A 55,393-nucleotide genomic window follows, 5' to 3' on the forward strand; every position below is an offset into this window, starting at 1 on the left:
GTTAAGCGGAAAGGTTCTGAAGGACAATCGCAGGCTGTTTTGATTGGGCAGTTTGGGGGCAGTCAGGCAGAAACATACATAAATGGAAGGAAGAGGAATATGAATATACTGGTAAGCGCCTGTTTGCTGGGGGTGGAATGCAGATATAACGGCCGTAGCGTGCTCATTTCCCGGGCAGAGGAACTTTTAAGCAGACATCACCTGATTCCGGTATGTCCGGAAATCATGGGCGGTCTGGCCACGCCCAGGACACCGGCGGAACGGGTGGGTTCAGGAGTCATCACAAGGGATGGCGGGGATGTCACGGCAGCATATGAAAAGGGCGCCAGGGAAGTGCTTAAGCTGGCGCAGCTTTACGGCTGCCAGGCAGCCATACTAAAGGAGAAGAGCCCTTCCTGCGGAAGCGGGCAGATTTATGACGGCACATTTACCGGCACCCTTACAGAGGGGGACGGTGTCTGCGCCGCATGTCTGAAGGAACATGGGATTAGAGTATATGGGGAGAGCCAGGTGGGGAGACTGTTGGAAGACATAGAAAGGTAAAGGTGTATGAGGGAAGAAAAAAACAAGGCAGAATCCATACCTGCCCGGAGCGAGGCAAGGCGTCCCCGCCGAAGCCGCAGCAGGGAGGCTTTCAAACAGCGCCAGAAGGAGCTGGCAGAAAGCAGGGCGCAGGAGCGCAGGGTACAGGAGAATAAGTTGCAGGAGAATAAGATACAGGAAACCGGAGGGGCGGGCGAAGACAGAACTCGTGGCGGACTGCCGGGAAATGACGGTCAGGGAACTTTGGATGCACAGGGAAAAGGTCATAGAATCCTGAGCTGGAAGGCTGCTGCCCTGATTCTGATTCTGTCCGGCGTTGTGCTGGTTGGAGTCTATGTATTCAAAGCCCTGGGTTACAGGAATACATATTTTCCCCATACAGTTATTAACGGGATGGACGTATCAGGGAAGACCGCGGAGGAAGTGAAGGAACTCATAGCCTCCGGTGTAAACGGGTACGGCCTTGTGCTTAAGCTGCGGGAAGATGAACAGGAGACAGTCACCGGTGAGAAAATCGGCCTTCACACTGTGTTTGACGGAAGTCTGGAGGAAATCATACGCCAGCAGAGTCCTTTCCGCTGGCCCAGATATCTGCTTAAGGGACCATCCTACGATATAAAGACCATGATTGCCTATGATGCTGACGCTCTGGAACAGACACTTAATGGTCTGTCCTGTTTTGACAGCAGCCGGGTCATTCTGCCCGCAGACGCTTACCTGTCGGACTATGTGAGCGGACAGGGATATTCCATTGTACCGGAGACAGAAGGAACCGCACTTGATATGGATAAGGTCAGGGCCCAGGTGCAACAGGCCATATCCAGTCTTGCTCCGGAATTGGACCTGGATGCATTGGGGTGTTACAAGGCTCCGTCCATCCGCAGTGACAATACCTCGCTGGCAGCGGCCAGGGATGCCAGGAACCGCTATGTGAATATGACTGTGACCTATACCTTCGGCAGTAAGACAGAGATACTGGACGGGGATGAGATACATGAGTGGCTTGTGTCTGACGGGGAACAGGTTTCCATTGACCCGGACCAGGCAGCACTCTATGTAAAAAGCCTGGCCTCCAAGTATAATACGGCATACAAGAAGCGATCCTTTGCCACCAGCTACGGGCAGAACGTGGAGGTATCCGGTTTTTACGGCTGGAGGATCAACCAGTCCGAGGAGACCAGGGAACTTATGGGGATTCTGGAAGCAGGAGAGAGCGTCACCAGGGAACCTGTATATTTGCAGACAGCCGCAAGCCATGATGTGCCGGATTACGGCAGCACGTATGCGGAGGTGAACCTGACGGCACAGCACCTGATTTTTTACAAGGACGGGCAAAAGGTGATGGAGTCTGACTTTGTCTCCGGCAATGTTTCCAGGGGGCATACCACGCCTCCGGGGATTTTCTCCATTACATACAAGCAGAGGGATGCGGTGCTGAAGGGGGAGGGATATGCCAGCCCTGTGAAGTTCTGGATGCCTTTTAATGGAGGCATCGGTTTCCACGATGCCAGCTGGCGGTCCAGCTTCGGCGGTTCCATCTATAAGAGCGGCGGGTCCCACGGCTGCGTGAACATGCCCTATGACAAGGCTAAAGAGCTCTTTGAAAATGTATATGCGGGCATGCCTGTCATCTGTTATAACCTTCCGGGAACAGAGAGTAAGAAATCCAGCCAGTCCTCCGGCAGGGCGCCTCAGGAGACAGCGGCGCCTACGCAACCGTCGCCTGTGCCCACACAGGCACCTACGCAGCCGTCGCCTGTGCCTATACAGGCACCTACGGCGGGGAACCCGTCCGTTCCGACAGAGACACTGCCGTCAGAAACATTGCCGTCAGAGGCAGTACCGCCTGAAACATCACCGCAGCCATCACAGCCTCAGGTCATTATACAGCCTGCGGACCAGACAACGGCAGCACCCGCCCAGACACAGCCGTCGCCCGGAACCACAGAAGGGTACGGCCCGGCCTTCCAGACACCCCAGTCCGGCTCAGCAGCCGGGCCGGGCGTCAGCTGACAAAACTTGTTGTGTAGGGGCCAAACCATAAGGATTTTTGCAGGAGGCAGTCGATTTTTCAAGTGAATTTATTGACAAATGGAAAAAACCATTTTATAATGCCTTTAATGCATCTAGGGATTACTCGTAAAGCCATTATTCAAAATTAGGGAGGATATGGACTATGGTAGAAAAGAAAGATGTTAAGGCAACTGTAAAGGCAGCAGCACAGGCAGCACAGCCGGCAGAGGCCAAGACAGAAGCAAAACCAGCAGTTCCGGAGAAAGTAGAAGCAAAGGCAGAGGCGGCAGTTCCGGTGAAGGCAGAAGCAGCTCCTGTTGAGAAGGAAGCAAAGGCAGCTCCGGCTAAAAAGACAACAGCCAGGAAAACAGCAGCCAAGAAGGCAGCGGCTCCGAAGGAGACAGCTAAGAAGGAGGCAGCAGCGGCTAAGAAAGAGGCAGCCCCCAAAGCAGCAGCTAAGAAAGAGACCGTGAAGAAGGCACCCGCCAAGAAGGCAGCAGAGCCAAAGGCGGCCATACATTTCCAGTTTGACGGCAAGGACCTTGTGGCAAAGGATGTGCTGGACCAGGCTGTGAAGGCATTTAAGAAATCACACAGGGGCGTTGAGATTAAGAACATTGATCTGTACATTGTCGCAAACGAAGGCGCAGCCTACTATGTGGTGAACGGTGAAGGCGGAGATGATTACAAGATAATACTGTAATTCGGTATAAAGGATTGAAGGATGAAGTGGGTTGCTGTATCATGGATGCAGCAGCTCATTTATTTTATGTGCCGCGGGCAGGCATAATCAATAAAGACATAAAATCAATAAGGATAGGAAACAGGGCAGTATGGCAGATTTACCGGTACGATTTGAAGAACGGATGAGAGTATTATTAGGAGATGAATATCCGGCCTTTGCGGCCAGCTATGACAAGGAGCGGGTCCAGGGATTGAGGTTTAACAGCCTCAAGTTCCCGGACGGGAGACAGGATGCCGTCGGAAGCGGAAAAGACAGGGAAGTGGGAAAATCCGGGGAAAACGGAGAGGACAAAGAAACCTGGGAAGAGGCCGGTGCTGCCGAAGCAGCGGAACGGGTCAGGCAGGAGACCGGGTTTACACTTGAGCGGATTCCATGGGTGAAGGAAGGGTATTATTATTCCGGGGACAACAGGCCCGGAAAGCATCCATATCATGAGGCAGGGCTTTACTATATCCAGGAGCCCAGTGCCATGGCCGTGGTGGAATTATTAGACCCCAGGCCGGGAGAGCGTGTGCTTGATTTGTGTGCTGCGCCGGGAGGAAAGTCCAGCCACATCGCTTCCAGGATGAAGGGAATCGGATTTCTCCTGTCCAATGAGATTCATCCGGCCAGGGCCAGGATACTTTCCCAGAACATGGAGCGGATGGGTGTGCAGAACGCAGTGGTGTCCAATGAGGATGCCCAAAGCCTGGCCGGGACATTTGACCATTTTTTCCACAAAATCGTGGTGGATGCCCCCTGTTCAGGGGAAGGAATGTTCCGCAAGGATGAGGAGGCCAGAATCCAGTGGAGTGAGGAACATGTGAAGATGTGTGCCGCCCGTCAGGGAGAGATACTGGACCATGCAGCGGCCATGCTGGCGCCCGGGGGCAGAATGGTATATTCCACCTGTACCTTTGCCCCGGAGGAGAATGAGGGGACGGTTCTGGCCTTCCTGGGACGCCACCCTGAATTCCGAACAGAACAGGTGCCTGCCTATCCTGGTTTTACCAAAGGAAAGTCCCGGTGGGCAGGGCCGGAGGCGGAAGGCTGGGGCCTGGAGCGGACACTTCGCATCATGCCCCACATCCTGGAGGGAGAGGGCCATTACATGGCTGTCTTAAGAAAGGAGGGGGAGCCGCAAAATGCGGCAAAAGCAGGGAGCAGGGACAGGCTGTATCTGGACAGCAGAAAGAGAAAAGAGGTGTTCAGGGATTACGATCCCTTTATCCGGAACACCCTGTCAGAACCGGACACCTTCCTGGAGCGGAAGGAATACGTGCTGTTCGGGGACCAGCTGTATCTGGTGCCGGCCGATATGCCGGATATGAAGGGACTTAAGATTCTCCGGCCGGGTCTTCATCTGGGCACCCTTAAAAAGAACCGTTTTGAGCCCTCCCATGCCCTGGCACTGGCGCTCAGGAAGGAGGAGGTGAAATGCTCCTGGGAACTGTCCCCCTCCGGAGACAGCGTAATCCGGTACCTGAGAGGTGAAGCCCTCAGCGAGGACGCAGGAATACCTGAGGGACGCCTGAAAGGCTGGGTGTTAGTCTGTACCGGCGGTTTCAGCCTGGGCTGGGCCAAGTATGCGGGAGGCATGCTCAAAAACCATTATCCCAAGGGGCTGCGGTGGAATTAAAAAACGTCAGGTGCCTGGTGGCAGGAGTCGTTCCATATCTTCAGGCAGCCCGGCCGTGAATTCCATCTCCTTTCCTGTAATGGGATGTTGAAACTTGAGGAGATAGGAGTGGAGGGGCTGACGGTCGATATACCGGTAATCCGGGCAGTATAAGAAGTCTCCGGGAAGGGGATGCCCTATGGACCTCATGTGGACCCGTATCTGATGCGTCCTGCCTGTTTCCAGGCTGAGACTCACCAGAGACAGGTCCTTTTCTTCGTTGTAGAGCAGGGTATGGTAATGGGTGACTGCCCTTTCGCCTGTCTCAGGGTCCACCCTGCGCTCGATGGTGGATCCTTCTGCCCTGGCAATGGGGCTGTCAACCGTGCCTTCCTCCGGTGTATGCCCAAGTACAATGGCCCTGTACTCCCGCCTGATTCTGCGCCTGGCCATTTGTTCCGATAATATACAGGCGCTGAGCATATGCCTGGACAGGACCAGCAGCCCGGTGGTATCCCTGTCCAGACGGTTGATGACCCGGTAAGTAAATGCTTCCCCCTTTTCATGAAAGTACCAGGAGACAGCGTTGGCCAGGGTATTGTCATAGTGGCCCTGGGAAGGGTGGATGGGCACGCCTGCGTCTTTATTGATTACCAGTATGTCCTCGTCCTCATACACAATGGCAAGAGGAAGCTTTACCGGCACGATGTTTCCGGAATCCTCCTCCTCAGGCAGCGCCACCTCCACTGTCTCCCCGGCTTTAAGACGGTAACCTGCGTAGACCGGCATTCCGTCTACCGCAAGTCCCTGGCCTGCCTTAATGCGTACCACCAGCCGGTGGGAAAATCCCTTTGCCTTTAAAAACTGTCCAAGGACAATCCCGTCCTCCCTGTCTCCAATGGTATAACATATAACTCTCCGTCTCATGTCCGTCCCTCAAATCTGCTTTCTGTAAGACAAATCTTTTGTGTCTGTATATCTCTGAAGCTATCACTTGGTTTTCGCTGATAATCTCAAAGGAATTCCTGTGCAGCCCTATTTCAAATATTTTTTCTTGCTGGCAGCGTGGTCTACGATGGCGTCCTTTCGCAGGAAGCTGGCCCGCTTTACGCTGTCTATTCCATATTTGCTGCGGATGGCATCCACTGCCCTTTCAAAATCCTTTTTCTTCTGAAGTCCGGGGTCGTCAAAAAGGCTCATCTGTGAGAACCCGTCATCGGAAATCTTACCGGCCCGCACACCCATGAGCCGCAGGGGCGTCATGTTCCAGGATTCCCTCAGCAGGCGGCAGGAATACTCATAAATCACGGAGGTGGAATCCGTTGGTTCCGGTATGACCATCTGGTGTGACTGATTCCTGAACTCCCAGTCACGCAGCTCCACACAGACATTATTGCACAGCACATGGTCCGCCCTCAGCCTGGCGCCTACGGTTTCACAGAGGGAGAGCAGGACCTGACAGGCGCTTTCATAGTCAGATATATCCCTGGAAAGGGTGATGCTGTTGCCATAGGCCTTATTTACAGGTTCCTTTTCAGCCACAGGGTCATCATCAATGCCATTGGCGTACTGGCGGATGAGGACCGCATACTTTTCGCCCAGGTGGGACTTAAGCACCTCCAGGTTGCAGCATGCCAGCTGCCCGATGGTATGTAATCCCAGATTCTCCATCTTCCTCTGGGCTGCGCCTCCCACAAAGAACAATTCCCGTAAAGGCAGGGGCCACATCTTATCAGCCACCTCCCGGGGAAACAGGGTATGGCATTTATCCGGTTTCTCAAAGTCAGAGGCCATTTTAGCCAGAAGCTTATTGGTGGAGATTCCGATATTCACCGTAAATCCCAGTTCCTTCCTGATTCTTTCCCGAATCTCATTGGCCACCTCCAGGGGGCTGCCAAAGAGATGGATGGTGCTGGTCATGTCCAGAAAAATCTCATCAATGCTGAACTTCTCATGGTCCGGCGTGTATTCCTCCAAAAGATCCATCATGCGCCGGGAGCATTTAATGTAAAAATCAAACCGGGACGGGACAACCACCAGCTCCGGGCATTTACGCATGGCCTGAACCAGGGGTTCCCCAGTGGTGACCCCATACTTCTTAGCCAAAGGAGACTTAGCCAGCACGATTCCATGGCGGGACTTGGCGTCCCCTCCGACCGCAGAAGCAACAGTCCTCAAATCCAGGGCCTCCGGGTCCTGAGAAAGCCGGTACACGCATTCCCAGCTTAAAAATGCTGAATTCACATCAATATGAAAAATAAGACGCTCCCTCTGTCCCATCATAAAACACCGGCCTTTCTGTTTTATTGTCCGCTTACAGATATCATAGCAGAATATGTGTTCGGGGGCAAGAGGGAGATAGGTTGGGGATGGAGGGGAGACGCGTATGGAGGGGGATTGGCGTCCGTGGGAGGAAGGAGACAGGCGGGGATACGGCTGCGGGGCAAGTCCGGTCTAAGAGACCGGCTAAGCCCCTGTAGATGCCTCCCCGCCTGTTTCCCCGCCTGCCTCCCCCCGCCTGCCTCCCCCCTCACGCCCATTCCCCAACCCACATTCCCAGTAATAATCATTTTCCTCCAAGAATACTATTAAAATAAAGCCAACTAGGCGGCGTCGTTTATGAAGCATTGGATTTTTTTGATAACACTGACAATATCACTGGTCTGTACACGGATGAATGCGGCGGCAGACAGTTGGACTTCGGTACCTGTGACGGAAGAGCCCCGGGGGGAAGGGGATTTCCTGAAGCTGTATGCCCAGTCTGCTGTCCTTATGGATGGGGATACCGGCAGAATATTGTATGGGAAGGGACAGGATATTATCCGGCCCATGGCCAGTACTACGAAAATTATGACCTGTATCCTGGCTCTGGAGAACGGAAGGGGGGAGGATACGGTGAAGGCGTCTTCCAATGCCGCTTCCCAGCCCAAGGTGCACCTGGGTGTGCGGGAAGGAGAGGAGTACAGGCTGGAGGACCTTTTGTATGCCCTGATGCTGGAATCCTATAATGATGCGGCTGTGATGATAGCGGAGCATATAGGAGGCAGCGTGGAAGGATTCGCCGCAATGATGAATGAGAAGGCTGCCGGGCTGGGCTGCGGGGATACCTACTTTATTACGCCCAATGGGCTGGATGGGGTTAAGACGGATGAACAGGGAAAGGAGCATATCCATTCCACCACAGCCTCTGATTTGGCCCAAATCATGAGGTATTGTGTAATGGAGTCCCCTGCTAGGGATGAATTTTTAAAAATAACACAGACACAAAACCACTATTTTACAGATGTGGCAGGGAAACGTTCCTTTAACTGTTATAATCACAATGCGTTTTTGACTATGATGGAGGGGGTCCTGTCCGGGAAAACGGGATTTACAGGGGGCGCCGGGTATTCTTATGTGGGAGCCATGGAGAATCAGGGAAGGACTTATGTGATTGCCCTTCTGGGCTGCGGCTGGCCGCCTCATAAGACGTATAAATGGTCGGATGCAAGAAAGCTCTACTCCTATGGGCTGGAGCATTTTAAGATGAAGGATGTGTTCCAAGAGGAAACCTTTGCCAGGGTTCCTGTGGCAGGGGGACTGTGCTGGAAGGAAGGGGAAGGCGCCACTGACCAGGTGGAGCTGTCCATGATGCTGAAGCCGGATGATATGCACCTGACATTGTTGATGGGAGAGGGGGAAGAAGTGCGGGTGGCGAAGAAGGTTCCTTCTATATTAATGGCCCCGGTCAGGGAGGGACAGCAGGTGGGAAGCGTGGATTATTACCTGGGAGATGTGCTGGTAAAAAGGTTCCCTGTCTATGCCATGCAGGGAGTGGAGAAGATGAATCTGAGGCGGGCTGCGGACCGTGTGCTGGATTTGTTTCTGGTGCGGTAGGAGGAGGTTGTGGGGGGGGGGGTGAATTTTAGGGAGTTGTGGCCGGGATATGCCAGGATTTGCCACATTATTTAATCTTTTCTTACAAATCTTTGTATTATGTGAAGTTTCCGCCGTTCTTGTTGACATATGAACGCTTTTGTCATTATAATAGGATTAATGCCATAAAATAGAAATTCATACGAATTATGGATATGAATGAAGATACAGGAGATTTTTACATAATGAAGGGAAAAAAGTTAAAAAGGGGCCTGGCGCTTGTGCTGGGACTGATGCTGGCCGCTGAGGTTCCGGCATCTGTGGCAACGCCTTTTAAAATGTTTGATTCCTATGCATATACAGGGGCGGCCACGGTTAAGGCCACCTCTTTGAATGTACGAAACGGAGCCGGCACCGGCTATTCATCGGTGGGCAGGCTGGCAGCAGGAGCGGCAGTTACCGTTATCGGGGAACAGCGCGGAACAGACGGCAATACATGGTATCAGATTCAATACACCGGAACGGGCGGAGCCGTTAACACCGGCTATGTCTCGTCACTCTATATCAGGCTTCCGGTGGCCTATACCACGGATTCTAATTTTGAAGCATATCTCACCTCACAGGGATTTCCGGAGAGCTATAAAAACGGGCTCAGGCAGCTTCATGCCCAATATCCGAATTGGGTATTCAAAGCCAAGAACACAGGCCTGGACTGGAATACGGTCATTGAAAATGAGTCTGTACTGGGGCGCAACCTTGTGGCCACAGGCAGCGTTTCCTCCTGGAAGTCCGTTGCCAACGGAGCTTATAACTGGGACAACAGCACGTGGACCGGATTCGACGGCAGTAACTGGGTGGCTGCTTCCGAGGATATCATACGGTATTACATGGACCCCAGGAACTTCCTGGATGAGACGTATGTGTTCCAGTTTCTCAACCATGAATATGATGCGAATACCCAGACAAAGGAGGGGTTAAACAGCCTCATATCCGGCTCCTTCCTTTCAGGGACAACGAATTCCACAGGAACAGGGGGAAGTGATTTCTCCAGCGGGCCAGGAGCTTCATCTGAAGGTCCCGGTTCAGGCAGCCCCGGCTCCTCGGGCAGTTCCTTAGGTTCTACCAATGGGCCCGGGCGCAGTACCTATGAAGATACACAGCATGGACCAGGGGTTTCCGGCAGTTCTAACGGATCCAGGGCAGCAGCGGTTTCTCCGGGAGGCAGCTCCTCAGGCGGGTCCTCAGGGGGCAGCAGCCCTTCAGGCAGCGGGGAAGTGAGCCTTGAGTCCCCCCACGCATCCATTGAGCCCAGGGAGCGCAATGTGGTGTCTGCCAGCGTAAGCCTGGTGGCTCCGGGACAGGACGGATCCGGCAGCGGCAATGGTCCCGTGTCCTCCGGACAGAGCGGCAGCGGCACTTCAAGCGGTCCGGTGGCTTCACCCGGATCGGATAATGTGGTGGACCAGACCGGCACGTCGCCGGGAGGCGGTTCCACAGGTGCCGCGGTTCCTTATGCAGACATTATCATGGCCGCGGCCAGTCAGTCAGGGGTAAGCCCTTATGTGCTGGCAGCCATGATTCTCCAGGAGCAGGGCAATAATGGTACAAGCCCTCTTATTTCCGGTTCCTATTCCGGCTATGAGGGGTACTATAACTTCTTTAATGTGGAGGCATACCAGTCCGGCGCAGTATCCGCCATTGAGATGGGACTCAGGTTTGCGTCCCAGTCAGGTTCCTACGGACGTCCCTGGAACACGGTGGAGAAGGCTATCCGGGGCGGAGCCCAGAATTATGGGGATAATTATGTGAAAGCCGGGCAGAATACATTTTATCTGAAGAAATTCAATGTCCAGGGGTCAAACCTTTATAAGCACCAATATATGAGCAATATCCAGGGAGCTGCCTCAGAGGCGGCCAGGCTGTCCCAGGCATATACGTCTGATATGAAGAAGACAGCCCTGGAGTTCCATATCCCTGTATTTAACAACATGCCTGAGCAGCCCTGTGTGGCGCCTACCGGAGACGGCAGCCCCAACAACAAGCTGTCCGGTCTTGGCGTGGACGGATTCAATCTGACTCCAAGCTTTAACAGGGATACCCAGGAATATAATCTGATTGTGGATTCTTCTGTGTCCAATATTACAGTCAGCGCATATGCATCGGATTCCAATGCGCGTGTGGACGGCGCGGGCAATGTCTCCCTGCAGAATGGCGGAAATGACATTTCCATTGCTGTGACGGCCCAGAACGGAAGCGTGAGGACCTATACCATCCATGTGGTGAAGCAGGACGGCGGTCCTACCCAGGGAAGCGGAGGCTCGCCTGTATATGGAGGAGGCAGCAGTTTTGGCGGTACGGTCAGTCCGGACGGCAGCGGCGGACCAGGCGGTTCGGGCGGACCGGGAAGTCCTTCCGGAAGCGGCAGCGGACCAGGCGGAAGCAATGTTACCATTGTAGAAGTGCAGTCCTGATAAAGGGAAGACATTATAATCAGAAAGTGGGAAATGATGATGATTAGACGTATGAGACATGCGGCTGCAGTTCTGGCAATGGCGTGCGTGATGACAGTCATGATGCCGGCACAGATGATGACGGCCTTTGCAGCAAATGCAAGAATCGCCTTTTCCGACCCATCGGCAACAGTGGGCGGCAAGATCAAGGTGAATATGAAGATAACCAGCAGCGGCAACCTGGCCAACGCGGATGTGATGCTGTCCTATGATTCCAACATATTGGAATTCGTGGACGGCACCAATGCGGACGGAGGGGCAGGAGCTGTCCGGGTTCATGGGGATGCAGGCACGCCCAATACGGGAACCCTTGCATTTACCCTTAATTTCAATGCCATAGCAGCCGGGACCAGCAAGATTGAGGTCACCAGCCAGGAGATTTATGATTCCAACTCACAGATTGTGACGGTTAACCAGCAGGGAAGCTCCACTGTGACGGTCAGCGCCCTTCAGTCAGCTTCCAAGGATGCCACCCTTAAATCCCTCCAGATTTCACCCGGAAGCCTGACACCGGCATTTTCACCGGATGTGGACACCTATGCGGTGACCGTTGGAACGGATGTGGATAAGGTTATTGTCAGCGCAGACTGCACGGACGAGAACGCCACAAAGGTGGTCAGCGGAAACGAAGGTCTTCAGATGGGCGAAAATCGTGTGACATGCCGTGTGACAGCCCAGGATGGTGAGACCATCAAGGAATACGTCATTGTGGTGACCAAGGCAGAGGGCGGCGCCAGTGCGGCGGATGCCGATGCTTCTTCCCAGGTAAGGATGCGGATTGCCGAGCGCGTTATCACTATTCTTCCGCCTGACCCTGAGGTGAAGGTTCCGGAGGGATTCAAGGAGAGCACCATCAATATTGACGGCCACAAGGTTCAGGGCTGGGTATGGGGCTCTGAGGCAGAGCATCAGTACTGTGTTGTGTACGGCATGAATGAGGCCGGAGAGAAGGGCTTCTACCGTTATGACATGAGGGACGATGAGAGGACCATCCAGCGTTACTTTGAGGACCCGGCCATCAGCGGTTCCGTGACAAAGGAAGTGTACGATGAGCTGGCCCTTACATACGACAAGATTTACGATGATTACAGTCTCCTTAAGATACTGCTGATTGTGACCATTGTCATTGCAATCATTCTGCTGGTCATCCTTTTGGTGGTTTTATTTACCAGGGGTTCCGGGAAAAAGGGCGGCAGCCGGGATGAACTGGGTGACAAGAAGGACGGTCCGCGGGGCAGCCGGGGCAGAAACAGCAGGAAGGAAAGGGCGGAGGAGCCTGAGCTTCCAGAGGATTCAGAGGATTATCAGGAATACGCCGATGAGGAGGAATACCAGGACTCTGACGAGTACGATGAATCTCAGGAATATGAGGATGATTCTGTCTACGATGACGATGAGGACTACAGAGACCTTCCGGAGGACGATTATCTGCTGGCGGAAGAGGACGGGGACATCTATGATGAGGATGAAGATGCCTATGAGCCGGAAGAAGAGCCTCAGGTGGAGATTCCGGTGAAGAAGCCTGTGAAGCCTGCAAGGCCGGCACAGACACCAGCCCGTACGCCGTCTCTGACACCAGCCCGTACGCCGTCTCAGGCGCCGGCATCCGGGCAGAAGCCTCCTGTGAAGCAGGAGCGGCCGGCTGTCAGAAGGGAAGCAGAGCAGAGGTCCGCAGAAACGGAAGGACAGGATGATGATTTTGAGATTTTTGATTTGTAATATCGGATAAAAGAACAGAATGACAGATAATAAAGGCAGCAGCCATCCGGGAAGATTCCCATGGCTGCTGCTTTTTTGGGCCGGGAGCTGTACAGGGCTTTACTGGAGGCAGGAACAATCCTTAATGATAAAAATTTATTATCAGACCATCACAATATATAATTATACTTTATTTTTTTGGGTTGTTATAATAATAACATAAGCCTTTTAATATAGAGTATTTATAAGGGATAAAAGAATAAAGGAGGAGGCATTTCATGGGATACAGAATGGATTTGAAGGATGCCGGCAGGATGTTTGCAAAGCTTCAGGAAGAGTATGAGATATGGGCGCCAAAACGTTTTGTGGGTAAGGGCAGGTATTCCGACACAGACCTGATTAAGTACGCCAGGGTGGACCGGGCGGAGGAAATCGAGTACAGGGAAAAATCGGATTTTCCGGCCAAGGAGGTATTAAGCCCCATTACCCAGTCCCTGTTCTATTTCACAGAAGATGAATTCATTGAAAGCAAGGCTGTTTCCAAGAAGCTGCTTATATTCATGCGGCCCTGCGATATCCACGCGCAGCATCATCAGGAAAAGATTTATTTGACCAACGGCGGTTATGAGGATATATATTATAAGCGCATGAACGAGAAGGTCAAGATAGTGATGATGGAGTGCGGCGAAGGCTGGGATACCTGCTTCTGTGTCAGCATGGGAACCAACAGGACCGATGATTATTCCATGGCAGTCCGTTTCGGGGAAGACGGACTGGAGTTCCAGGTAAAGGACGATGCATTTGCCTCCTATTTCGAGGGCATGGAGGAATGTCCCTTTGAACCACAGTTCGTGGAAAAGAATGAGCTGACCCTCACGGTGCCGGAGATTCCGGATAAGGAGGTTCTGACAAAGCTTAAGGAACATCCCATGTGGAGGCAGTTTGACGGCCGCTGCATCTCCTGCGGCGCCTGTACCGTGGCGTGCAGCACCTGTACCTGTTTTACCACAACGGATATCATATACAATGAGAACCGCAACGTAGGGGAGCGCAAGAGGACTTCCGCCTCCTGCCAGGTAAAGGATTTCACTGAAATGGCCGGCGGCATGAGCTTCAGGAACAGGGCCGGGGACAGGATGCGCTATAAGGTGCTCCACAAATTCCACGACTACAAAGCCAGGTTCAAGGACTACCATATGTGTGTGGGCTGCGGACGGTGCATGGACCGGTGTCCTGAGTACATATCCATCGTGGCTACAGTGAATAAGATGGCAGACGCTGTTGAGGAAATAAAAGCCGGTAAGCAGGCATAGGAGAGGGGATGCAGTCATGAATAATATAGTGAAGCCAGTGGCATGTAAGATACGCGAGGTAAGGCGGGAGAGCCTTCATGAATATACATTCAGAGTGGAGACAGACATCCGTCCGTCTCATGGACAGTTCCTGCAGCTTTCCATCCCAAAGGTAGGGGAAGCACCCATATCCGTCAGCTCCTTCGGGGATGGCTGGATGGATTTTACCATCCGTTCCGTGGGAAAGGTGACGGACGAGATATTTGAGAAGCAGCCGGGGGACATCCTTTTCTTAAGGGGAGCCTACGGCAAAGGATGGCCGGTGGAGCGGTTTCAGGGTAAGCACATGGCGGTCATCACCGGCGGCACAGGGCTGGCGCCTGTGAAGAGCATGCTGAATATGTTCTGGGAGCAGGAGGATTTTGTGAAGAGCGTGCACCTGATCAGCGGATTTAAGAATGAGGACGGAATCATTTTCAAGAATGACCTGGACCGCTGGAAGGAGAAGTTCACCGCCATCTATGCCCTGGATACGGATCACAAGGATGGATGGGAGACAGGTTTTGTCACAGAGTTCGTGTCAAGGATTCCCTTTAAGGATTTTGGGGAAGACTACAGCGTTGTGGTGGTAGGACCGCCGCCTATGATGAAGTTTACGGCCCTGGAAGTGCTTAAGCAGGGCGTGCCTGATGAGAAGATATGGATGTCCTTTGAGCGCAGGATGTCATGTGCCGTAGGCAAATGCGGACACTGCCGCATTGATGAGGTGTATGTCTGTCTGGACGGACCTGTGTTTAATTATACCCAGGCCAAGTTTCTGGTTGATTAAGAGAGGGGTGGCGAAGGAATGAATCATGATATTGATATAAAAAAGGTAAGAATCAACTGTTTCAGACAGTCCAAGGTGGCAGGGGAGTTCATGCTGCAGATGCGTGTTCCGGGAGCCATGATTGAGGCAAAACACTTAAAGCTGGTGCAGGACCTCTGTGAGCGCTTTGGCAACGGCACCTTCCATCTTGGCACCAGGCAGACATTTGACATACCCGGTGTAAAGTATGAGAATATAGAGGAAGTAAATAAGTACATCAAGTCATATATCCATGACGTGGACGTGGAGATGTGCGGCGTGGACATGGATGTGACGGATTACGGTTACCCCACCATCGGCGCCAGGAATATCATGTCCTGTATCGGAAACGCCCACTGCATCAAGGGCAATGCGAATACATACGAGCTGGCCAGGAAGATTGAGCGCCTGGTATTCCCATCTCATTACCATATCAAGGTGGCTGTGGCCGGATGTCCCAATGACTGCGTTAAGGCCAACTTCAACGATTTCGGCATCATGGGCATCAATAAGCAGGTATATGACATTGACCGTTGCATTGGCTGCGGTTCATGCGTGGACGCCTGCAGGCACCATGCCACAGGCGTGCTGAGCCTGAACCAGAACGGCAAGATTGACAAGGACATATGCTGCTGCGTTGGCTGCGGCGAATGTTCCCTGATTTGTCCCACCGGAGCATGGACCAGGGGCGATAAGAAGCTGTACCGCGTAACCCTGGGAGGACGTACGGGCAAGCAGAATCCAAGAGCAGGCAAGCTGTTCCTTAACTGGGTTACGGAGGATGTGATACTGGGCATGTTTGCCAACTGGCAGAAGTTTTCCGCCTGGGCCCTGGATTACAAGCCGGAGTATCTCCACGGAGGCCACCTTATTGACCGTGTGGGCTATAAGGAATTCGTAAAACATATCTTTGAAGGCGTGGAGTTCAATCCTGAGGCAAAGATGGCGGATGATATTTTCTGGGCTGAGAATGAGCAGAGAGGAAACATGCATGTGATGCCGCTGTCTGAGCATAAGCACGCAGGCCCCCAGAAGCCGGCGGAAAAACAGGTATAGGGGATTTTTGTGATATTTTAGGGCCAGACAGGGATACTATACAAAGTAAGTACAGACAGCGCGGAAGAAGATGCGGACTGCCGGAAATTATTAGTGTACACTAATTTATACAGTGACATTTTGGAAAAAATGTAGTATACTTCTAAGCGAAATAAATTGACGGATATTTAACATATTATGGACGAAAGGAAGAATGAATATGTACTGTGTAAAGCGCATCAATGATGATTTGTTCTGGGTTGGCGGTACAGACCGGAGGCTGGCCTTATTTGAGAACGCGTATCCTATTCCGCGGGGTGTTTCCTACAATGCTTATCTGTTGCTGGATGAGAAGACTGTGCTGTTTGACACGGTGGACAGAGCAATCACGGAGCAGTTTTTTGAGAACATAGACGCACTGTTAAAGGGACGTGACTTAGATTACGTGGTGGTGAACCACATGGAGCCGGACCACTGCGCCACCCTTGGGGAGATTGTGCTGCGGTATCCGGGGGTGCAGGTTGTGTGCAACCCCAAAACCGTTCCGATTATCAAACAGTTCTATAATTTTGACATTGATTCCAGGGCCATCGTAGTCAAGGAAAATGATACCCTTTGCACCGGTCGGCATACATTTACCTTCCTCATGGCACCCATGGTACACTGGCCGGAGGTTATGGTGACCTATGATACCACGGACAAGACCCTGTTCTCCGCAGATGCCTTCGGCACCTTCGGGGCCATGAACGGCAACCTGTTTGCGGATGAGGTCAACTTTGAGAGAGACTGGCTGGATGATGCCAGACGGTATTATACCAATATCGTAGGCAAGTACGGACCTTCCGTGCAGACCCTGTTAAAGAAGGCATCAGGCCTGGATATCCGTACCCTGTGCCCGCTTCACGGGCCGGTATGGCGCAAAGATATAAGCTGGTATGTGGACAAGTATCTGACCTGGAGCAGCTATGAGCCGGAGGAAAAGGCCGTGATGATTGCCTATGGTTCCATCTATGGCAACACGGAGAACGCAGCCAATATCCTGGCCTGCAAGCTGGCGGAGAGAGGAATCAGGAACATTGCCATGTATGACGCTTCCTCCACCCATCCTTCCACCATTATCTCGGAGGCATTCCGCTGCAGCCATCTGGTGTTTGCGTCAGCCACCTATAACGGAGGCATCTTCAGCAGCATGGAGCATGTACTCATGGACCTGAAGGCCCATAACCTGCAGAACAGGACCGTGGCCCTGATGGAAAATGGCTCCTGGGGCGTGCTGTCAGGCAAGCAGATGAAGGAAATCATCGGCTCCATGAAGAATATGACCATTCTGGAACAGATGGTGACTGTAAAATCATCTCTTAAGGAATCCCAGATGGAAGAACTGGATGCCATGGCGGATGCCATTGTGGAATCCATGAAATAGCAGCACTGAATCAGTGACAATAATGATTTTAAACGATTTGCCGGATGGCTTTGTTGGAGCTGTCCGGTATTTTATTGCGTTTTTTTATCATGGTGGCATAAGACATGCCGGTTCTGTATTTTTGTCTGAAACATGTATTGCAATACGTAGAAAATCTGTAATTCAATGAATAATATATTGTATTTTTAGAATCCCTGTAGTAAAATAATAACTGATTATAGGTTCTCAGCCCCATGTTTCCGCACCATATCTGCCAGACAGCGTATGACGGGAAGAAGCTCCAGGGCTTCCTTTTCGCTTAGACTGTGGAGCTCCCAGAACAGCTGCTGCTTGCTGTCGCCCATGGAGTCGGTTTTAGGGTAAAAGATACGGTCAGCGGGAATTCTCAAAGTGGTTACCAGAGGATAGAGCACCTCGAATTTGGGGTTTCCACGGAAATTTTCTATATTAATAATGGTACGGACATCTATGCCCAGCTTCTCTGCCAGGGAAGCCTGGGACATTCCCTGTTCTTCGCGGGCCTTTCGGATGACCGTACCTAAAGTTTTAACGTAATCATGCATTGCGATTCACCTCAATACTAGTGTACACTACACTTCTTATATTATGAATTACTATGCAGTACATATAAATAATGAATTGAAATACACCAAACTCCTGGATGTAATAACGGGAGGGGGAAAGGAAGTTTTGCATGGGTGAAGGGACAGAAGACAGAATGCAGGCGTGCATGAAACGCGTGGTGCCGGAAGCAGGGCTTGAAAAGGAATATGCACAGCCGCTTCTGACATTATTTGACGAACTGCTGGCCTGGGACCCGGCATCAGGGGACAGCCGTATTATATTTTACACAGAGGGCAGGGGACGGCTGCGGGAGAACCGTACAGAGCAGGAATTTCAGGCATTTGCCTGGAACCATGTACACCCTCGGGAGTGCAGGCAGTTCCAGGCATTTTTCAGCGCCGTGCATATGAAAGAACTTTCCGGGAGCAGAAGTCCTGATAAGCTGGTTTACCGGCAGAGGACGGCAGAGGGAGGCTATGTGTGGGTGGAGGTGGTGGCCATAACAGCCGGTAACGGCGGCACCATCCTGTGCTATGTCCGTGACATGGGAAAGGAAGGACAGAAGCGGTACATGCAGGAACAGATTATTGACCGGTACGTGTACAGAAACTGCGATTTCTTCCTGTGTCTGGATGGTGACACGGGTTATTATGAGATTCTTCAGAAGAATGACAGCTGTATTCAGGAGCAGATGCCTTATTCAGGGAACTATAAACGGGAACTGGAAGCCTGTATCAGGAAGTATGTGGTGCCTGAGGACAGGGACCTGCTTCTGGAAAAAGCATCCATGGGCAATGTCATGGATGCTTTGGAACGGGAAGGCGAGCTGATGGTAACCTATGGAGAGAAGGGCATGGACGGCCGGTATGCCCGCAAATTGCTGCGCTATGTGTACTTTGACAGACAGGAGCGCAAGATTCTCCTTATGCGCCAGGATATCACGGCAGAGTACCTGGAGCAGCGCAGTCAGAAGAAGCGCCTCAGCGACGCGCTCCTTCATGCAAGGATTGATTCCCTTACAGGCCTATATAACCGCCAGGCAGTGAATGCTAAGATCAACGGAATCCTGGGGGAGGCCGCAGTGATGCCGCCTTCTGTGCTGCTTTTTATTGATTTGGATAATTTTAAGACTGTAAACGATACCCTTGGCCACCGGTATGGGGATAAGGTGCTGTGTTCTGTGGCAGAGTGCTTCCGCAAGGTCCTCCGCACTTCCGACATAATCGGAAGGGTGGGAGGTGACGAGTTCGTAGCCTTTCTCTCAGGAGTCACATCCATTGAGGAGGCAGGCGAGTGCGCCGGACGCCTGTGCCGGGCAGTGAGCCACATACCGGATTTAGACCTGAAAGGCTGCGGGCTGTCCTGCAGCATCGGAGGGGCTGTGTGCCCAAGGGACGGAAGGGATTACGATTCTCTTCTCATGAAGGCGGATATAGCCGTTTATGAAGCCAAGCGCCGGGGTAAGAATCAGTTCGCGTTTTACGGGCCCGGAATGAAGCTTCATTCCGAGCCCTGACGGGTGGGGCGTGTCTAACCAACCACTTCAATGTGATAAGTTTTCAGCCAGAAGTTGACCTGGAGGATATAGGCCAGCATCTGAGGGCCGGCCATGAGCTGGCCGTACCAGGGTTTTCCGTAGTCAGAGGGACTGGTGAGAAAGCGAGCCAGTTTTTTTCGGTCCAGGAAATCCATTACCGGGGAATGGCTGTCGTCCATCATTTCCCTTACACGATCCACAAGCAGTTTTTCATAGGCAGTATCATAAGTTTTAGGATAGGGGGACTTTTTCCGGAACAGTATTTCATCCGGGAGAAGTCCTTTTCCCGACTGGCGGAGCAGGTTCTTTACCTGTCCGTCCCTTGTTTTCATGTCCCAGGGCACGTTCCAGACATATTCAATGATTCGGTGGTCGGCAAAGGGAACCCTTGCCTCCAGGCCGGAGTACATGCTGGTGCGGTCCATGCGGTTGAGAAGGGTCTGCATGAACCAGCGCAGGTTCAGCCAGGCAATTTCCCGGCGTCTGGCTTCCTCCGGGGAATCCTCTGCCAGGACAGGGGTCTCTGCCACGGAGCGCTCATAGGTTTCCAGCACGTATTGGTCCATGTCCAGATACTCTAAGAAGCTGTCATTCAACAGGGCCTTTCTTGGGGCCAGGTCCATGGTCCACGGGAATGTGTGGGCTTCAAAGCATTCCTTTTTATGGAACCAGGGGTAGCCGCCGAATATTTCGTCGGCGCATTCGCCGGTCAGGGCCACCTTGTTGTGTTCCTTGACCATGGAGCAGAACTGGAGCATGGAGGAGTCGATGTCCCCCATGGCCGGCAGGTCATGGGCCAGGACAGAATCAAACAGACGGTCGGCCTGGGTCAGGTTGCCGCATTCCAGGTGATGATGGTCGGAATCCAGGAATCTTACCATCTGGTCCACATAGGGGCGGTCCTGGGAAGGTTGGAAGGAGTTGGCCCGGAAGAATTTATCGTTGTCCACAAAGTCAAAGGAGAAAGTGGTCAGGCGCTTTCCCTGTTTTTTCAGTTCTTTTGCGCAGATGGCAGACACAAGGCTGGAGTCCACGCCCCCTGAGAGGAAGGTGCAGATGGGCACATCTGAAACCATTTGCCTGCGCACGGAATCCTCCACCAGAAATGACGTTTTCTCAATGGTCCTTTCATAGCTGTCCTCATGGGGACGGCTGGCCAGCTTCCAATAACTCTGCTGGCGGATTCCAACCGGGCTGCATATGAGGTAATGCCCCGGAAGCAGCTCATCCATGTCCTTTAGAACGCCGCAGCCATAGGTCCTGGCAGGTCCGATGGAGAACACTTCATTCAGCCCCCTCCGGTCTAACTGCGCCTTGACGCCCGGATAGGCCAGGATTCCTTTGAGCTCGGAAGAAAAAATGAGTTCTTCATCCCTTACCGTATAGAACAGCGGTTTTACCCCGGCCCGGTCCCGGAACAGGCACAGCCGGTTATGGGCCGTGTCCATGATGGCAAAGGCAAAGATGCCGTTCAGGCGCTTTACAAAGTCAGGACCGTATTCCATGTAGCCTGCCAGTATGACCTCCGTGTCGCTGGAGGTCTGGAAGGAGCAGCCCGCGGCCATGAGTTCCTGGCGCAGTTCATCGGTATTGTACAGTTCCCCGTTGTAGACAATGGCAAAGGTCTGTCCGGAGCCTGATTTCACCATGGGCTGGTGTCCTCCGGCCAGATCAATGATGGACAGTCGGGCATGGGACAGGCCGCCGTGTTCCCAAAGCCATCGTCCGGCGTCATCCGGGCCTCGGTGCCGTAAGCGTTCTGCCATGGCCTGCAGGACAGATTCATAGTGTTCTTTCTCTTTCAGGTAATGGTCATGAGGGTTATAAAAACCGGCAATTCCGCACATAATTCATTCCTCCTGTCATGATGTGGAAAGATGTTTGATTGTAAAAAGGTGATGTCCGGAGGGGACGGTACGCCTGCAATACTGTGCCCCAGGAATCCGGCCATCAGAGCATGAAGCATGCCAGGGCAAAGGTACAGGCAAATCCAATACAGACCGGTATCAGGTTTTTCCTCGCCAGTTCCAGCGGGCTTACATTGCAGATGGCGGCAACTGGGATGAGTCCCCATGGCACGATGGTGCCGCCGCCCACGAAGATTGCCGTAATCTGGCCCAGGGCTGCCATGACCGGTACAGACGAGCCGGTGGCGGTTCCAAAGGTCCTGGCCAGGGCACCGGTAAGGGGAAGGCCCGAAAAGCCGGAACCGTCCAGTCCCGTCAGTCCGCCAACTACCATCTGTATAAAGGCAGCCATATATTTATTCAGGGGGGCGTTCTGCGCCAGCCACAGGGCCCAGTCATTCATGATGCCGTGGGTGAACCGTTCCCCCATGATGGAGGTGATTCCGTCCCCGCCTAAAAAGAAAAAGGCGCCGATTATAATAACCGGAGCAAAGATGCGGATAGCAAAGAGAAAGCCTTCAGTGACATAGCCGGTGACCTTTTCCAGGGACTGTTTCCCAAAGCCCAGCAGAGCGCCCAGGCAGGTGAGAAGGAGAGCGGTGCCGGAGACCATGCTGGTGGCATCCCCGCCCTTCAGGCCGCACAGAAGCATAAGGATAACATCCCCTGCAAAGGCAAGAGGAGTGAAGACAGCCAGGAACAGGGCGGCCTTCCTGACCTGCGGCCTGGAAGGTTCTGCCTGTATGGAGAGCCGGGGGCCCCTGGCATCCAGCTGACTCCTGTTTAACACATATGCGCTGAGAACAGTGACAATGCCCATTATCCAGAATAAAGGCCATGCCTGCTGGAGGATGGAGGAGGTGTCAAGTCCTGCTGCGCCGGCTGATATGGCGGGAGCTCCCTGAATTACCACATCGTAGCTCAGCGCAAAGCCGTGTCCGAACAGATTCATGGCCATGGCCGCGGCTAAGGGATTCAGGCCTGCCTTCACCGCAAAGGGCAGCATGATGGCCCCCACCAGCGCAACCGAGGGACTGGGCCACAGGAACAGGGAAAACAGGAACATGGTGAGTCCCAGAATCCACCAGGTCAGGGAAGGGTTTTTCATAATGCCGGCCATGGGAACCATCATCAGATAGTCGCTTCCCAGGTCCTTCAGGCATTTGGACAGGGAGGTGACCAGGGCAATTGTGGCCAGCACCTCCATGAATTTCCTGCCCGCATAGAGAACAGCGGAAAATACGGTTATGATGCCGCCGGTAACGGATTTAAGGCCGATGAGGCCCAGGATGAACAGGAAGGCGATGCAGACGGCAGGCGTATCCTTTTTGATGACCATCACTGCCAGGATAACGATGACGCCTATGAGATAAGCGTAGTGGAGCGGAGTCAGCACTACTGCGGATTCTATCATAATAAATCACTCCTGTATTTATGGAATATAATCTATGATATGGGGAAATGCTCTCCTCCGTGAAAAGGAAAACAGGAAAATAGGGGTTGATTTTATGGCCGGGTGCTGGTATGCTAGATAAGGATTAAATTTTGAAAAAAGGAAGTGAACCGGAGTGGAAGGTCGAAGTCATAAGTTGGAAGCAGACAATTATCATAAGCGTATGGTAGTGGGAGCTGTGCCGGCGGCTTTTTGCTTTCACTGCCGTTAATTATAGTATTCATATACGTTTATGATGATAGCCATGTATTACAGGAGGAGTCTGTAATTATGGCTGTTTTGTTGTTGCAGTCCGGTCATCCGGGGCAGAACTGCGGCATTTTGTGTGCTGCTTTCATGATGTCACCATTCATGGAAGGAATAAGATGCAGGAGAATTTTGATTTAAAAGAGCTGATGGATCTGCTGGATACAATGCAGCTCAGGTTACTGAAGGAAAAGCTGATTGAGATGAACGAGGTGGATATTGCCGCGTTCGTCGAGGAACTGGATTCCGAGAAGACCGTAGTGGTTTACCGCATGCTTCCCAAGGAGCTGGCAAGCGATGTGTTCGCATGTCTGCCTGTGGAGAAGCAGGAGCATATCATCAACAGCATCACGGATTACGAGCTCAGCGCCATTGTAAACGACCTGTTTGTGGACGATGCCGTGGATATGCTGGAAGAACTGCCGGCCAATGTGGTCAAGCGCGTGCTTAAGAACTCCACGCCGGACACAAGGAAGCTGATCAACCAGTTTTTAAAGTATCCGGAAGGCAGCGCCGGAAGCATTATGACGGCAGAGTATGTGGGCCTTAAGAAGCGTATGACCGTGGAGGAGGCATTTGCCTATATCCGCAGGCACGGCGTGGATAAGGAGACCATTTATACCTGTTATGTCATGGACGCAAAGAGGACCCTGGAGGGTGTGGTGACCGTCAAGGACCTGCTGATGCATCCCTATGAGGAAGTCATCGGCAACATCATGGATACTCATGTGCTTAAGGCCGTGACCACAGACGACCAGGAGGAGGTGGCGGAGAGCTTCCGTAAATACGACCTCCTGAGCCTTCCGGTGGTGGACCACGAGAACCGTCTGGTGGGCATCGTTACCGTGGACGACGTGGTGGATGTTATGGAGCAGGAGGCCACAGAGGACTTTGAGAAGATGGCAGCCATGCTTCCCAGCGAGAAGCCTTACCTTAAGACAGGCGTGTTTGCTTTGGCAAAGAACCGTCTGGCCTGGCTCCTGATTCTCATGGTCAGCAGCATGATTACAGGCAGCATCCTGGCAAAGTACGAGGCGGCATTTGCGGTGATACCGCTGCTTGTGACCTTCATTCCCATGCTGACGGACACAGGCGGAAACGCGGGCAGTCAGAGCAGCACCATGATTATCCGCGGCATGGCAGTGGGAGAGATTGAAGCCAGGGATATCCTGCGGGTTCTCTGGAAGGAACTGCGGGTGGGAGTTATCGTGGGCGTCCTGCTGGGACTGGTAAATTATATACAGCTGGTAGTCCGTTTTCCGGGGCAGGAAATGCTCTGCCTCACAGTGGTGCTGAGCCTTCTGGCCACCGTCATGCTGGCCAAGACCATTGGCTGTGTCCTGCCTATCGTGGCGCAGGTCCTCCATCTGGACCCTGCCATCATGGCTGCGCCGCTTATCACCACCATTGTGGATGGGGTGAGTCTGATTATTTATTTTCAGCTGGCGTGCAGCCTGCTTAAAATTTAGGGAATGTTCAGGTCCGGAATCTTGCTTATATACAGGATTCCGGACCTTTGTTTTTGATAGGTCCCGGGTGATAGGTCCCGGGAACAGCTATCATGAGCGGGAAAAAAGGGTTTATCGCGGCGTTAGACCAGAGCGGCGGCAGTACGCCGAAGGCGCTAAAGAATTACGGAATCAGAGAGGACCAGTACAGCAATGATGAGGAGATGTTTGCCTATTCCGGGACTGGATGAACTCCTGGTACGTGCGGTGGAGCGCCATATTTTCGGCACCAAGATGCGTTCTGTGATTAAGCAGGCAAATCCTGCGGGAATCAAAAAGATTGTGGACCAGCAGTTTGAAATCGGGCTTCGCATTGCCGCGGCAGGACTGGTACCCATACTGGAGCCGGAGATTGATATTTACAGCCCGGATAAGGCTGAGTCTGAGCAAATCATGAAGGATGAAATCAAGAAACATCTGGCAGAGCTTCCGGAGGTACGAAACTGATGTTTAAACTGTCCATTCCGGATAAGCATGGATTCTACAGCGACCTCATGGAAGATTCCCATGTAGTGCGTGTGGTGGCGCTGTCCGGCGGATATTCCCGCCAGGAGGCCAATGAGCGCTTAAGCCGCAGCCCGGGACTGATTGCCAGTTTTTCCAGGGCATTGTCCGAAGGCCTTAATGCAAATCAGACCCAGGGTGAGTTTGACCGTATGCTGGCCCAGTCCATTAAGGAGATTTACGAGGCATCCATAACCTGAGAATAACCGGCTTAACCTGAGAACAGTACACATAACATGAGACAGGGAGGCTCCGCTATTGCTGCGGAGCCTTTTTGCGGGCAGGAAACAGATGGCAGGGCATTGGGCTTATTTGACGGCCTGCCTTCTGTTTACAAGGACTGTTATAAATGATATCATATAAAAAGATGTGATGAAAATGTATCCTGATAAAAGGGTGCAGAAGCTTTGAGTTATGACAACTTGGGATGGATTACGAGACCCTGTTTAAGGCTGCGGATGAGGCCATGTATCAGGCAAAGGAGCAGTTCAAAAACCGTATTGAGAGTGGGGACGCAGGAGAAGAAAACCAGGACAGGACAATATCATGACACGGCAGGAGGAGCAGGACATGAGACACGGATGGGGAAGCGTGATTCTGTCAGGAGGACAGGGACGCCGTATGGGCGGTATTGATAAAGGAGGACTGGACTTTAAGGGAGTATCATTTCGCGGGCATATACAGAAGCAGCTTCAGGCCCTGGGTATCCCATCTTACCTGTCGAGGGCCTGCTATGCAGGCAACGGGGACAGGGAAGGCGGACTGGAAGTGATTGAAGATGCCGTAAAGGGGGCAGAGGGAGAGTGGATTGGCCCCATGGGCGGAATATGGTCCTGCTTTCAGAGCACAGGACTTGAGGGGCTGTTCTTTGTCTCCTGTGATATGCCTTTATTCAGGAAAGAGATGGCAGCAATCCTGATGGAGCGATGGGAGCCGGGGGTGGATGCAGTGCTGTGGAGGACCAGGGACGGCCGTATACAGCCCATATGCGGCTTTTATGCGGACACCTGCCTGGAGGCTCTGGGGGACACGATCCGCCGGGGAAATTACCGGCTGATGAAGTTCCTGAACGCTGTCCGCTGTATTGTGGTGGATACGTCAGAGGCCCACATACCGGATATCTGGTTTGCCAATGTGAATTCGCCCTCTGCGTACAGGAGCCTGGGAGAGCTGCGGACGCCTGTCCTGGCCGTAAGCGGCAGGAAGGATACCGGTAAGACAGCCCTTCTGGAGATGCTGGTCAGGGAGCTGGCCCGGGTGGGAATCCGGTCTGCGGTAATCAAACATGATGGCCATGAGTTTGAGGCCGATGTGCCGGGAACCGACAGCCGGAGGATAAAGGATGCGGGGGCATACGGCACGGTGGTATACTCCGGCAGGAAATTTTCCATGACAAAGGAGCAGCCTTCCATGGTGGCAGAGGATTTCTTTGGTTTCTTCCCGGAGGCAGACATTATTTTCCTGGAAGGACAGAAATATTCGGACTATCCCAAGCTGGAGGTGCTGAGAAAAGAAGTCTCAAATGTCCCGGTGTGCAGGCCGGAAACAGTGCTGGCTTATATATGGAGCGGTGAGGACGGCTGGAGCGGAAATGCCGGCCCGGGCGGGGAGAATGCCTGGAGCGGGGAGGACGGCCCGGGCGGGGAGAATGCCTGGAGCGGAAATGCCGGCGCGGGCGGGGAGAATGCCTGGAGCGGGGAGGACGGCCCGGGCGGAGAGGACGCCTGGAGCGGGGGAGATTGCCCGGGCGGGGAAAAACACCGGAATGAGAAATGTCCCGTACTCACAGCCGCTCAGAAGGACCACATCCTGGAAATTGTAATTGAGCACATGGACAGGTACAGCAGGGGAGACGGAGGGGATGAGCTATGACAGTAAAGGAAGCTTTGGAGAAGGCAGACTTTTTCAGTGCGGCCAGTGCAGGCAGCAGGGATGAAATCGCAGGTTTTGCCTATATACGCAGGTATGGCAGGGGAGCGCACGTGTTTTATGACAGGGAGGAGAGCGCATGCCTGTATTTTCTGGTGGAGGGTGTGGCGTCCCTGTATAAGATCAATTCCCTGGGAGAGAAAAAGGTCATATTTGTCTATGGGCCGGGAAATCTGCTCAATGAAGACAGCCTCCAGAGACTGACATCTGCGGTGAACTGCGAGGTGCGGGAGGAATCCCTGGTGATGGTGCTGCCGGCAGCCAGGTTCATCCAGGTCATGGATAAGGACGGCAGGCTGGCCAGGGAAGTCATGGGGGCCATGTCCCTTAAAATCCGCCGGCTGTACCGCCAGCTTAAGAATACCACCAATGCCCTGAGCGGTGAGAAGCGCCTGGCAGCAAAGCTTTTTAAACTGGGAAAAGACTATGGAGTATGTTCAGGGGACGGAACCCTGATTGACATGAACTTAAGCATTACCTATCTGGCGGATATGCTGGGATCAAAACGTGAGACGGTTTCCAGGCAGGTCAAAAGGCTGACGGAGCTGGGGCTCATTAACATGGAAAGGAATCGGATTACCATTCCGGATATGAAAAAAATAAGTGAATATTTCAAACAGCCGTGATGTACGTCACGGCATTTTTTGTGCAGTTCTGCTATACTCTTTTGTAGTTAAATTATTAACATAAGGAGAGCGCCTACATGGGATATCAATTGAAACAAGGAGACATGGAACAGGTATTTGACCGTTTATCCAGCGGATATGACATATATGGTCCTGTCCGCATGACAGGTGAGGGAATGTATTCGGATACGGATGTGGTGCGTTATGGGCAGGTCCGCACCTTTGAGGAGCTGGAATGGGAGGTGAAGTCCCACTATTCCTTTAAGGAAGCCATTCTTCCCATTACCCAGATTCTGTTTTACTTTACGGAGCATGAGATGAAGGAGGCGGAGCCTGAGAGACGGAGGCCGGCCATCCTCCTCTTGCGCAGCTGTGACATTCATGCCATGAAACGTCTGGACCAGGTATACTTAAATCATGGGGCGGAGGATTACTATTACAGGCGCCTGCGGGACCGGATGAAACTTGTGCTGATGGGATGCGCCCACACCTGTGAAAATGGATTCTGCGTGTCCATGGGAACAAACCAGACCAGGGATTACGACGGAGCTGTCAATATGGTTGAGGCTGGGGATATATGGGCCAGGGAGGATATACGGTTAGATATCCGGTCTCAGGAGGATATCCCGTTCCAAGAGGATGCCCGGCCACGGGAGGGTATCCGCTGGAAGCTGGACAGCCATTGGCAGGAGCTTACAGAAATCCTCGAATCCATGGAGCTTCCCGCGGAAGATGTAGAGCCCGACCATGTGACGAAGAACCAGTTTAAGGTCCGGGTGCCGGAGCACTGCGGCCCGGAGCTTACAGGACATCCTGTGTGGAAGGAATACGACAGCCGCTGCATTGCCTGCGGGCGCTGTAACTTTGTCTGTCCCACCTGCACCTGCTTTACCATGCAGGACATCTTTTATCAGGACAACGAAAACGCCGGGGAGCGGCGCAGGGTACACGCGTCCTGTATGGTGGACGGCTACTCGGATGTGGCGGGAGGCGGTTCCTGCCGGAAGAATTACGGAGAGCGGATGCGCTTTAAGGTGCTCCACAAGATATCAGATTTCAAGAAGAAATTCGGCTGCCAGATGTGCGTTGGCTGCGGACGCTGCGACGACATCTGTCCGGAATATATATCATTTTCAGCCTGTGTGAACAAGCTGGCTGATATGGAAAAGGAGGACCGATAGGATGCAGGCACAGGAATACACCCCGTTTTCATCACAGATCATGAAGGTAAAAAAGCATACGGATATCGAGTATACATTTTCCATGTCCTATGAGGGACAGGTAAAGCCGGGCCAATTCTTTGAGGTATCCATACCAAAGTATGGGGAAGCCCCCATTTCAGTCAGCGGCATCCGGGAAGGCCAGGTGGACCTGACCATCCGCCGCGTGGGAAAGGTGACGGATGAGGTGTTTGAGCGTTACCAGGGCGACAGGCTGTTCATGCGGGGACCTTACGGCAATGGATTCGATGTGGAGGACTATAAGGGCAGTGAGCTGGTAATCATTGCCGGCGGGACCGGCGTTTCCCCTGTGAGGGGAGTCATTGACTATTTTTCAGGGCATGAGGATGAGCGCAGGACCATGTGCCTGGTGGCCGGGTTTAAGAGCCCGGAGGACATCCTGTTCCGGGATGATTTCAAGCGGTGGAAGGATACCATGGACCTGAATCTCACCGTGGACGGGGCGGCGGAGGGCTATGAGGGGCCGGTGGGCCTGGTGACCCAATACATCCCCGGCCTGGAACTTGAGGAGCCTTCCCTTGCAAAGGCCATAGTGGTGGGGCCGCCGGCCATGATGCATTTCACCGTGAAGGCGCTTTTGGAACGGGGATTTAAGGAGGAGCATATCTGGGTATCCTATGAGCGGAAGATGTGCTGCGGCATCGGCAAATGCGGCCACTGTCGTATCGGCGACAAATACGTCTGTGTGGACGGCCCGGTATTCCTCTATACCGAGGCAAAGAACCTGATGGATTAGGAGGCGGCAAGGATGGATGTGAATACTAAGAGATTGAAAAAGAATGCGTTCCGTGTCACAAAGGAACGGGGGCTGACAGCCTCCAGGGTAAGGGTGCCGGGCGGCCATCTGGATGCCAGGTACCTGTCCATGATACAGGACATAGCAGAGCGGTACGGAAATGGTTCCGTACACATGACGGTGCGTCAGGGATTTGAGATTCCCGGTATCCGGTATGAGGACATGGATAAGGTAAACGAGCTGCTGCAGCCCATCATCGAGGGCATAGGCATCAACCAGCCGGAGAGAGGAAAGGGATACTCCGCTTCAGGCACCAGAAATATTTCAGCCTGCGTGGGCAATAAGGTCTGTCCCTATGCCTGCTATGACACAAGCGAGTTTGCCTTTAAGATAGAAAAGGCCGTGTTTCCGGATGACCTTCACGTGAAGGTGGCGCTGACAGGATGTCCCAATGATTGTGCCAAGGTAAGGATGCATGATTTCGGAATCATGGGCATGACGCAGCCTGAGTACAGAAGGGAGCGGTGCGTCAGCTGCGGTGCCTGTGTGAAGGCATGTAAGAAGAAATCCGTGGGCGCCCTGTCAGCTGTGAACTACAAAGTACAGAGGAACCATGAAACATGCATTGGCTGCGGCGAGTGTGTCATCCAGTGTCCCACCAGGGCATGGGTCCGCAGTGAGAAGAAATACTACAGGCTGACCCTTTTGGGCCGCAGCGGCAAAAAGAATCCCCGCCTGGGAGAGGATTTTATCAAATGGGCAGATGAGGACAGCATATTAAAAATCATCACCAATACCTATGACTATGTGCGGGAATACATAGATAAGGATGCGCCGGGAGGCAAGGAGCACATCGGCTACATCGTGGACAGAACAGGTTTTGAGGAGTTCAAAAGGTGGGCCCTAAAGGATGTGAAGCTGCCTGACACGGCAGAGGTAAATGAACGTATCTATTGGAGCGGCGTGAAGTATTGATGAGAAGGACTGGAGGAATGAACGGGATGAAGAAAATACAATCCACCTGTAACTACTGCGCCATTGACTGCAACCTGGATTTCTATGTGGAGGATGGAAAAATCGTGAAGGTGCTGCCCACCAGGGGCTATCCGGTGAATGACGGCTTCTGCTGCATCAAGGGGCTGTCCCTGGATAAGCAGCAGACCGTGGTAAAGACCTCGCCTCTGCCCAGAATCCGGCAGGCTGACGGCACCATGAAGGAGGTGTCCTGGGAGGAGGGCTTTTCCCATGTGGCGGATAAGATGAAGGAACTGCAGGCCAAATATGGGGAAGAGAGCGTGGCGGGAATCAGCACAGGCCAGCTGACCATGGAGGAATTCGCCATCTTCGGCCATGTCATGAGGAATTACCTGCAGACCAATGTGGATGGCAATACCAGGCTGTGCATGGCCACTGCGGTGGTGGCCCACAAGCAGAGCTTTGGCTTTGACGCGCCGGGCTATACCTTAAAGGATCTGGAACTGTCCGACACCATTATTTTCGTGGGGGCAAACCCGGTGGTGGCGCACCCCATCCTGTGGAGAAGGGTCCGCATGAATAAAGACCCCAATAAGAAAATCGTGGTCATCGATCCAAGGCGCTCAGAGACTGCCATGAATGCGGATTACTGGTATCCTGTAAAATGGAAGGGCGACCTGTACCTGTTCTATACCCTGGCAAAGGTACTTCTTGACAAGGGCTATGTGGACAGGGAATATATCGAGGCCCACACCGAAGGGTTTGAGGATTTCAGGGAGTTTGTCAAGGAATATACCCTGGATAAGGCAGAAGAGGGCTGCGGCCTTAAGCCGGAACAGATTGAAGAGCTGGCGGAGCTGATTCACAGCGGAAAGCGGGTGTCCTTCTGGTGGACCATGGGCGTGAACCAGGGGTACGAGGCTGTGCGCACCGCCCAGTCCATTATCAACATCGCTCTTATGACCGGCAACATAGGCAGACCGGGAACCGGGGCCAATTCCATCACAGGCCAGTGCAATGCCATGGGCTCCAGGGCTTACAGCAATACGGCCGTATTCTATGGAGGCGGCGATTTCACAAATCCGGCCAGAAGAGCCAGGATATCCCAGGTTCTGGGAGTGGATGAAAGCATGCTGGCAGTTAAGCCAACAGCCACCTATAACCAAATCATAGAGGGAATCAATGAGGGCAGAATCAAGGGACTGTGGATTCTGTGCACCAATCCGCGGCACAGCTGGACCAACAATGAGACCTTTGCCAGCGCGGTTAAGAAGCTGGAGCTTTTCGTGGTCCAGGATATCTATGACACCATTGAGAGCGCGGAGGAATGTACGGTATTCTTCCCCGTGGTGCCGGGTATCAAGAAGGAAGGAACCTATATCAATCTGGAACGCCGTCTCTGCGCCATGCGTCCCTGTCTGCCCAGAGGGAAAAATGAGATATCAGACTACGAGGCCATTCTGGGAGTGGGACGTGCCCTGGGAATGGGAGACATGCTGAAAGGCTGGGAGACGCCAAGGGATTGTTTTGGGCTTATGAAAGAATGTTCCAGGGGAATGCCCTGCGATATCACCGGCGTTACATGGGAAGATCTGGAGAATTCCCATGGCATCCAGTGGCCATTCAGGGAGGGAGAGACACTAAAGGAGGATGAGCGCCGTTTATATGAGGACGGAAATTTCTACACTCCAGGCGGGAAAGCCCAGTTCAAGTTTGAGCCGCCTGTGGAGAATCCCCTTCCCGTCACAGAGGAATTCCCCTATGTGTTCAATACAGGCAGGGGAAGTGTGGGGCAGTGGCACACCCAGTCCAGGACAAAGGAGGTCCAGTTCGTGGAGGATGTATCTGCCGGGGAAGCGTATCTGTTCATAAATCCCCGCACGGCGGAGCCGTACGAAATACAGGAAAATGACTGGATACACGTGTATTCTTCCAACGGGCAGGATGCCTTATTCAGGGCCAGGATATCGGACCAGGTGCGGGAGCAGGAGCTTTACGCTCCCATCCACTACATTGAATGCAACAAGCTGACGCCGTCCGTCTATGACCCGTACTCCAAGGAGCCTTCCTACAAGGCCACGCCGGTGCGGTTTGAGAAAATAGCTGAACTAATGGGAGAGGAGGCCGGCGTATGTATCGGATAAAAATTGACAGGGACCGCTGCATCGGCTGTCTGACCTGCGTGACAGCCTGCGTGGTAAGCCATGAGAGCAGCGACGCCAGGAACCGGGTGGTCATTGACAGCCAGTCCAAATGCGCGCCCATATTCTGCCGCAACTGCGACAGGCCGGAATGCGTCTACACATGCATGACAGGAGCCATACACAAGAACCCTGATACAGGCTTTGTGGAATATGACAGGGGAAAATGCGCCAGCTGTTATATGTGCGTCATGGCCTGTCCCTACGGCGTGTTAAAGAGCGACCGTGTGGAACACAAGGAAATCATGAAATGCAACATGTGCGTGCACCGCACGCAGGACGGGACTCCCAAACCCATGTGCGTGGAGCTCTGTCCCATGGAAGCCATAACCCTTGAGGAGGTGAAGGTATGAGATATGTAGTGTTAGGAGCATCCGCGGCCGGAGTCAACGGGGTGCGAGAACTGAGGCGCCATGACCCGGAAGCGGAAATCATACTGGTATCCAAGGATAAAGACATCTATTCCAGATGCATCCTTCACCACTACCTGGGCGGAATCAGGGACAAGAAAGGAATCTGTTTTGCAGAGCCTGATTTTGAGGCAAAGTACAGGGTGAACTGGTATAAAGGGATGAGCTGCACCGGGCTGGATGCAGAGGCGCGGGAGATTATTATTTCCGGTGGCTATACGGGGAATGGCCGGGAGACGGACGGTATGCAGTGTGCGGCAGGCAGAGAAGCCCCAGTCTGGGGGAAATTTGACGGCAGTATCCGGATACCGTATGACAGGCTCCTGATTGCCGCCGGTTCCCGTTCCAGCCTTCCGCCGGTGGAAGGGCTTCGGGAGGCAGGAGGAGTATACGGTTTTCACAACCTGGACGAGGTGGAGCAGATTAAGGCCAGGGCTTTGTCCCAGGAACATATCGTGGTCATGGGAGGCGGACTTACGGGCGTGGACGCAGCCATGGGATTCCTTCATATGGGTAAGAAAGTGGAACTGGTGGAGCTGGCGGACCGTCTGCTGGTAAAGCAGCTTGATAAGAGAAGCGCATCCACCTATGAGAAGGCGCTGGAGGACCAGGGCATCCGGCTCCACCTGGGAACCGGGATTTCCAGGGTGTGCTGCGGGCCGGACGGAAATGTGGCTTCTATACAGCTTTCAGACGGACAGGAGCTTCCCTGCACCATGCTGGTAGTGACTGCAGGCGTGCGTCCAAATGTAGGCTTCCTGGAGGGAACCGGTTTAGAGTTAGACCGCTTCGGACTGGTTATTGACAGCCATGGGCGCACTAATATTCCGGAAATCTTTGGCGCTGGTGATGTGACCGGCCGTTCCCCCATATGGCCGGCTGCCGTGAAGCAGGCAGTGGCGGCTGCCGCCAACATGACAGGCCATTCCATGGCCATGGACGATTTCTTTGCCAGTAAATCCACCATGAATTTCCTGGGAATCCCCACCATGTCCCTGGGAATGCCGGTGAGGCCGGACGACACCTACTGCGAGACAGTGGAGGATACGGGAGAACAGTACCGCAAAATCATCCACAAGCAAGGGCGTATATACGGCGCCATTCTTCAGGGGGATTTGTCCTACGGCGGCGTGCTGACCCAGCTCATAGCCAGGCGGATTGATGTGTCCAGGGTAAAGAAACCACTGTTCAGGATTGATTATTCTGATTTCTTCCATGAGAAGGATAACTTTGAATTCTATTACGATGAGGTGACAAGATGAGAGAGAGACTAAAAAATATGCCCATTCCCGTAGTTGCTACCATGCTGGGCGCAGCGACCCTGAGCAATGTGTATCAGTCCCTGGGATTTGACTGGGTGAGGCACCTTTCCATGTGGGCCTCCACCCTGGTACTTCTGTTTTACATAGCAAAGATAATCATCCACCCGTCAACCGTAAAAGGCGAGTATTCCAATACGGTTCCCGCCAGCCTCTACGCGGGAATCACCATGGTGACCATGATTCTGTGCAGCTATTACAAGGTGTGGTTCTCCACTGCCTGCAAATGGCTTCTCATAACGGCTGTGTGCGTCCACGCGGTCCATATTCTGGTTTTCCTCTGCCGCAATGTATTTAAGGGAGTGAACCTGGATAACTTTGTTCCCAGCTGGTTTGTTACCTTTAACGGGATTATGGTATCCCTGGTGGCCGGACCCGATATGCTGCCGCCTGCCATGGCCAAGGCAGTGCTGTACTGGGGACTGTTCATTTATACAGTTACCATTCCCTTCATGGTATGGCGACTGGCTGCCCGTGAAGTAAAGCCGGGCATGCTGCACACCCAGGCCATTGTGCTGGCTCCCTGCAGCCTGTGTCTGGTAAGCTATCTGAATATAGTAAAGGAGCCTGTCCATGCCGTGGTGATGATTTTCTATGCTTGTGTGATTCTGTCCCTGCTGTTCATCCTGGTAAAGCTTCCTGTGTTTTTCTCCGTGCCCTTTGCTCCGGGATTTGCGGGGCTCACCTTCCCCATGTCCATCGGCGTGGTGGCCTCCACCAAGGCCGGCGCATATCTGGCGGGAATAGGAAATGAGGTATTGTCTTATGGGGTGAAGCAGGTGGCCGGGATACAGCTTTATGTGACAACAGCCATTATCGGCATGGTGTTGTTTGGGTTTATGAAGATGCTGGCTGGGAAGAAAGAAAAAATTTCTTCTTAGCCTGGATATATTCTTTCCATTTACAACAATCGTTCAGGTGGAGCGCGACGTGGCGGGTAGGAGGCATAAGCAGAATACCCGCCACATCCTTCCTGTCCCGGAAATCAAGCAGCCATATGGAGTATTCCTGATGCGTCACCCCGCCGGCAGACAGGGTTTTCTCTAAATCAGCCGGATGGACCTGGAGTTTTAAATCAACTGCACTTAAACTGCGGACAATGTCCCGTGTCTTCACGGCAGCGGCGTTTCTGTAACAAAGCAGTCCCGGCCTTCATCCGGCCCCTCCACTCCTGGTAGAACACCTGTTTATCCCAGGCAGCCAGGATGTTCATTGTCAAATCTTCAACTCTGGCAATATGCCATAAAACCCATGCTATGGATTCGTCTTTGCTTGTGGGCATGACGGCATATTCGTTTCCCATACCACAAGAGTAATTCGCTCATGTATAAATCTTTACCCCTTTCCCGTCTTACTAACATAAAATGACTGCAGTGATTTTTCTATGTTCAGTTTTTCGTAAAAGCCCTCTGCCTCGGGCTGGGCGCCAAAAAACAGGGAGGTGGGGGAAATGTCGATTGCCCGCCTCATCAGCTCCCTGCCGATGCCCTGTTTTTGGTATTCTCTTAGCACAAGTATTTCTGATATGGTGCCAAACAGATAGCAGTCGCTTAATATGCGGATACAGCCAACCAATTTATCATTATCCCAAGCAGTGATGTTGATTGTTTTGCTGATGGCCTTTTGCATTAACTCCGAATCATAGGAACCGGGCCATACCTGATTTGCCATTTCAATAAATATATCTGACCGTAAGTTTATCTGTCAAATGCGCCGGGCAGGAGTCATCCTGTCTTCTGCCGATGTGTCGGACAGCATGAAACTGCAATGACATCAGTACCGCAGAAATAGCAGAACGCCTGAAGCTGGGCGGCGCCTTTGTGCAGGAATGCTTTATGGCAAAGGGGTAGAATGTCACATCGGGAGGGGGAAATGTCACAGAGTAGCGTAGCGCAGAAGGGAAGGAAGTACGCCGAGAGATTACAGGGAGTTATCCCCGGAAAAGAGATTCACAGCATGAAATGGATGAGGGATATATTGAATCAGCAGTTAATCTGCCAGAGAAGGATATACAGTGCTTAAGTACTACACACAGGATGAGAAAGAAAGAAGTCAAGGGCTGCGCAGCAGTTCATGAACCCTTGAGTTCTTTCCTTCCCATCCGTAAAATACAGAAGCAATGGATGGATAAAAAAACCAGTAGAGTAAAGGTAGGGAACCTGGTAAAATAGGGGAAGCAAATCGAAACCAATCACAAATCAGTTGTGCACTCTGATAAAGGATTTCCTTGATATGGGGGATAAGGTCCCACTCATTGCGCGGCCCAGCTGGAAAATCTAAATGAAGTATCAATTTCATTAATAAAATATTCAGTTATGAAGTGAATATAATTTTGAAATAAATATATAAAAATGAAGTAAAAATCAAAAGCAATACTTCAAAATAAAACTTTCATTTTGGAATTTTATTAAAAATGACGAATTAGGAACTTGAAATACGGTTATTTCGAGGGTGATATAGGATAAAGTGTATAAAAACATCATGATATATTTACTTCGGTTGTCACAAATACTATACTTTAACTAAAGATAAACTTCAGTTGAGGCAACCGGGAATGGAGTGAAGACATGAATGAACTACTAGTCAAAATCAGGTTTCTGATTCCGTCCCTGCCCAGGGCGGAGAAAGCATTTGCGCAGGCTCTTCTGGAGAATCCGGAGGCAATCACCCACCTCACCCTGGCTGATATAGCAAGGGAATCAAACAGCAGCGACGCTTCCGTCATCCGGTTCTGCAAACGGCTGGGATTTCACGGTTACTCTGATTTGAAGCAGGCATTTACGGCGGCAATCGCCGATGGGGATGAAGTCCACGAGGAGGAGATTGAAGAATCCGACGACGTGAACGATATCCTTAAAAAGGTATTCCAGAGCAACGTGCAGACGCTTCAGAATACCATGGTGCTGGCTAATGAACGTTCAAGGATGCGCTGGACGCCCTGATTGACGCCAAGTCAATCCACTTTTTCGGGGTTGGGGATGCGTTTGCAGCCTGCCAGTTCGCGTTCATGAAGTTCTGCCGCCTGGGAATCCCCTGTTCATCCTACAGCGATGTGATGCTTCAGTATACCATAGCAGATAATCTGGGACCCGGGGATGTGGCGCTGGCCGTCTCTTATGAGGGAAGGTCCAGGAATGTGGTCCAGGCCATGAAGATAGCAAAAAAGCGGGGAGCCACAACCATCAGCATCACGAAGATGAACAAATCGCCGCTTCTCAGATACACGGACATCCCGCTGTTCATATCCATCAGCGACCTTACGGTGGGAAGAGACAAAGTGACACGGCGCGTTGCGGACCAGTTCATACTGGACGTACTGTACCTGGGATATATAACAAAGAAAAAACAGGATTTTTCCAAGCGTCTTAAAAGGACACAGGGCGCAATTGACTGTAATAAAATTATGTAGGAGGATAAGACATGTACTGTTTGGCACCATCGGTTTATGCGGCAGATATTATGCAGCTGGAACAGCAACTGCGTGTGATGGAAAGGGCCGGTGTGACCTGTCTCCATGTGGATATCATGGATGGCAGTTTCGTCCCTAACCTGTCCTTTGGGCCGGACTTTGTAAAGGAACTCAGGGGTTACACGGATATGAAGCTGGATGTCCATCTGATGGTGGATGAGCCTGTACGTTTTATAAAGGCATTTTCGGAGGTGGGTTCCGACGTGATAACAGTACATTTTGAAGCGTGCCGGGACATGGAACATACGCTGGACGCCATCCACGCTGCGGGAAAGGAAGCGGGAATCGTGCTGAAACCGGAAACCGGACTGGGGGAGATACCGCTGGCTGTCTGGAATAAATTAGATGTCCTTCAGGTCATGACCGTGGCCCCGGGGTTGAAAGGCCAGCATTTCAATCCTCTGATGCTGGGAAAGATTGCAGAGGCAAGACAGTTTTCCGATGAGATTGGAAGGGAGATTGATATAGAAGTGGATGGGGACATAACCCCTGATAGCCTGAAGCTGGTCATAGCAGCGGGGGCCAATATCATTGTTGTGGGAAAAGGGCTGTTCATTGGAAGCCTGGAAGATAATATAAGAAAATATCTTACTATCATGAATGGCAAAGGAGAGGAACGTCATGCGCTACTTAATAGGAATTGATATCGGAACAAGCGCCACCAAGACCATTCTGATGGATGAAGAGGGAAACGTAGCTGCCCAGGCTGTCAGGGATTATCCCTTATACCAGCCGGACAACGGCTGGGCGGAGCAGGAGCCTGAGGATTGGAAACAGGCCGTGCTGGAAACCCTGAAGCAGGTGGTGGAGCAGTCCGGCGTGAATCGTGATGACATTAAGGGAATCGGCCTGTCCGGCCAGATGCACGGCCTTGTGATGTTAGACGAGGCGGGCAATCCCATCAGGCGTTCCATTATCTGGTGTGACCAGCGTTCCGGACAGCAGGTGGATGAGATGCTTAAGCTCCTACCATATGAAAAATGGCTGGAGATTACAGCCAATCCGCCCATTGCGGCCTGGACAGCGGCGAAGCTTCTGTGGGTAAAGCGACATGAGCCGGAAATTTATGCAAAGTGCAGACATATCCTGCTGCCTAAGGATTATATCCGTTATGTACTCACCGGACAGTTTGCCACGGATGTATCGGACGCGTCCGGAATGCAGATGCTGGATGTGAAAAACAGATGCTGGTCAGATGAAGTATTGGAAGTGCTGGGCGTGCAGAAGGAAATGCTTGGAAAGGTGTATGAGTCCCAGGAGGTCACGGGCCGGCTGCTGCAGTCAGTGGCTGAGAAATGCGGCCTCACCGCAGATGTAAAGGTAGTAGCTGGTTCTGCAGACAATGCAGGCGCTGCCATCGGCACCGGCGTTGTAAGGGATGGGGATGCATTTACATCCATCGGGACTTCAGCCCTGATATACACCCACATGGACCGCTACACACCGATTCCCGAAGGAAGTCTCCATCTGTGCTGCAGCTCTGTGCCGGGATGCTGGTTCACCATGGGAGGACCCCAGGCAGCCGGACTTTCCCTGGAATGGTTTAAGGATAACTACTGCCAGGACTACAAGGAGAAGGCTAAAAAAGATAGCAGGAGTACATACGATTTGATTAATGAAGCGGCAGCAGACATAGGGCCGGGAAGTGAGCGCCTTATATTCATGCCATACCTGATGGGGGAGAGGACGCCCCATATGAACCCCAGATGCCGCGGCGCGTTTGTGGGACTGAATATCATCCATACCAAAGCGCATTTAATCAGGGCCATCATGGAAGGAGTCACATATTCCCTGGCGGACTGCAACAATATCCTTAAAAATCTCGGATTTGCAGTGGAGGATATGAGGGTCTGCGGCGGCGGAAGCAAGAGCCCGGTGTGGCGGCGCATCATGGCTGATTTGTATGGCTGCAATATCATCCAGCTGGAACAGGAGGAAGGACCTGCTTACGGAGTTGCAATCCTGGCCGGAGTGGGTACCGGGGTGTTTGATGATGTAAGGGATGTCAGCAAAAAGCTGGCCAGGTGCGGACGGGTTACGGTCCCGGACGAGGAGGAGGCCGCGGTATACCGTAAGTACCATGCCCTGTACGACCGGCTGTATGACCACATGAAACAGGATTTTAATGATTTGTATGAACTGTAAAGGTACGGTATCACGTTGGGCTATTAACAGTGAATACAGTACAGACAGCAGATAGTACGCCGCACGGTGCGGCTGGAACTATAAAGTAAGAAAAATAATAAAACACATGGAGGAATCATTATGATGAAGAAACGTTTCGCAGCAGCAGTTACAATTGTATTAGCAGCCGCTTCTATATTTGGCTGCTCAAACAGCGCAAGCCAGAGCGCACAGAACACCCAGGCAGCTTCTGCCGCGGAAGAAGGAAGTACCACAGAGGCGGTAGCCAGCGAAAAGGCTTCATCCGGTGCAGATGCTTCTGCCGACAAGGGAGGAAAAACCTTCGGCGTTACATACTGGATTGAATCTGACTTCTTTAAAACCGTGGCAGATTCCATCACGTCAGCAGCGGAAGCCGACGGCAACAAGACCGTTGTGGTGGACGCGCAGCAGGACAGCACCAAGCAGATTCAGATTATTGAGGATTTCATTGCCCAGGATGTGGACGCAGTTTTCCTGAACCCGGTTGACAGGGATGCCGTTGCACCGGCTCTCCGGAAATTAAAAGAGGCTGGAATCCCGGTTATCAACTTTGACTCATCCGTAGCCAACTTAGACCTGGTTGACGCTTATGTGGCAACTGACAACCTTCAGGCAGGCAAGCTCTGCGCAGAGGCAATGATTAAGGATTTCCCGGAAGGAGGACCCATTGCAGTTCTTAACTATCCGGCCAATAGCGCCTGCCTGGACAGAGAGAAAGGGTTCTTAGAGACCATCGAAGGCAAAGGCTTTGAGGTTGTAGCAACCTTTGACGCGGAAGGTACTGTTGAAAAGGGACAGAACATCACAAGCGACATTTTACAGGCGCATCCGGACATCGTGGCTATCTTCTCCATCAATGACCAGGCAGGAATGGGCGCATATGCAGCATGCACGACTTCGGGCGCCAACGTATCCATATACGGCGTGGACGGCGCGCCGGAGGCCAAGCAGGTAATTGCCAAGGAAGGCAGCATTTACAGGATGACAGCCGCACAGTCCCCAATTAAGATTGGCACCAACTGCTATGATGTGGCCATGACCATCCTTTCCGGTGAGAAGCCCGCCGAGTTCCAGATTGATGTTCCCGCATTTACCATCGACAGCACCAACATCCAGGATTACCTGGGCGCAGGATGGCAGTAGGATGCAGCTTTAGGGTGTACGCTAAGTGCTCATAGCAAAGGAGACGGGATATGGAACAGTTGCTGAGGATGGAAGATATCTGTAAATCTTTTTCTGAAGTAAGGGTATTAAACAAGATAAAGTTGGAACTGCGCCAGGGGGAAGTCCACGCCCTGCTGGGTGAGAACGGTGCAGGCAAATCCACCTTAATCAAGATACTGGGCGGCGCTTATACCAGGGATGGCGGAGAGATATATGTAAACGGACAGAAGGCGGATATCACCAATGTGGAGAGCGCCAAGAAATACGGAATCAGGGTAATACACCAGGAACTTATGTTAATCTCCTATATGACCATAGCCGAGAACATTTTCCTGGGACAGGAACCCAGAACCAGGCTGGGAACCGTGGATACGGATAAGATGAATTCTGAGACAGCAAAATTCCTGGCTGAAATGGAGTTGTCACTTAAACCCACGGATCTGGTGGGAAAACTGAATATTGCACAGCAGCAGATGATAGAGATTATAAGGGCTATTTCCTTTGGGGCCAAGATTATTGTCATGGATGAGCCCACCTCCTCCCTCACGGACACTGAGGTGGAAGTATTGTTTAAGGCAATCCGGAAACTGAAGGAAAATGGCGTTGGCATCATTTATATCAGCCACAGAATGTCGGAATTGGACATTATCGCGGACCGGATAACGGTCATGCGTGACGGCGAATATGTGGACACTGTGGTGACGAAGGAGACAGACCATGACAAACTGGTAAGCCTGATGGTGGGGCGTTCCCTGGGAGACCTTTATGAGAAGCATAACCACGCCACGGATGAAGTTGTACTAAAGATAGAGCATCTTTTGTCCGGCAGGGAAGTGAGGGATGTGACCTTTGACTTACATAAGGGAGAGGTGCTGGGCTTCTCCGGGCTGGTAGGCTCCGGACGTTCGGAAGCAATGACCTGCCTCTTCGGCCTCAGGAAGAAAGAAAAGGGGAATATTTACATTTCCGGGAAAGAGGCTAAGATTAACAGCGTCAAGGATGCCATGGGATACGGGATCGGGCTTGTGCCTGAGGACAGGAAAAAGGAAGGGATTTACGCAATCCAGGGAATCCGTTTCAATACCACCATCGAGGTGCTGGGACAGTTCTTAAAGAACGGACGCTATGACTGGGATAAGGAGCTGGCGCTGACCAAGGAGTATGTGGACGATGTCATGCAGACCAAATACGCCGGGGTGGAGCAGCCAATCGGAAGGCTCAGCGGAGGCAACCAGCAGAAGGTAATCATCAGCAGATGGCTTTTGGCAACCAAGAACATACTGATTCTGGATGAACCCACCAGAGGTATCGATGTAAAGACAAAATCAGATATTTACCACCTGATTGACAGGCTTACGGCACAGGGCTTATCCATCATTTTCATATCCTCTGAAATGCCGGAACTGATTAACATGTGCGACAGGATCGTAGTCATGAACCAGGGGCATACAACAGGTGTCCTGGAACGGAAAGAGTTTTCACAGGAACGGATTATGTCATTAGCAACGATGGAATTATAAGGAGAGAGCAGCCATGAAGAACAAATTCGGACAAACAATGAAAAATACGGTCAGAATGAATTTTGGTATCCTTATAGGACTGGTCATCCTGTGCTTAGGTCTGACTGTCCTTACGGATAAGTTTGCAACGGTAACAAACTTTTTTAACGTGGTGCGCCAGATTACCATCAACCTCTACCTGGCATGCGGCATGACCTTTGTCATCCTTTTGGGCGGCATCGACCTGTCTGTAGGTTCTGTCATCGCTGTTACCGGATGTGTCAGCGCGGGCATGATTACATGGGTAGGGCTTCCTGTCCCTGTGGGAATCCTAATCGGTATCCTGTGCGGTACCCTGGTAGGCGCGCTGAACGGAATCATCGTATCAAGAACAACCATACCGGCTTTCATTGTCACATTGGCCACCATGAATATCGGCAGGGGTATTGCCAGAATTTATACCCACGCCCAGACCATCGCAGTACTGGATGACCCTTATACCTTCTGGGGAATGGGCAGCATACTGGGACTTCCCATCCAGCTGTACCTGATTATAGCGGTGGTGGTGCTCACATCCTTTATACTGAACAGGACCGGTCTCGGCAGACATATCTATGCAACAGGCGGCAACAAAATTGCATCTGAGTATTCAGGTATCAATGTTAAAAGGGTTACATTCTTCGTGTTTGTACTCAGCGGCTTTTTGGCTTCCCTGGCAGGCGTGCTGACCGTGGGAAGGACATTTACCGCCACCATGATTATGGGTGACGGAGCTGAAATGGACGCCATCGCGGCGGTTGTACTGGGCGGAACCAGCATGAGCGGCGGCAAAGGCAGCATTTCCGGTACGGTCATCGGTGTTATTGTAATCGGTATCCTGAAAAACGGTATGAACCTTCTGGGAATCGACTCCTCCTGGCAGTATGTGGTACAGGGAATTGTAATCCTCATAGCCGTATACATCGACTATATCAAGTCGGAAGGGTCCGCGTTATCTGCACTTAAGGCAATGGTCGGAAAGCGGGCGTAAAACGTATGGACAGTGAAAAAATAATCGGGACAGTGTTAAGGGAAATCAACCGCAGTGTGTCAGGAGTCAGCCACGAAAGCCTGGAAGCACTGGTGGATGCGGTGAACCGGGAGAAACGGATATTCTGTGACGGTGCGGGAAGAAGCAGGCTGAAGGCGGAAGGATTCGCCATGCGGCTGATCCAGATGGGATTTACGGCCATGGTGGTGGGGGAAGCCACCACCCCGGCTATCACAGGGGATGATATCCTTCTCATCTGCAGCGCGTCAGGGGAGACCCCTATGCTGGTGGAACACGCGGCCAAGGCAAAGGCAGTGGGGGCGGCAGTCATGCTGATTACTGCCAGTGAAACATCTTCCCTGGCAGCGCTCAGTGACTCCATGATAACCATTGATGCCTCCTCCAAAACCACACGGAGCGATGCGTCCGTGCAGCCCATGGGAAGCCTGTTTGAGCAGAGTATAGCCATCCTGCTGGATATCATTGTTCTGTGCCTGATGGAGAAACATGGTATCAGCAGCGATGACATGTACCGGAATCACAGCAATCTGGAGTGATGATTGGAGGCCAGGATGGAAAAGAAGGTTAAGATAGGGGCGGTGGCCTGGGGACTGCCCGGCGGGGGAGCTTACGCCGCCAGGGCAGCCAGGGCCGCCGGCCTGGACGGAATCCAGCTGGAGCTGGGAAGCTATGAGGCGGGATATCCGCTGGTCCAGAGGGAAATCATGGAAGGATATCTGGAGGATAAGGAGCGGTACGGCATAGAATATCCTGCCCTGGTGCTCAATGACGTGATGGTCAACGAATTCATCAACGGCAGGGATACGGAACACGGACGGATTGCATATGACCAGATAGCCCTTGGGATTGAGACGGCAAAAAAGATGGGGATTGACAGAATCATGATTCCCAACTTCATTAATAATCTGATTACATGCGGACGACATGTGGAACACACCAAGGATGCCCTTTCCTATGCCTGCAGGCTGGCGGCCCCGGAGGGAATCATGATTCTCACGGAGAACGCATTGGGCTGGAAGGAACAGGAGGAACTGCTGAGGGATATCGGGGCGGATAACCTCAAGGTCCATTTTGACACCCAGAATTTTAAGTTCAATTTCGATATGGACCAGTGTGAACAGCTGGAGCACCTGTATCCCCTGATGGACAGCGTGCTTCACACAAAGGACGGGGAAGCCGGGCCGGGCGACCGGATGTTGGGCCGGGGCAACACGGACTTTGAGGGACAGATGAGGTTTCTGAAGGAACATGGATTTGAAGGGTGGATTGTCATAGAAAATTATTACAATCTGTCGCCGCTGAGGGAACTTGCGCCTGAAGGCAGGCAGATGGAGCTTCTGAGGCGGGATATGGAATCCATCGGCAGATGGTTTGTGTGACCGGATATCAAAACCGCGCCGGGGATGTGTTCCCGGCACGGTACTATGGTAAACGAAATAGAGAAGGCCGGCATAACCACTGCTCTTATCACCAATATTACGGCTGTGGCAAAGAGCATCGGAACCGACAGGGTTATAGAAAAGAGCGTTAAGGCAATGGAGGCCGCAGCGTTCTTTTTTTGCGTTGGCTTTTGACACTGGCTTTTTGGCGAAGGGGTCACAGCGGGAGGGGGAAATGTCACAGATTTCCGCTTGACGAAATCATGTTCCCTTGATATGATAATACTAACAAGTGTTATATTGCTTGTAGAACAAATATAACTTTCCTTGTTACACAAAACGAAAGATGGTGGTTTTATGTTCTTGAAGATTGATTTCAACAGTGATGAAGCAATCTATATACAGCTGCGCAACCAGATTATCATGGGAATTGCCACGGACATGATACGGGAGGGGGATACTCTGCCCTCTGTCCGTCAAATGGCTGATTATATCGGCATCAACATGCATACAGTTAATAAGGCATATTCTGTGCTGCGCCAGGAAGGTTTTGTAAAGCTGGACCGGCGCAGGGGCGCTGTGGTCAGCCTGGACGTGGATAAAATTCAGGCCATTGACGACATGCGGGGGGACCTGGATGTGGTGCTTGCCTCGGGTATCTGTAAGAATATCAGCCGGGATGAAATTCACCATCTGGTGGATGAGATTTATGATAAATACACCCGCGGGTGTATGGGGACGGAAGACGGCCAGGAGACCGGGGAAGGTTAGAAACTGTCGGAACATGAGCGGCGGCTGTCCGCCCGTATATTCAGACATGTTCTGTAAAAAGGCCAGGACCGTGCTGTGCAGAATGTACGGATACGGTTTTGGATATTAATGGAGGATTCGTATGTTATGTGAAAGATGTAAAATCCGGGAAGCCACGATCAAATACACTGAGATAATCAATGGCATAAAGACGGAACATAACCTTTGCTCTCACTGTGCGAAGGAGATGGATTTCGGCCAGTACTCCGCCCTCCTGGATGGGGAGTTCCCCCTTGGGAAGCTTCTTTCCGGCCTTCTGGGTCTGGAGGACGACGAGGAGGAGACCGATGTGAGGGGAAGCGTGGTCTGCCCCACCTGCGGCACCAGCTTCGACGACTTTGTGGAGAACAGCCGGTTCGGATGCGCTGACTGTTATGGCGTATTTGATTTGTTTATCAATGATAAGATGAAGCAGCTTCAGGGAAGTGAGAGCCATAAGGGCAAGCATCCCAAATACAGAAGTACTTTTGAAAAGGAACACCCGGAGGCAGCCGGGGGCTCTGGGGAGGAAACGCAGGAGAGCACAGACCGTTTGGCAGAAGCCGGTTCCCAGGATTCCCAGACCGCTGTGGTCAGAAAGCAGATTAAGGATCTGAACTCCAAGTTAAAGGAGGCAGTGCGCCAGGAGGATTATGAACTGGCGGCCAGTTACCGGGACCAGATTAAAGAGCTGAAAAAGGAGGCTGGAATCCATGAGTAAATGGTTTGAGGAAATAGACAGCAAAAACTCTAACGTGATATACAGCCGCATCCGTCTGGCCCGGAACTGGGATGAATATGTGTTTCCCTCCAGGATGACCGCCGCCCAGTGCAGCGAGATGGTGGAATGCCTCAGGGAGGGACTTAAGGGGCTTAAGGACCAGGATGGCCGGGATTTAAGCTACAGCCAGCTGGACCAGATGCAGGAGCTGGAGAAGATGGCCCTCAGGGAGCGCAGAATCCTTAACATGGCCTGCGTCAGCAGGAAGGAGCCGTCAGGACTGCTGCTGTCAGCCGATGAGTCGGGCAGCATTGTCCTGGGCGGGGATGATCACATCCGCATGCAGTTATTGTCGCCCGGACTTAAACTTGATGAGCTGTGGCAGAAGGCGGACGTTCTGGACGATTATGTCAACGAACGCTTTTCTTATGCATTTGATGAAAAGTACGGGTATCTCACCTCCTTCCCTACCAATGTGGGAACAGGACTGCGGGCCTGTGTGGTGCTTCACCTGCCCACCTTATCACAGGTGCGCAAGTTCCAGAGCATTGTGGCGGATATGAGCCGGTTCGGGACTGCAATCCGCGGCCTGTACGGAGAGGGAAGCGACAACTATGGGAGTCTTTATGAGGTATCCAACCAGCGGACCCTGGGACAGTCCGAAAAGGAAATCGTGGAATTGGTTACAAAGGCAGCGGCCCAGCTTAATCACCAGGAAATGCGGGTCAGGAGCGCCACCCTTAACACCCAGCGCCTGGAGCGGGAGGATGAGGCATATAAGTCCTACGGCGTCTTAAAGTACGCCAGGAAGATGTCGGAGAAGGATGCCAGGATATTCATTTCCCAGCTCATGGCAGGGGAAGAGGATGGCCTGATGAAGTTTAATGAGGAATGCTCCCTTTACAGCCTGATTATAGGAATTAAGCCAGCTAACTTAAATCTGTGGGCCAAACGGCCTCTGGATAAGGATGAGCTGGACGCTGTGAGGGCAGCTTATATAAGGCAGAACCTGCCTGAGATAATCTAGCTCTGCCCATGGGCAGAGCCGGGTTTAACACACTTGCAAGGAGGACATGACATTATGATGGAACGATATACACCACAGGCCCAGGAAGCGCTTGGGCTGGCAGTGGGCGTGGCAGAGACACTGAACCATGGTTACGTGGGCACAGAGCATCTGCTTATCGGCCTGCTGCAGGAAGGGACCGGAGTGGCGGCCAAGGTACTGGAGGAAAACGGGGTGGAGGAAGACCGCGTCATTGAACTGGTCAGCCAGCTCATTGCCCCCAATCCAACGGTACAGACCGCGGACAGGACGGCATATACCCCCAGGGCCCGCCGGGTCATAGAGAACAGTTACAGGGAGGCTGTCCGTTTTAAGGCAGCCCAGATAGGGACAGAGCACATCCTGATTGCCATGCTGAGGGAAGGGGATTGTGTAGCCAGCCGCCTTCTCAACACCATCGGGGTCAATATACAGAAGCTCTACATCGATCTGCTGGCAGCCATGGGTGAGGACGCTCCTGCCGCAAAGGATGACCTTCAGGGAGGCAGGGCCGGAAAGCGCGGCAATGCCACACCTACCCTGGACAGCTACAGCAGGAACCTGACCCAGCTGGCATCAGCTGGAAAACTGGACCCTGTCATAGGACGGGAGCAGGAGATTCAGCGCGTGATACAGATTCTGAGCCGCCGTACTAAGAATAACCCGTGTCTGATTGGCGAGCCGGGCGTGGGCAAGACAGCCGTGGTAGAGGGCCTGGCCCAGATGATTGCATCCGGCAATGTGCCTGAAACCATAGCAGACAAAAGGGTAGTGACCCTGGACCTGTCCGGTATGGTGGCAGGCTCCAAATACAGGGGTGAGTTCGAGGAGCGCATTAAGAAGGTCATCTCCGAGGTAGTGGAATCCGGAGATGTGCTGCTGTTCATTGATGAGATACACACCATCATCGGGGCAGGCGGGGCAGAGGGCGCTCTGGATGCATCCAATATATTAAAACCGTCTCTGGCCAGAGGCGAGATTCAGCTGATTGGAGCCACCACGATCAATGAGTACCGCAAATATATAGAGAAGGATTCTGCCCTGGAACGCCGTTTCCAGCCGGTGACCGTGGATGAGCCTTCAGAGGAGGAGTCCGTTGCCATACTTAAGGGGCTCAGAAGCCGTTATGAGGAGCATCACAAAGTAGAGATAACGGACGATGCCCTGGAGGCGGCAGTGAAGCTGTCCAGCCGTTATATTAACGACAGGTTTCTGCCGGATAAGGCCATCGACCTCATTGACGAGGCCGCTTCCAAGGTATGTCTTCAGAACTACACAAAGCCGGCTGAGATTAAGGAATACGAGGCTGAGATTGATGGTCTGGAGGTAGCCAAAGAGGAGGCCATCAAGAAGGAAGCGTACGAGGAGGCCGGAGAGATAAAGAAGAAACAGGAAAAGATACGGGAAAAGATAGCCCAGACCATGGAAAAATGGCAGAAGGACAAGGAGACCAGGAAGCTCATTGTCAGCGACAATGAGATTGCGGACGTGGTATCCGGCTGGACCAGGATTCCGGTCAGGAAGCTGGCTGAGGAGGAATCAGAGCGCCTGAGGAACCTGGAAGGCATCCTGCACCAAAGGGTGGTGGGCCAGGAGGAGGCGGTAACAGCCATTTCCAAGGCCATCCGCAGAGGCAGGGTAGGTCTTAAGGACCCCAAACGCCCCATTGGATCCTTCCTGTTCCTGGGCCCTACAGGCGTGGGAAAGACAGAGCTGTCCAAGGCGTTGTCAGAGGCCATGTTCGGTACGGAAAATGCCCTGATTCGCGTGGATATGTCCGAATATATGGAGAAACACAGCGTATCCAAGATGATAGGCTCGCCGCCAGGATATGTGGGATATGATGAGGGAGGGCAGCTCAGCGAAAAGGTCCGCCGCAATCCCTACTGCGTCATCCTTTTTGACGAGATTGAAAAGGCCCATCCGGATGTGTTCAACATTCTGCTGCAGGTTTTGGATGACGGCCATATCACGGATGCCCAGGGACGCAAGATTGACTTTAAGAATACCATTATTATCATGACTTCCAATGCAGGTGCGGAGAAAATCATTTCCCCCAAACATCTGGGATTCGGCATGGTAAGCGATGCCAAGGCAGATTATAATTTCATGAAGGACCGTGTTATGGATGAGGTGAAACGCCTTTTCAAGCCTGAGTTTTTAAACCGTATTGATGAGATTATCGTGTTCCATCAGCTTACTAGGGAGCATATCAAGGGAATTGCGGATATCATGCTGGGCACCATCAGCAAACGCTGCAAGGAACAGCTGGGCATAGGGCTGGAGGTAACGGACAGCGTCAGAGAGCACCTGATCGATAAGGGGTATGACGACAAATACGGGGCAAGGCCCCTGAGGCGCACCATCCAGAACCTGGTGGAGGACCGGTTGGCTGAGGAGATGCTGGATGGCCGCATCAATGCCGGCTCCCTGGTGGAAGTGGGATTTGACGGGGAAAAGCTAACCTTTACCATAAAGGCAAAGACAGCCAGGCCAAAGGCAGCCTCCAAACCGGCCGCAGCCAAGGACGGTTCTGAGGATAAGAGCAAGACTGTGCGGGGCAAAAGCAGCGCCGGACGCGCCTCAGGTAAGAAGAAGGAGACCGCGGCACCCAAGGCTTAACAGCATCTGTAGCAGTTTATACAAATTAAGAATATTTTCACTAGTTATTTTTCGGTGATTGTTGTATAATTTTTATGAGAGGTCATACTTAAGCACAATTAGCAGGAGGATAAGAAGATGCCGGTCATTGAAGAGTTAATCTGCACAGAGCAGGATGGCACCATTAGTTTTGGCAATTACAAGTTAGTACAGAAGGCTAAGAAGTCCGATTTCGAATATCAGGGAGACATGTACAAGGTCAAGACCTACAACGAGATTACCAAACTGGAGCGCAATGACATGTTTGTTTATGAATCTGTACCTGGAACAGCGGCAGAGCATTTCAGGGTTACGGATGAGGACGTGGAATTCGCGGTGGAAGGCAGCAGGGATGCACAGATTACCATACAGCTTGAGAACGATACAGATTACGAGGTTTACGTTGACGGTGCAGCCGTAGGCAGCATGAAAACCAACATGAGCGGCAAGCTCAGCGTAAGCGTGGAGCTGGAAGAAGGGGTATCGGTTCAGGTTAAGGCTGTAAAGAGAGCATAGAACTTAAGTATCATACAGGCTGGAAGCGATTCCAGCCTTTTTCTGTCAGTTTTTTGATTTTTTATTCCATGAATATTAGGAGGCTAACATGGCAAAAGCGAGAACCACCGCATTTTTCTGTAAGGAATGCGGATATGAATCATCCAAATGGATGGGGCAGTGTCCTGCCTGCAAGGCCTGGAATTCCATGGTGGAGGAACCGGTGTCAAAATCAGCGGGCAGCCAGGGCGGGTTAGGGCGCCTGGCTCCGGGAAGCCAGAAATCCCCGATTCCGGCAGCCAGACCATCCTTTCTGTCAGAGATTGACATAGAGGAGCAGGACCGTATATCCACGGGCTTTGGAGAATTGGACCGGGTGCTGGGGGATGGAATCGTGGCCGGTTCCCTGGTGCTGGTGGGCGGAGACCCGGGTATCGGAAAATCCACCCTTCTGCTTCAGGTATGCCGGAATCTGGCAGGTGCGGGCCAGAGGGTCCTGTACATATCAGGGGAGGAATCCCTGAAACAGATTAAGATGAGGGCCAACCGCATCGGCCCTGTAACCGGAGAGCTGAAATTCCTGTGTGAGACAAGCCTGGAGCATATTGAGAGGGCCATTGACACTGAGAATCCCCAGATTGCAGTCATTGACTCCATACAGACCATGTACAGGGAGGAGATATCCTCGGCTCCCGGAAGCGTCAGCCAGGTAAGGGAGTCTACAGGAATCCTGATGCAGATTGCAAAGAGCCGCGGAATCGCCATTTTCGTGGTGGGACATGTGACAAAGGAAGGCGTGGTGGCAGGTCCAAGAGTATTGGAGCATATGGTGGATACGGTGCTCTATTTTGAGGGAGACAGGAATGCGTCCTACCGCATTCTGCGGAGTGTGAAGAACCGGTTTGGCTCTACCAATGAGATAGGTGTGTTTGAGATGCGGGAACAGGGTCTGGCAGAGGTGGAGAATCCATCCGAATACATGCTGGACGGCCGTCCTGAGGAAGCCTCCGGCGCAGTGGTATCCTGTTCCTTTGAGGGCACCAGGCCCATCCTTTTAGAGGTACAGGCCCTGGTGACGGAAACCAATTTCGGTATGCCCAGGCGCACGGCGGCCGGTACGGATTACAACCGTGTGAACCTGCTGATGGCAGTGCTGGAGAAGCGCTGCCGTTATGAGATGTCACGGCTGGACGCCTATGTGAATATTGCTGGAGGTATGAAGATGAATGAGCCCGCTCTGGACCTGGCCATTATCATGGCCCTTATGTCCAGCTACAAGGACCGGCCCGTGGATTCAAAAATGCTCATATTCGGGGAGGTGGGCCTGTCCGGAGAGGTCAGGGCCGTATCCCAGGCCGGCCAGCGTGTAAATGAGGCCGCCAAGCTGGGCTTTACCACCTGTGTGCTGCCAAAGGTATGCGCGGATAAGATGAAGCCGGCGGAGGGCATACGTTTGATTGGGGTGTCTAATGTGCGGGAGGCAATTGGAATCATGTAAATGAGCCTTCAAGCCTTCTTATCCTTCCCGCAAATACATTGATGCCCAACAGGGTGCCGAATGAGCCGGTCCAGACAAATACCAGTGCAATCAGACAAATAAACAAGGTAGGCGCTCCGAAAATCGAAACACTGGCGCCACTGGCAACAATAATGGTTCCCACTGGTCCAAAGATGGCAGTGCCGTATAACCGGCGTCTCGCTTCCGGCCAGCGCTGCAAAACCAACGGTTTCCAAATAACCGTAATATATGGCCTGGCGATATAAATGGAGAAGATAAAATTTATGGCTGCCATTTTTTAGTAGGTGAAAATGACATGAAGATAGCGCAGAAACTTATTGAAGCAGGAAATGAGCATCGTAAGTTTATGCGACAAATTTGGTATAGTGGATGAAGATTATTTTTATTCTGATAATGAGGGACACATTTTTGTAAAGCTGGTCATGATTCATGTATCTGCAAAACAGTAGATATTCCAGTGGGTCAGGGGATGGCACAGGGCATTTTTCTACCATATGGTATCACGGTAAACGATGAATGTGACAACATACGGAATTTTCGGGTCTACTGATAAATAAATGAGCTTAGGATAGAGATTGAAAACTAACAAGTAATAAATAAAATTCATACCCACTTACATAAGCAAATGGGTATGAAGAATATATTATGAACTCAGTTCATCAATTAATGCTTGTATATTATCAAGGCAACCGCCACATGCGGTACCAGCTCCAGTAGCTTCCTGTACATCTTCTAAGGTTTTAGCGCCTGATTCAATTGCATCTTTTATCATTCCAGCTGTTACATCATTACAAAAACAAATTGTTTCGTTTAAATCCATAACGGACACCTCCTATTGAGATTAGTATGCGAATCTTTCTGATAATTATACGAAGAATGAGAAGCAGAGCATTGATATACCGTGTTACACAATAGAAATATAAAGAAGGAGATTTATGAAAAATATATTAACTACAGGGATAAGCCTTATCCCTATCTTTAGTCACGCCCATGGCAGCATGGGCAGAAGAAAAGAAAGAAACCGTTTCTATAAAATAACCTTTATTATATTGGAAGAGTGGGCAAATGGATTAATTAAAAAGTACAGCATGACTCGTAAAGAATGGCAAAATATAAAGACGGTCATTTCGGGGATTTTTAAGTATGCCATTAGAAAAAGCCCAAAAACCTAGTAAAATCAAGGTCTTGGACTCTCTTCGGGTTGGGCTATTCGTTAAAATAGTCAGCAGGGGAAGAGGGGCTCGAACCCCCATCTACGGTTTTGGAGACCGCTGCTCTACCATTGAACTATTCCCCTTTGGTTTGGAACATTTCTGAACCTCAATTAGGATACCACAGGTTTAAGAAAGTGTCAACTGTTTTTTCAAAAAAAGTATGTTTCCTGTTTTTTCAAAAAAGTATTATTCCTGATATCTGCAAAAATATGAAAACCTTCTAATCGCCAATATAACAGTCACATTTTCGCATTAATATAGTGTTAAGGGAAGAAATCTGTCATTTTACATTAGGGGGGATGGGTTGATGAAGGGGATAGGAAGACAGCATGGAAAAGTTACGTTCTGTGATTTTCTCCGCCGCCCTGTCCTCATACATTGCCAGCTCCCATGTTTCCTTGTCAACGGTGGCTTCATGGGTATCTTCAAAAAGTCCTTATGGGAACGGAAGTTTACCGTATGCCCCATATACTCCGGCTTGGAAAGAATGGTTTACCGAAGAAACGGCGGGCGTTTCCACATGATCGTCAAAGAGGATGCGGGCAATCTCATAAGGGCCGTTGCCCTCGATGGTTAGCCGGAATATCCTGCGGACAACCGCCGCCGCTTCCTCGTCAATCAGCCAATGGTGCTTGTTCTGCGGGTCTTTCCTGTATCCGTAGATAGCACAGTTGGTGGTCGGCTTACCGGATTCGCCTTTGACACTACGACTTTACAACTTTTTAAGAAAAAATATCGTACAGGACACTTTGGTGTATAATTAGTTTGCCAACAAAATATACAAAGGAAAGTGACCCTGTACGACAAACTTATTATACAACGAAAAGAACCGGATTGGAATCGAAATGTTGGTTCTGATCAACATCCTGTATTGTGCCATGAAGATACTGCCATATCAGGAAGAATCATTTTCAAAGTACCGTACAGAAAGTGTGCAGGAATTTCGGTTTGCCCTTAGTGAGCAATCCGGCAGCAGGTATTTTATGCCACTTTCGTGAGAAATATCTATCCTCAAACAGGGGGCACCTTCCGTTTTTGTATCCATAAAGTGTGGGCATCGCTTCAATCATCTAATTTAATGATGATTTTGCGCCCCCCTCTTTTTTAATGAATAAGAAGATTTCGTACATAAAAGCCGCATTTCGTGCAGACACTGTTGAAAATATATAAAAACTGGTGTAAAATTAAGTTTAACTAAGTGTTTATGTACAAAAAACAAAAGAAGAGGGGATGTTTTGTGAGAAAACGGAAAAGATGTAGACAATTAGCAGGAAGGGCTGCCAGTCTTTTATTGGTAACTACTTTGATGGCGCCCAATATGGTGCCGCTGATAGCCTATGGGGCGGAGGCCATTCATAACAGGCCACGTTATGTGTCTTTTGCCAGGCCGACGGCTCTTACCCTGAACGAAGTAGGTATTAGTGACCTGGGAAATTCCGGGAGTGGTGATGGGGCTGGCAATGACAGCGGCTCCGATACCAGCAATGATTCAGGTAGCAGTAGCTCTAATTCTGATAGCAACGGTTCT

At 51.8% G+C, this 55,393-nt stretch carries 51 protein-coding genes, 1 tRNA gene and 3 pseudogenes (1 of these 55 running past the window's edge); 44 read left to right on the plus strand and 11 right to left on the minus strand.

All coding sequences use genetic code 11. The annotated features are described in order from the left end of the window. The 5 genes from G614_RS0102670 to G614_RS0102690 form a co-directional block, all read left to right on the plus strand. Positions 1-43 carry the final stretch of an MATE family efflux transporter gene (locus tag G614_RS0102670; RefSeq protein WP_027640682.1) on the plus strand. Its footprint begins 1,319 nt before the window's first position, so 43 of the gene's 1,362 nt are visible here — the last part of the coding sequence; the start codon falls outside the window, past its left edge; it ends in the stop codon at positions 41-43. 56 nt (positions 44-99) lie between these two features. After that, positions 100-543: a DUF523 domain-containing protein gene (locus G614_RS0102675; RefSeq protein WP_027640683.1), complete on the plus strand. Its 444-nt coding sequence runs from the start codon at positions 100-102 to the stop codon at positions 541-543. A gap of 6 nt (positions 544-549) precedes the next feature. Next, on the plus strand, positions 550-2,556 hold the full coding sequence (locus G614_RS0102680; RefSeq protein WP_027640684.1) for a L,D-transpeptidase family protein: 2,007 nt from the start codon (positions 550-552) through the stop codon (positions 2,554-2,556). 163 nt (positions 2,557-2,719) lie between these two features. Then, positions 2,720-3,259, plus strand: a complete 540-nt coding sequence (locus G614_RS0102685; protein WP_027640685.1) for a DUF6465 family protein — start codon at positions 2,720-2,722, stop codon at positions 3,257-3,259. 130 nt (positions 3,260-3,389) lie between these two features. Beyond that, the gene (locus G614_RS0102690; protein ID WP_027640686.1) at positions 3,390-4,919 is read left to right on the plus strand and encodes an RsmF rRNA methyltransferase first C-terminal domain-containing protein; all 1,530 of its coding nucleotides are present in this window, start codon (positions 3,390-3,392) and stop codon (positions 4,917-4,919) included. A gap of 6 nt (positions 4,920-4,925) precedes the next feature. On the opposite strand, the gene G614_RS0102695 is transcribed toward G614_RS0102690, so the two are convergent. Next, a complete protein-coding gene (locus G614_RS0102695; RefSeq protein ID WP_027640687.1) occupies positions 4,926-5,825 on the minus strand; it encodes an RluA family pseudouridine synthase in 900 nt (299 codons plus the stop codon). A gap of 108 nt (positions 5,826-5,933) precedes the next feature. Further along, positions 5,934-7,181, minus strand: coding sequence for a DNA polymerase Y family protein (locus G614_RS0102700; RefSeq protein WP_027640688.1), 1,248 nt, complete (start codon positions 7,179-7,181; stop codon positions 5,934-5,936). A 336-nt stretch (positions 7,182-7,517) separates the two neighbouring features. Here G614_RS0102700 and G614_RS0102710 point away from each other — a divergent pair, with 336 nt between their 5' ends. The 7 genes from G614_RS0102710 to G614_RS0102745 all read left to right on the plus strand — a co-directional run bounded on the left by G614_RS0102710 (position 7,518) and on the right by G614_RS0102745 (position 17,558). Beyond that, on the plus strand, positions 7,518-8,774 hold the full coding sequence (locus G614_RS0102710) for a D-alanyl-D-alanine carboxypeptidase family protein (protein WP_027640689.1): 1,257 nt from the start codon (positions 7,518-7,520) through the stop codon (positions 8,772-8,774). A 224-nt stretch (positions 8,775-8,998) separates the two neighbouring features. Continuing rightward, complete coding sequence (locus G614_RS0102715) at positions 8,999-11,224, plus strand: SH3 domain-containing protein (protein ID WP_027640690.1); 2,226 nt, start codon at positions 8,999-9,001, stop codon at positions 11,222-11,224. Positions 11,225-11,263: 39 nt separating this feature from the next. Continuing rightward, a complete protein-coding gene (locus G614_RS0102720) occupies positions 11,264-12,982 on the plus strand; it encodes a cadherin-like beta sandwich domain-containing protein (RefSeq protein WP_027640691.1) in 1,719 nt (572 codons plus the stop codon). Positions 12,983-13,239: 257 nt separating this feature from the next. Then, positions 13,240-14,274, plus strand: a complete 1,035-nt coding sequence (gene asrA, locus G614_RS0102730; RefSeq protein ID WP_027640692.1) for an anaerobic sulfite reductase subunit AsrA — start codon at positions 13,240-13,242, stop codon at positions 14,272-14,274. A 16-nt stretch (positions 14,275-14,290) separates the two neighbouring features. Continuing rightward, complete coding sequence (gene asrB, locus G614_RS0102735; RefSeq protein WP_027640693.1) at positions 14,291-15,082, plus strand: anaerobic sulfite reductase subunit AsrB; 792 nt, start codon at positions 14,291-14,293, stop codon at positions 15,080-15,082. Positions 15,083-15,100: 18 nt separating this feature from the next. Continuing rightward, positions 15,101-16,156 carry a sulfite reductase subunit C gene (asrC, locus tag G614_RS0102740; protein WP_027640694.1) on the plus strand — a complete coding sequence of 352 codons (1,056 nt, stop codon included), beginning with the start codon at positions 15,101-15,103 and terminating at the stop codon, positions 16,154-16,156. Positions 16,157-16,355: 199 nt separating this feature from the next. Then, the gene (locus G614_RS0102745; RefSeq protein WP_027640695.1) at positions 16,356-17,558 is read left to right on the plus strand and encodes an FprA family A-type flavoprotein; all 1,203 of its coding nucleotides are present in this window, start codon (positions 16,356-16,358) and stop codon (positions 17,556-17,558) included. 215 nt (positions 17,559-17,773) lie between these two features. Here G614_RS0102745 and G614_RS0102750 read toward each other — a convergent pair whose 3' ends face one another. Further along, on the minus strand, positions 17,774-18,121 hold the full coding sequence (locus tag G614_RS0102750) for a helix-turn-helix transcriptional regulator (RefSeq protein WP_027640696.1): 348 nt from the start codon (positions 18,119-18,121) through the stop codon (positions 17,774-17,776). Between the two features lie 131 nt (positions 18,122-18,252). Here G614_RS0102750 and G614_RS0102755 point away from each other — a divergent pair, with 131 nt between their 5' ends. Further along, a complete protein-coding gene (locus G614_RS0102755) occupies positions 18,253-19,638 on the plus strand; it encodes a GGDEF domain-containing protein (protein ID WP_027640697.1) in 1,386 nt (461 codons plus the stop codon). Between the two features lie 14 nt (positions 19,639-19,652). Here G614_RS0102755 and asnB read toward each other — a convergent pair whose 3' ends face one another. Further along, positions 19,653-21,506 (minus strand): asparagine synthase (glutamine-hydrolyzing), encoded by a 1,854-nt coding sequence (asnB, locus tag G614_RS0102760; protein ID WP_027640698.1) that lies wholly within the window; start codon positions 21,504-21,506, stop codon positions 19,653-19,655. Positions 21,507-21,609: 103 nt separating this feature from the next. Next, the gene (locus G614_RS0102765) at positions 21,610-22,980 is read right to left on the minus strand and encodes a hypothetical protein (RefSeq protein ID WP_027640699.1); all 1,371 of its coding nucleotides are present in this window, start codon (positions 22,978-22,980) and stop codon (positions 21,610-21,612) included. A 404-nt stretch (positions 22,981-23,384) separates the two neighbouring features. Between G614_RS0102765 and mgtE the strand changes: the two genes are divergently transcribed. The 12 genes and pseudogenes from mgtE (at position 23,385) to G614_RS0102830 (ending at position 35,595) form a co-directional block, all read left to right on the plus strand. After that, the gene (gene mgtE / locus G614_RS0102770) at positions 23,385-24,734 is read left to right on the plus strand and encodes a magnesium transporter (RefSeq protein WP_027640700.1); all 1,350 of its coding nucleotides are present in this window, start codon (positions 23,385-23,387) and stop codon (positions 24,732-24,734) included. A 92-nt stretch (positions 24,735-24,826) separates the two neighbouring features. After that, a pseudogene (locus G614_RS34190) lies at positions 24,827-25,477 on the plus strand (class I fructose-bisphosphate aldolase). 227 nt (positions 25,478-25,704) lie between these two features. After that, positions 25,705-25,827, plus strand: a complete 123-nt coding sequence (locus G614_RS33320) for a hypothetical protein (protein WP_278245974.1) — start codon at positions 25,705-25,707, stop codon at positions 25,825-25,827. Positions 25,828-25,847: 20 nt separating this feature from the next. Then, on the plus strand, positions 25,848-27,149 hold the full coding sequence (gene mobB / locus G614_RS0102790) for a molybdopterin-guanine dinucleotide biosynthesis protein B (RefSeq protein ID WP_027640701.1): 1,302 nt from the start codon (positions 25,848-25,850) through the stop codon (positions 27,147-27,149). After that, a complete protein-coding gene (locus tag G614_RS0102795; protein WP_027640702.1) occupies positions 27,146-27,832 on the plus strand; it encodes a Crp/Fnr family transcriptional regulator in 687 nt (228 codons plus the stop codon). Before mobB ends, G614_RS0102795 begins: the two co-directional genes overlap by 4 nt. A 77-nt stretch (positions 27,833-27,909) precedes the next feature. After that, the gene (locus G614_RS0102800; RefSeq protein ID WP_027640703.1) at positions 27,910-29,013 is read left to right on the plus strand and encodes a 4Fe-4S dicluster domain-containing protein; all 1,104 of its coding nucleotides are present in this window, start codon (positions 27,910-27,912) and stop codon (positions 29,011-29,013) included. A gap of 1 nt (position 29,014) precedes the next feature. Then, positions 29,015-29,809 carry an anaerobic sulfite reductase subunit AsrB gene (gene asrB / locus G614_RS0102805; protein ID WP_027640704.1) on the plus strand — a complete coding sequence of 265 codons (795 nt, stop codon included), beginning with the start codon at positions 29,015-29,017 and terminating at the stop codon, positions 29,807-29,809. Between the two features lie 12 nt (positions 29,810-29,821). Beyond that, positions 29,822-30,784 (plus strand): sulfite reductase subunit C, encoded by a 963-nt coding sequence (gene asrC / locus G614_RS0102810; RefSeq protein ID WP_027640705.1) that lies wholly within the window; start codon positions 29,822-29,824, stop codon positions 30,782-30,784. A gap of 26 nt (positions 30,785-30,810) precedes the next feature. Next, positions 30,811-32,928 carry a molybdopterin oxidoreductase family protein gene (locus G614_RS0102815; RefSeq protein ID WP_027640706.1) on the plus strand — a complete coding sequence of 706 codons (2,118 nt, stop codon included), beginning with the start codon at positions 30,811-30,813 and terminating at the stop codon, positions 32,926-32,928. After that, a complete protein-coding gene (locus G614_RS0102820) occupies positions 32,916-33,338 on the plus strand; it encodes a 4Fe-4S dicluster domain-containing protein (protein ID WP_027640707.1) in 423 nt (140 codons plus the stop codon). Before G614_RS0102815 ends, G614_RS0102820 begins: the two co-directional genes overlap by 13 nt. After that, positions 33,335-34,657 carry an NAD(P)/FAD-dependent oxidoreductase gene (locus tag G614_RS0102825; RefSeq protein ID WP_027640708.1) on the plus strand — a complete coding sequence of 441 codons (1,323 nt, stop codon included), beginning with the start codon at positions 33,335-33,337 and terminating at the stop codon, positions 34,655-34,657. Before G614_RS0102820 ends, G614_RS0102825 begins: the two co-directional genes overlap by 4 nt. Further along, complete coding sequence (locus tag G614_RS0102830; protein WP_027640709.1) at positions 34,654-35,595, plus strand: TDT family transporter; 942 nt, start codon at positions 34,654-34,656, stop codon at positions 35,593-35,595. The genes G614_RS0102825 and G614_RS0102830 overlap by 4 nt, the downstream gene beginning before the upstream one ends. A 194-nt stretch (positions 35,596-35,789) precedes the next feature. Here the strand turns inward: G614_RS0102830 and G614_RS31035 are convergent, their stop codons facing one another. Further along, on the minus strand, positions 35,790-36,017 hold the full coding sequence (locus tag G614_RS31035; protein WP_027640710.1) for a hypothetical protein: 228 nt from the start codon (positions 36,015-36,017) through the stop codon (positions 35,790-35,792). Positions 36,018-36,049: 32 nt separating this feature from the next. After that, the gene (locus G614_RS0102840; protein WP_044917356.1) at positions 36,050-36,385 is read right to left on the minus strand and encodes a GNAT family N-acetyltransferase; all 336 of its coding nucleotides are present in this window, start codon (positions 36,383-36,385) and stop codon (positions 36,050-36,052) included. A gap of 201 nt (positions 36,386-36,586) precedes the next feature. On the opposite strand from G614_RS0102840, the gene G614_RS31040 reads away from it, so the two are divergent. From G614_RS31040 to radA, 17 genes are all read left to right on the plus strand, one after another. Further along, positions 36,587-36,736 carry a hypothetical protein gene (locus G614_RS31040; RefSeq protein ID WP_155245014.1) on the plus strand — a complete coding sequence of 50 codons (150 nt, stop codon included), beginning with the start codon at positions 36,587-36,589 and terminating at the stop codon, positions 36,734-36,736. Between the two features lie 545 nt (positions 36,737-37,281). Continuing rightward, positions 37,282-37,656, plus strand: a complete 375-nt coding sequence (locus G614_RS32375; protein ID WP_242827984.1) for a MurR/RpiR family transcriptional regulator — start codon at positions 37,282-37,284, stop codon at positions 37,654-37,656. A 14-nt stretch (positions 37,657-37,670) separates the two neighbouring features. Continuing rightward, on the plus strand, positions 37,671-38,123 hold the full coding sequence (locus G614_RS32380; RefSeq protein ID WP_242827987.1) for a MurR/RpiR family transcriptional regulator: 453 nt from the start codon (positions 37,671-37,673) through the stop codon (positions 38,121-38,123). 11 nt (positions 38,124-38,134) lie between these two features. Next, positions 38,135-38,827 (plus strand): ribulose-phosphate 3-epimerase, encoded by a 693-nt coding sequence (locus G614_RS0102855; protein ID WP_027640712.1) that lies wholly within the window; start codon positions 38,135-38,137, stop codon positions 38,825-38,827. Then, entirely contained in the window at positions 38,805-40,328 is a 1,524-nt protein-coding gene (gene xylB / locus G614_RS0102860) for a xylulokinase (protein WP_027640713.1), read from the plus strand. The genes G614_RS0102855 and xylB overlap by 23 nt, the downstream gene beginning before the upstream one ends. Positions 40,329-40,448: 120 nt before the next feature. Beyond that, complete coding sequence (locus G614_RS0102865; RefSeq protein WP_027640714.1) at positions 40,449-41,492, plus strand: sugar ABC transporter substrate-binding protein; 1,044 nt, start codon at positions 40,449-40,451, stop codon at positions 41,490-41,492. A 50-nt stretch (positions 41,493-41,542) separates the two neighbouring features. Continuing rightward, positions 41,543-43,033, plus strand: coding sequence for a sugar ABC transporter ATP-binding protein (locus G614_RS0102870; protein ID WP_027640715.1), 1,491 nt, complete (start codon positions 41,543-41,545; stop codon positions 43,031-43,033). Positions 43,034-43,046: 13 nt separating this feature from the next. Continuing rightward, positions 43,047-44,042, plus strand: a complete 996-nt coding sequence (locus tag G614_RS0102875) for an ABC transporter permease (protein ID WP_027640716.1) — start codon at positions 43,047-43,049, stop codon at positions 44,040-44,042. 5 nt (positions 44,043-44,047) lie between these two features. Beyond that, the gene (gene hxlB / locus G614_RS0102880) at positions 44,048-44,599 is read left to right on the plus strand and encodes a 6-phospho-3-hexuloisomerase (RefSeq protein WP_027640717.1); all 552 of its coding nucleotides are present in this window, start codon (positions 44,048-44,050) and stop codon (positions 44,597-44,599) included. 15 nt (positions 44,600-44,614) lie between these two features. Continuing rightward, positions 44,615-45,442 carry a sugar phosphate isomerase/epimerase family protein gene (locus tag G614_RS0102885; protein WP_027640718.1) on the plus strand — a complete coding sequence of 276 codons (828 nt, stop codon included), beginning with the start codon at positions 44,615-44,617 and terminating at the stop codon, positions 45,440-45,442. A 45-nt stretch (positions 45,443-45,487) separates the two neighbouring features. Continuing rightward, the gene (locus tag G614_RS31045; protein WP_155245015.1) at positions 45,488-45,637 is read left to right on the plus strand and encodes a hypothetical protein; all 150 of its coding nucleotides are present in this window, start codon (positions 45,488-45,490) and stop codon (positions 45,635-45,637) included. A gap of 162 nt (positions 45,638-45,799) precedes the next feature. Continuing rightward, positions 45,800-46,213: a GntR family transcriptional regulator gene (locus G614_RS0102895; RefSeq protein ID WP_027640719.1), complete on the plus strand. Its 414-nt coding sequence runs from the start codon at positions 45,800-45,802 to the stop codon at positions 46,211-46,213. A 121-nt stretch (positions 46,214-46,334) separates the two neighbouring features. Next, positions 46,335-46,952 (plus strand): UvrB/UvrC motif-containing protein, encoded by a 618-nt coding sequence (locus tag G614_RS0102905; protein ID WP_027640720.1) that lies wholly within the window; start codon positions 46,335-46,337, stop codon positions 46,950-46,952. Continuing rightward, positions 46,945-47,979 (plus strand): ATP--guanido phosphotransferase, encoded by a 1,035-nt coding sequence (locus G614_RS0102910; protein ID WP_027640721.1) that lies wholly within the window; start codon positions 46,945-46,947, stop codon positions 47,977-47,979. The genes G614_RS0102905 and G614_RS0102910 overlap by 8 nt, the downstream gene beginning before the upstream one ends. 54 nt (positions 47,980-48,033) lie before the next feature. Beyond that, positions 48,034-50,619, plus strand: coding sequence for an ATP-dependent Clp protease ATP-binding subunit (locus tag G614_RS0102915; RefSeq protein WP_027640722.1), 2,586 nt, complete (start codon positions 48,034-48,036; stop codon positions 50,617-50,619). Between the two features lie 117 nt (positions 50,620-50,736). Continuing rightward, entirely contained in the window at positions 50,737-51,153 is a 417-nt protein-coding gene (locus tag G614_RS0102920) for a hypothetical protein (RefSeq protein WP_027640723.1), read from the plus strand. 88 nt (positions 51,154-51,241) lie between these two features. Continuing rightward, positions 51,242-52,630, plus strand: a complete 1,389-nt coding sequence (gene radA, locus G614_RS0102925; protein WP_027640724.1) for a DNA repair protein RadA — start codon at positions 51,242-51,244, stop codon at positions 52,628-52,630. On the opposite strand, the gene G614_RS0102930 is transcribed toward radA, so the two are convergent. Together G614_RS0102930 and G614_RS0102940 are read right to left on the minus strand one after the other, a co-directional pair. Next, positions 52,623-52,850: a hypothetical protein gene (locus G614_RS0102930; protein WP_027640725.1), complete on the minus strand. Its 228-nt coding sequence runs from the start codon at positions 52,848-52,850 to the stop codon at positions 52,623-52,625. The two genes, radA and G614_RS0102930, sit on opposite strands and share 8 nt — an antisense overlap. A 444-nt stretch (positions 52,851-53,294) precedes the next feature. Beyond that, positions 53,295-53,471 (minus strand): (2Fe-2S)-binding protein, encoded by a 177-nt coding sequence (locus G614_RS0102940; protein WP_027640726.1) that lies wholly within the window; start codon positions 53,469-53,471, stop codon positions 53,295-53,297. A 115-nt stretch (positions 53,472-53,586) separates the two neighbouring features. Between G614_RS0102940 and G614_RS0102945 the strand changes: the two genes are divergently transcribed. Then, the gene (locus tag G614_RS0102945) at positions 53,587-53,823 is read left to right on the plus strand and encodes a hypothetical protein (protein WP_027640727.1); all 237 of its coding nucleotides are present in this window, start codon (positions 53,587-53,589) and stop codon (positions 53,821-53,823) included. A 54-nt stretch (positions 53,824-53,877) separates the two neighbouring features. Here the strand turns inward: G614_RS0102945 and G614_RS0102950 are convergent. Together G614_RS0102950 and G614_RS32390 are read right to left on the minus strand one after the other, a co-directional pair. Beyond that, positions 53,878-53,948, minus strand: a tRNA-Trp gene (locus G614_RS0102950). Between the two features lie 296 nt (positions 53,949-54,244). After that, positions 54,245-54,568, minus strand: a pseudogene (locus G614_RS32390) (recombinase family protein); the annotation flags it as partial. Positions 54,569-55,183: 615 nt separating this feature from the next. Between G614_RS32390 and G614_RS29645 the strand changes: the two are divergent. Beyond that, positions 55,184-55,393: pseudogene (locus G614_RS29645) on the plus strand (hypothetical protein); the annotation flags it as partial.

Origin of the sequence: [Clostridium] clostridioforme AGR2157 (assembly GCF_000424325.1) — a bacterium.
GTDB classification, from domain to species: domain Bacteria; phylum Bacillota; class Clostridia; order Lachnospirales; family Lachnospiraceae; genus Enterocloster; species Enterocloster clostridioformis_A.

Bases quoted from the DNA above. Each gene is read 5' to 3' on its own strand.
- G614_RS0102940 (WP_027640726.1), bottom strand. From the start codon at position 53,471: ATGGATTTAAACGAAACAATTTGTTTTTGTAATGATGTAACAGCTGGA.
- asrB (WP_027640704.1), top strand. From the start codon at position 29,015: ATGCAGGCACAGGAATACACCCCGTTTTCATCACAGATCATGAAGGTA.
- G614_RS0102820 (WP_027640707.1), top strand. From the start codon at position 32,916: ATGTATCGGATAAAAATTGACAGGGACCGCTGCATCGGCTGTCTGACC.
- G614_RS0102910 (WP_027640721.1), top strand. From the start codon at position 46,945: ATGAGTAAATGGTTTGAGGAAATAGACAGCAAAAACTCTAACGTGATA.
- mobB (WP_027640701.1), top strand. From the start codon at position 25,848: ATGAGACACGGATGGGGAAGCGTGATTCTGTCAGGAGGACAGGGACGC.
- asnB (WP_027640698.1), bottom strand. From the start codon at position 21,506: ATGTGCGGAATTGCCGGTTTTTATAACCCTCATGACCATTACCTGAAA.
- G614_RS0102865 (WP_027640714.1), top strand. From the start codon at position 40,449: ATGATGAAGAAACGTTTCGCAGCAGCAGTTACAATTGTATTAGCAGCC.
- G614_RS0102840 (WP_044917356.1), bottom strand. From the start codon at position 36,385: ATGGCAAATCAGGTATGGCCCGGTTCCTATGATTCGGAGTTAATGCAA.
- G614_RS0102830 (WP_027640709.1), top strand. From the start codon at position 34,654: ATGAGAGAGAGACTAAAAAATATGCCCATTCCCGTAGTTGCTACCATG.
- G614_RS0102825 (WP_027640708.1), top strand. From the start codon at position 33,335: ATGAGATATGTAGTGTTAGGAGCATCCGCGGCCGGAGTCAACGGGGTG.
- G614_RS0102885 (WP_027640718.1), top strand. From the start codon at position 44,615: ATGGAAAAGAAGGTTAAGATAGGGGCGGTGGCCTGGGGACTGCCCGGC.
- asrC (WP_027640694.1), top strand. From the start codon at position 15,101: ATGAATCATGATATTGATATAAAAAAGGTAAGAATCAACTGTTTCAGA.
- asrB (WP_027640693.1), top strand. From the start codon at position 14,291: ATGAATAATATAGTGAAGCCAGTGGCATGTAAGATACGCGAGGTAAGG.
- G614_RS0102875 (WP_027640716.1), top strand. From the start codon at position 43,047: ATGAAGAACAAATTCGGACAAACAATGAAAAATACGGTCAGAATGAAT.
- G614_RS0102800 (WP_027640703.1), top strand. From the start codon at position 27,910: ATGGGATATCAATTGAAACAAGGAGACATGGAACAGGTATTTGACCGT.
- G614_RS0102765 (WP_027640699.1), bottom strand. From the start codon at position 22,980: ATGATAGAATCCGCAGTAGTGCTGACTCCGCTCCACTACGCTTATCTC.
- G614_RS0102815 (WP_027640706.1), top strand. From the start codon at position 30,811: ATGAAGAAAATACAATCCACCTGTAACTACTGCGCCATTGACTGCAAC.
- G614_RS0102755 (WP_027640697.1), top strand. From the start codon at position 18,253: ATGGGTGAAGGGACAGAAGACAGAATGCAGGCGTGCATGAAACGCGTG.
- G614_RS32375 (WP_242827984.1), top strand. From the start codon at position 37,282: ATGAATGAACTACTAGTCAAAATCAGGTTTCTGATTCCGTCCCTGCCC.
- G614_RS0102870 (WP_027640715.1), top strand. From the start codon at position 41,543: ATGGAACAGTTGCTGAGGATGGAAGATATCTGTAAATCTTTTTCTGAA.
- G614_RS0102920 (WP_027640723.1), top strand. From the start codon at position 50,737: ATGCCGGTCATTGAAGAGTTAATCTGCACAGAGCAGGATGGCACCATT.
- G614_RS0102700 (WP_027640688.1), bottom strand. From the start codon at position 7,181: ATGATGGGACAGAGGGAGCGTCTTATTTTTCATATTGATGTGAATTCA.
- G614_RS0102895 (WP_027640719.1), top strand. From the start codon at position 45,800: ATGTTCTTGAAGATTGATTTCAACAGTGATGAAGCAATCTATATACAG.
- G614_RS33320 (WP_278245974.1), top strand. From the start codon at position 25,705: ATGGATTACGAGACCCTGTTTAAGGCTGCGGATGAGGCCATGTATCAG.
- G614_RS0102945 (WP_027640727.1), top strand. From the start codon at position 53,587: ATGAAAAATATATTAACTACAGGGATAAGCCTTATCCCTATCTTTAGT.
- radA (WP_027640724.1), top strand. From the start codon at position 51,242: ATGGCAAAAGCGAGAACCACCGCATTTTTCTGTAAGGAATGCGGATAT.
- G614_RS0102715 (WP_027640690.1), top strand. From the start codon at position 8,999: ATGAAGGGAAAAAAGTTAAAAAGGGGCCTGGCGCTTGTGCTGGGACTG.
- asrC (WP_027640705.1), top strand. From the start codon at position 29,822: ATGGATGTGAATACTAAGAGATTGAAAAAGAATGCGTTCCGTGTCACA.
- G614_RS31040 (WP_155245014.1), top strand. From the start codon at position 36,587: ATGTCACAGAGTAGCGTAGCGCAGAAGGGAAGGAAGTACGCCGAGAGA.
- G614_RS0102710 (WP_027640689.1), top strand. From the start codon at position 7,518: ATGAAGCATTGGATTTTTTTGATAACACTGACAATATCACTGGTCTGT.
- G614_RS0102695 (WP_027640687.1), bottom strand. From the start codon at position 5,825: ATGAGACGGAGAGTTATATGTTATACCATTGGAGACAGGGAGGACGGG.
- G614_RS0102855 (WP_027640712.1), top strand. From the start codon at position 38,135: ATGTACTGTTTGGCACCATCGGTTTATGCGGCAGATATTATGCAGCTG.
- asrA (WP_027640692.1), top strand. From the start codon at position 13,240: ATGGGATACAGAATGGATTTGAAGGATGCCGGCAGGATGTTTGCAAAG.
- G614_RS0102680 (WP_027640684.1), top strand. From the start codon at position 550: ATGAGGGAAGAAAAAAACAAGGCAGAATCCATACCTGCCCGGAGCGAG.
- mgtE (WP_027640700.1), top strand. From the start codon at position 23,385: ATGCAGGAGAATTTTGATTTAAAAGAGCTGATGGATCTGCTGGATACA.
- G614_RS0102750 (WP_027640696.1), bottom strand. From the start codon at position 18,121: ATGCATGATTACGTTAAAACTTTAGGTACGGTCATCCGAAAGGCCCGC.
- G614_RS0102675 (WP_027640683.1), top strand. From the start codon at position 100: ATGAATATACTGGTAAGCGCCTGTTTGCTGGGGGTGGAATGCAGATAT.
- G614_RS0102915 (WP_027640722.1), top strand. From the start codon at position 48,034: ATGATGGAACGATATACACCACAGGCCCAGGAAGCGCTTGGGCTGGCA.
- G614_RS0102745 (WP_027640695.1), top strand. From the start codon at position 16,356: ATGTACTGTGTAAAGCGCATCAATGATGATTTGTTCTGGGTTGGCGGT.
- xylB (WP_027640713.1), top strand. From the start codon at position 38,805: ATGCGCTACTTAATAGGAATTGATATCGGAACAAGCGCCACCAAGACC.
- G614_RS31035 (WP_027640710.1), bottom strand. From the start codon at position 36,017: ATGGGAAACGAATATGCCGTCATGCCCACAAGCAAAGACGAATCCATA.
- G614_RS0102795 (WP_027640702.1), top strand. From the start codon at position 27,146: ATGACAGTAAAGGAAGCTTTGGAGAAGGCAGACTTTTTCAGTGCGGCC.
- G614_RS31045 (WP_155245015.1), top strand. From the start codon at position 45,488: ATGGTAAACGAAATAGAGAAGGCCGGCATAACCACTGCTCTTATCACC.
- hxlB (WP_027640717.1), top strand. From the start codon at position 44,048: ATGGACAGTGAAAAAATAATCGGGACAGTGTTAAGGGAAATCAACCGC.
- G614_RS0102690 (WP_027640686.1), top strand. From the start codon at position 3,390: ATGGCAGATTTACCGGTACGATTTGAAGAACGGATGAGAGTATTATTA.
- G614_RS0102905 (WP_027640720.1), top strand. From the start codon at position 46,335: ATGTTATGTGAAAGATGTAAAATCCGGGAAGCCACGATCAAATACACT.
- G614_RS0102685 (WP_027640685.1), top strand. From the start codon at position 2,720: ATGGTAGAAAAGAAAGATGTTAAGGCAACTGTAAAGGCAGCAGCACAG.
- G614_RS0102720 (WP_027640691.1), top strand. From the start codon at position 11,264: ATGATTAGACGTATGAGACATGCGGCTGCAGTTCTGGCAATGGCGTGC.